Annotated in this window: 47 protein-coding genes and 2 riboswitches (2 of these 49 cut by a window edge); of the genes, 33 read left to right on the forward strand and 14 right to left on the reverse strand. The window is 45.9% G+C overall.

The genetic code is table 11. The features are described 5' to 3' along the window. Positions 1 to 79, reverse strand: the start of a protein-coding gene (locus tag RQP50_RS00295; RefSeq protein ID WP_315742341.1) for an ABC transporter ATP-binding protein. 839 nt of this gene lie to the left of the window's left edge; 79 of the gene's 918 nt are visible here — the first part of the coding sequence; the start codon lies at positions 77 to 79; its stop codon lies beyond the left edge, outside the window. A 258-nt stretch (positions 80 to 337) separates the two neighbouring features. Here RQP50_RS00295 and RQP50_RS00300 point away from each other — a divergent pair, with 258 nt between their 5' ends. Continuing rightward, positions 338 to 481: a hypothetical protein gene (locus RQP50_RS00300; RefSeq protein WP_315742343.1), complete on the forward strand. Its 144-nt coding sequence runs from the start codon at positions 338 to 340 to the stop codon at positions 479 to 481. A 28-nt stretch (positions 482 to 509) separates the two neighbouring features. On the opposite strand, the gene RQP50_RS00305 is transcribed toward RQP50_RS00300, so the two are convergent. Further along, positions 510 to 2552: an ATP-binding protein gene (locus RQP50_RS00305; RefSeq protein ID WP_315742345.1), complete on the reverse strand. Its 2043-nt coding sequence runs from the start codon at positions 2550 to 2552 to the stop codon at positions 510 to 512. 293 nt (positions 2553 to 2845) lie between these two features. Between RQP50_RS00305 and RQP50_RS00310 the strand changes: the two genes are divergently transcribed. Then, positions 2846 to 3175, forward strand: coding sequence for a DUF6054 family protein (locus tag RQP50_RS00310; RefSeq protein ID WP_072727564.1), 330 nt, complete (start codon positions 2846 to 2848; stop codon positions 3173 to 3175). Positions 3176 to 3507: 332 nt separating this feature from the next. Here the strand turns inward: RQP50_RS00310 and RQP50_RS00315 are convergent, their stop codons facing one another. Then, positions 3508 to 3981, reverse strand: a complete 474-nt coding sequence (locus RQP50_RS00315; RefSeq protein WP_021254129.1) for a GNAT family N-acetyltransferase — start codon at positions 3979 to 3981, stop codon at positions 3508 to 3510. 271 nt (positions 3982 to 4252) lie between these two features. On the opposite strand from RQP50_RS00315, the gene RQP50_RS00320 reads away from it, so the two are divergent. The 6 genes from RQP50_RS00320 (at position 4253) to RQP50_RS00345 (ending at position 8715) form a co-directional block, all read left to right on the forward strand. Beyond that, on the forward strand, positions 4253 to 5008 hold the full coding sequence (locus RQP50_RS00320) for a cyclase family protein (RefSeq protein ID WP_139295256.1): 756 nt from the start codon (positions 4253 to 4255) through the stop codon (positions 5006 to 5008). Between the two features lie 166 nt (positions 5009 to 5174). Further along, positions 5175 to 6062, forward strand: a complete 888-nt coding sequence (locus tag RQP50_RS00325; RefSeq protein WP_315742352.1) for a GNAT family N-acetyltransferase — start codon at positions 5175 to 5177, stop codon at positions 6060 to 6062. A gap of 200 nt (positions 6063 to 6262) precedes the next feature. After that, the gene (locus RQP50_RS00330) at positions 6263 to 6595 is read left to right on the forward strand and encodes a PadR family transcriptional regulator (protein ID WP_072727560.1); all 333 of its coding nucleotides are present in this window, start codon (positions 6263 to 6265) and stop codon (positions 6593 to 6595) included. 2 nt (positions 6596 to 6597) lie between these two features. Then, positions 6598 to 7170: a hypothetical protein gene (locus tag RQP50_RS00335; RefSeq protein ID WP_021259638.1), complete on the forward strand. Its 573-nt coding sequence runs from the start codon at positions 6598 to 6600 to the stop codon at positions 7168 to 7170. A 251-nt stretch (positions 7171 to 7421) separates the two neighbouring features. Beyond that, positions 7422 to 7958 (forward strand): pyridoxamine 5'-phosphate oxidase family protein, encoded by a 537-nt coding sequence (locus RQP50_RS00340; RefSeq protein WP_021254134.1) that lies wholly within the window; start codon positions 7422 to 7424, stop codon positions 7956 to 7958. A 13-nt stretch (positions 7959 to 7971) separates the two neighbouring features. Next, the gene (locus RQP50_RS00345; RefSeq protein ID WP_315742358.1) at positions 7972 to 8715 is read left to right on the forward strand and encodes a YggS family pyridoxal phosphate-dependent enzyme; all 744 of its coding nucleotides are present in this window, start codon (positions 7972 to 7974) and stop codon (positions 8713 to 8715) included. Between the two features lie 76 nt (positions 8716 to 8791). Here the strand turns inward: RQP50_RS00345 and pdxR are convergent, their stop codons facing one another. Continuing rightward, positions 8792 to 10222 (reverse strand): MocR-like pyridoxine biosynthesis transcription factor PdxR, encoded by a 1431-nt coding sequence (gene pdxR, locus RQP50_RS00350; RefSeq protein WP_315742360.1) that lies wholly within the window; start codon positions 10220 to 10222, stop codon positions 8792 to 8794. 191 nt (positions 10223 to 10413) lie between these two features. On the opposite strand from pdxR, the gene RQP50_RS00355 reads away from it, so the two are divergent. Then, positions 10414 to 11673, forward strand: coding sequence for a serine hydroxymethyltransferase (locus tag RQP50_RS00355; RefSeq protein WP_315742362.1), 1260 nt, complete (start codon positions 10414 to 10416; stop codon positions 11671 to 11673). Positions 11674 to 11763: 90 nt separating this feature from the next. Here RQP50_RS00355 and RQP50_RS00360 read toward each other — a convergent pair whose 3' ends face one another. Continuing rightward, the gene (locus tag RQP50_RS00360; RefSeq protein WP_315742363.1) at positions 11764 to 12327 is read right to left on the reverse strand and encodes a CGNR zinc finger domain-containing protein; all 564 of its coding nucleotides are present in this window, start codon (positions 12325 to 12327) and stop codon (positions 11764 to 11766) included. A 244-nt stretch (positions 12328 to 12571) separates the two neighbouring features. Here RQP50_RS00360 and RQP50_RS00365 point away from each other — a divergent pair, with 244 nt between their 5' ends. Further along, the gene (locus RQP50_RS00365) at positions 12572 to 13357 is read left to right on the forward strand and encodes an epoxide hydrolase family protein (protein ID WP_315742365.1); all 786 of its coding nucleotides are present in this window, start codon (positions 12572 to 12574) and stop codon (positions 13355 to 13357) included. A 41-nt stretch (positions 13358 to 13398) separates the two neighbouring features. On the opposite strand, the gene RQP50_RS00370 is transcribed toward RQP50_RS00365, so the two are convergent. Then, a complete protein-coding gene (locus tag RQP50_RS00370; RefSeq protein ID WP_315742367.1) occupies positions 13399 to 15072 on the reverse strand; it encodes a sigma-70 family RNA polymerase sigma factor in 1674 nt (557 codons plus the stop codon). Positions 15073 to 15326: 254 nt separating this feature from the next. Here RQP50_RS00370 and RQP50_RS00375 point away from each other — a divergent pair, with 254 nt between their 5' ends. From RQP50_RS00375 to RQP50_RS00405, 7 genes are all read left to right on the forward strand, one after another. Beyond that, positions 15327 to 15815 carry a hypothetical protein gene (locus RQP50_RS00375; protein ID WP_072727552.1) on the forward strand — a complete coding sequence of 163 codons (489 nt, stop codon included), beginning with the start codon at positions 15327 to 15329 and terminating at the stop codon, positions 15813 to 15815. Between the two features lie 360 nt (positions 15816 to 16175). Then, entirely contained in the window at positions 16176 to 16931 is a 756-nt protein-coding gene (locus RQP50_RS00380; RefSeq protein WP_315742370.1) for a hypothetical protein, read from the forward strand. Between the two features lie 422 nt (positions 16932 to 17353). Further along, positions 17354 to 18730: an extracellular solute-binding protein gene (locus RQP50_RS00385; RefSeq protein WP_315742372.1), complete on the forward strand. Its 1377-nt coding sequence runs from the start codon at positions 17354 to 17356 to the stop codon at positions 18728 to 18730. Further along, positions 18711 to 20507 (forward strand): sensor histidine kinase, encoded by a 1797-nt coding sequence (locus tag RQP50_RS00390; RefSeq protein WP_315742374.1) that lies wholly within the window; start codon positions 18711 to 18713, stop codon positions 20505 to 20507. Before RQP50_RS00385 ends, RQP50_RS00390 begins: the two co-directional genes overlap by 20 nt. Positions 20508 to 20527: 20 nt before the next feature. Further along, a complete protein-coding gene (locus RQP50_RS00395) occupies positions 20528 to 22111 on the forward strand; it encodes a response regulator transcription factor (RefSeq protein WP_315742375.1) in 1584 nt (527 codons plus the stop codon). Between the two features lie 163 nt (positions 22112 to 22274). Beyond that, entirely contained in the window at positions 22275 to 23381 is a 1107-nt protein-coding gene (locus RQP50_RS00400) for a hypothetical protein (protein ID WP_315742377.1), read from the forward strand. 408 nt (positions 23382 to 23789) lie between these two features. Further along, complete coding sequence (locus RQP50_RS00405) at positions 23790 to 24581, forward strand: YdcF family protein (RefSeq protein ID WP_315742380.1); 792 nt, start codon at positions 23790 to 23792, stop codon at positions 24579 to 24581. A gap of 108 nt (positions 24582 to 24689) precedes the next feature. Here RQP50_RS00405 and RQP50_RS00410 read toward each other — a convergent pair whose 3' ends face one another. After that, complete coding sequence (locus tag RQP50_RS00410; protein WP_315742382.1) at positions 24690 to 25739, reverse strand: 2,3-butanediol dehydrogenase; 1050 nt, start codon at positions 25737 to 25739, stop codon at positions 24690 to 24692. A gap of 234 nt (positions 25740 to 25973) precedes the next feature. Between RQP50_RS00410 and RQP50_RS00415 the strand changes: the two genes are divergently transcribed. From RQP50_RS00415 to RQP50_RS00460, 11 genes are all read left to right on the forward strand, one after another. Next, positions 25974 to 27002 (forward strand): LacI family DNA-binding transcriptional regulator, encoded by a 1029-nt coding sequence (locus RQP50_RS00415; protein ID WP_065290095.1) that lies wholly within the window; start codon positions 25974 to 25976, stop codon positions 27000 to 27002. 24 nt (positions 27003 to 27026) lie between these two features. Further along, positions 27027 to 27125: a hypothetical protein gene (locus RQP50_RS29235; RefSeq protein WP_394358335.1), complete on the forward strand. Its 99-nt coding sequence runs from the start codon at positions 27027 to 27029 to the stop codon at positions 27123 to 27125. Between the two features lie 331 nt (positions 27126 to 27456). Next, on the forward strand, positions 27457 to 30579 hold the full coding sequence (locus RQP50_RS00420; RefSeq protein WP_315742384.1) for a copper amine oxidase N-terminal domain-containing protein: 3123 nt from the start codon (positions 27457 to 27459) through the stop codon (positions 30577 to 30579). A 569-nt stretch (positions 30580 to 31148) separates the two neighbouring features. Continuing rightward, positions 31149 to 31235: riboswitch (cyclic di-GMP riboswitch) on the forward strand. A gap of 83 nt (positions 31236 to 31318) precedes the next feature. After that, positions 31319 to 32074, forward strand: coding sequence for a 4'-phosphopantetheinyl transferase family protein (locus tag RQP50_RS00425; protein WP_251488954.1), 756 nt, complete (start codon positions 31319 to 31321; stop codon positions 32072 to 32074). Continuing rightward, positions 32056 to 38799 (forward strand): amino acid adenylation domain-containing protein, encoded by a 6744-nt coding sequence (locus RQP50_RS00430; RefSeq protein ID WP_449411925.1) that lies wholly within the window; start codon positions 32056 to 32058, stop codon positions 38797 to 38799. Before RQP50_RS00425 ends, RQP50_RS00430 begins: the two co-directional genes overlap by 19 nt. A 244-nt stretch (positions 38800 to 39043) precedes the next feature. Beyond that, complete coding sequence (locus RQP50_RS00435) at positions 39044 to 39403, forward strand: hypothetical protein (RefSeq protein WP_021254824.1); 360 nt, start codon at positions 39044 to 39046, stop codon at positions 39401 to 39403. Positions 39404 to 39571: 168 nt separating this feature from the next. After that, positions 39572 to 41221, forward strand: a complete 1650-nt coding sequence (locus RQP50_RS00440; RefSeq protein ID WP_315742392.1) for a methyl-accepting chemotaxis protein — start codon at positions 39572 to 39574, stop codon at positions 41219 to 41221. A gap of 170 nt (positions 41222 to 41391) precedes the next feature. After that, positions 41392 to 42846 (forward strand): spore germination protein, encoded by a 1455-nt coding sequence (locus RQP50_RS00445; protein ID WP_072727538.1) that lies wholly within the window; start codon positions 41392 to 41394, stop codon positions 42844 to 42846. Positions 42847 to 42864: 18 nt separating this feature from the next. Continuing rightward, positions 42865 to 43974, forward strand: a complete 1110-nt coding sequence (locus RQP50_RS00450) for a GerAB/ArcD/ProY family transporter (RefSeq protein ID WP_072727537.1) — start codon at positions 42865 to 42867, stop codon at positions 43972 to 43974. Next, positions 43971 to 45110, forward strand: coding sequence for a Ger(x)C family spore germination protein (locus RQP50_RS00455; protein ID WP_072727536.1), 1140 nt, complete (start codon positions 43971 to 43973; stop codon positions 45108 to 45110). The genes RQP50_RS00450 and RQP50_RS00455 overlap by 4 nt, the downstream gene beginning before the upstream one ends. A gap of 129 nt (positions 45111 to 45239) precedes the next feature. Further along, a complete protein-coding gene (locus RQP50_RS00460; protein ID WP_072727535.1) occupies positions 45240 to 46133 on the forward strand; it encodes a DUF2268 domain-containing protein in 894 nt (297 codons plus the stop codon). A 259-nt stretch (positions 46134 to 46392) separates the two neighbouring features. Here RQP50_RS00460 and RQP50_RS00465 read toward each other — a convergent pair whose 3' ends face one another. The 3 genes from RQP50_RS00465 to RQP50_RS00475 form a co-directional block, all read right to left on the reverse strand. Beyond that, positions 46393 to 46824 (reverse strand): hypothetical protein, encoded by a 432-nt coding sequence (locus RQP50_RS00465; RefSeq protein ID WP_072727534.1) that lies wholly within the window; start codon positions 46822 to 46824, stop codon positions 46393 to 46395. 345 nt (positions 46825 to 47169) lie between these two features. Next, positions 47170 to 48030: a helix-turn-helix transcriptional regulator gene (locus RQP50_RS00470; protein WP_315742398.1), complete on the reverse strand. Its 861-nt coding sequence runs from the start codon at positions 48028 to 48030 to the stop codon at positions 47170 to 47172. Between the two features lie 183 nt (positions 48031 to 48213). Continuing rightward, complete coding sequence (locus RQP50_RS00475; protein WP_315742400.1) at positions 48214 to 48822, reverse strand: class I SAM-dependent methyltransferase; 609 nt, start codon at positions 48820 to 48822, stop codon at positions 48214 to 48216. A 339-nt stretch (positions 48823 to 49161) separates the two neighbouring features. Between RQP50_RS00475 and fabF the strand changes: the two genes are divergently transcribed. Further along, entirely contained in the window at positions 49162 to 50397 is a 1236-nt protein-coding gene (gene fabF, locus RQP50_RS00480) for a beta-ketoacyl-ACP synthase II (protein ID WP_315742403.1), read from the forward strand. Positions 50398 to 50491: 94 nt separating this feature from the next. On the opposite strand, the gene gntK is transcribed toward fabF, so the two are convergent. From gntK to gnd, 4 genes are all read right to left on the reverse strand, one after another. Then, positions 50492 to 52039 carry a gluconokinase gene (gene gntK, locus RQP50_RS00485; RefSeq protein WP_315742405.1) on the reverse strand — a complete coding sequence of 516 codons (1548 nt, stop codon included), beginning with the start codon at positions 52037 to 52039 and terminating at the stop codon, positions 50492 to 50494. Between the two features lie 34 nt (positions 52040 to 52073). After that, positions 52074 to 53435: a GntP family permease gene (locus tag RQP50_RS00490; protein ID WP_072727529.1), complete on the reverse strand. Its 1362-nt coding sequence runs from the start codon at positions 53433 to 53435 to the stop codon at positions 52074 to 52076. Positions 53436 to 53564: 129 nt separating this feature from the next. Next, positions 53565 to 54242, reverse strand: a complete 678-nt coding sequence (locus tag RQP50_RS00495) for a GntR family transcriptional regulator (protein WP_028532157.1) — start codon at positions 54240 to 54242, stop codon at positions 53565 to 53567. Between the two features lie 140 nt (positions 54243 to 54382). Next, on the reverse strand, positions 54383 to 55282 hold the full coding sequence (gene gnd / locus RQP50_RS00500; RefSeq protein ID WP_072727528.1) for a phosphogluconate dehydrogenase (NAD(+)-dependent, decarboxylating): 900 nt from the start codon (positions 55280 to 55282) through the stop codon (positions 54383 to 54385). Positions 55283 to 55571: 289 nt separating this feature from the next. Here gnd and RQP50_RS00505 point away from each other — a divergent pair, with 289 nt between their 5' ends. From RQP50_RS00505 to RQP50_RS00520, 4 genes are all read left to right on the forward strand, one after another. Further along, positions 55572 to 55763: a helix-turn-helix transcriptional regulator gene (locus RQP50_RS00505; RefSeq protein WP_072727527.1), complete on the forward strand. Its 192-nt coding sequence runs from the start codon at positions 55572 to 55574 to the stop codon at positions 55761 to 55763. A gap of 4 nt (positions 55764 to 55767) precedes the next feature. Next, entirely contained in the window at positions 55768 to 56250 is a 483-nt protein-coding gene (locus tag RQP50_RS00510) for a DUF6773 family protein (protein ID WP_315742409.1), read from the forward strand. A 132-nt stretch (positions 56251 to 56382) separates the two neighbouring features. Then, positions 56383 to 56490, forward strand: a riboswitch (SAM riboswitch). Between the two features lie 104 nt (positions 56491 to 56594). Beyond that, positions 56595 to 57608 carry a methionine ABC transporter ATP-binding protein gene (locus tag RQP50_RS00515; protein WP_315742411.1) on the forward strand — a complete coding sequence of 338 codons (1014 nt, stop codon included), beginning with the start codon at positions 56595 to 56597 and terminating at the stop codon, positions 57606 to 57608. Then, positions 57598 to 57671: the start of a methionine ABC transporter permease gene (locus RQP50_RS00520; protein WP_072727524.1), read on the forward strand. The gene runs 592 nt beyond the window's last position; only the first 74 of its 666 coding nucleotides appear in the window; its start codon is at positions 57598 to 57600; its stop codon lies beyond the right edge, outside the window. The genes RQP50_RS00515 and RQP50_RS00520 overlap by 11 nt, the downstream gene beginning before the upstream one ends.

Raw genomic sequence — 57671 nt, forward strand, 5'->3', positions numbered from 1 at the left:
GATCAATTTTGTTCACCCGACATACATGGTTATAAAATTTCGAAAGGCCGCAAGTAGCAACGACGGGTTGGGTATTCATCGAGTATCTTCAACTCCATTTCGTATCATTCAAATTATGATTTCATGCTTCAACTGTAAGTCCCGAACCTTTCATAAGGCTGAAATTTACCTTACGCCAACCTTAAATGACGGTGTATGTAAGAAAGATGAGAAAAAGTTGAGACGAAGGAACCGGGCTTCTGAATTATAGTAAAGGCAACAAGAAAGTACTCTCGAATGTACGAGGTTGATGATGAGAGGAACAGATGGAACAGATATGGGAGATGGAGGAGTAGATATGAGTTCAATGTCGAAAAAACAAGTGGTCGTTCGTGTCGAGGACATTATCGAGCAGCTAGGGTTTGATGAGGGGGCCGTTCTGGAGGAATTGCGGGAAGAGGTCAAGATACATAAGGAGGGCCTTAAGGCTGAGATGTATTGAATCATCAGCCCAAGGCCCTGCTGTGCTGTTAATGAAGTCCCTTGCTTTTCATCATCTCGGTCATATTTTGAACAGCCTTGTTTAAATAGCGATAATAGGTAGCGCGGCTCATATTGCAGGCAAGCGAAGCAGCGATGTGATTATGAGGATGCAAGTTGTAGGCCGTATTTAGGAGAAGCAGATCCTGCTCTTGAAGGCGGTATGTGTTGTGTTCCAAGATAGATAGCAAGCGTGCTTGCAGAGCGACTCCGTTCGCAATTGCAGGAAAGAAGCGGGTATAGTGATTCAGTTTGCCGGGCTCGTGCAGGCAGGATAGCATTTTCCGAACATCTTGTATGGTGATCGTGCTTCCTTGTTCGCTGGACTCGCTTGTCTGCTCCATGAAGAAGGACATGATCCATTCCCCGAATCGTTCTTGTCTGAGATCAAGCTCCAAAATATCCGCTCTTGCGTATGAAGTATCACAATTCCTTGTACGTGTGGGACGAAGCTGGAACCCAACCTGCTGCAGGAATGTCTTCAAATTCGGATTGGTGGCAACAAGCACTGCGCGGGAGCCTTGACCGAGTAAGGAGAGCCGATCTCGGGTAAGCAGGCCGACGATCTCTTCTCGAGTGAACATGGGATGCTTGTCTGTTGCTGCTGCTAAGACAGCGTAGTACGTATCCGCCTGATCCGCGCTGCAGGCTAGTTCCTCTTGCGTGAAGCATTCATGAAGTTCGGAAGGTATGTATTGTTCCATCAGTCGGCTTGTATCCCGATGCATAAGCAGCAACATGAACATGCCGATAGGCTTGCCATCCGCTTCGCGCAGAACCACAATACTCTCTGGAAATTGTTCAACGAGTTCATCCATAAATTGATGGTAGATGCTACGCTGCCATGGATCGATGCTGTAGTCGCACCACTGATCCAGCAGCTCATGCAGCACAGGCAGATCGGCTTCGGTCACAATTTCGAGCGGCGAGTCTGGCGAATCTACCGTCCAGTCCGCATACAGGCGATCAGATTGGAGGGTATCCTTGCACAAATAGAGCAGCTTAGCCGCTATTTCGCGCCTATGATGAAGATCTACATGGCGAAATTGCTGATAGAGAAGCTTGGCTGCCTTCGTTCGAAGCTCTTCCAATCGCTCGGGCTCTCTTGCTCGGAAATCCCGATGCAGATGCATACGGGCAATATCATGCAGAGCAATGCCATCAGGAACGGTTCGAATAAAAGACATGCTCTGCAGCAGCCGATATTGCTGAATCGTGACAGGGCGCCCCAGGAACTTCGAGAGCATCTCTTGGTTGGCTTGCTGCAGCACGATCAATGCATCGACGCATGGCTGAACTTCATCGGTTGTGAGTTCACGCAGTAAATGGGCGCTGATCGTCTGGGAGACAATACTCGTATCCTTGTTCGACAGCACTTGTTTCTTTTGAACAGCTTCTACGGCAAGTGCCAGACCGAGCGGGTGGCCATCTGAGCTCCGAGCAATTTCCCCGCTTATCTCCTTCGAGAATGCACCTGTGTGTGAAATATAGTCCATCGTCTCCGCAAACGAGAAATGGGCCAGCGGCAATTCGGTAATGTGTCTCCCCCTGTGCGGATTCGTTTTCCATACAAGTGGGATAGGGGAGCGTGAGGCGAATACGAGGAGGACACCCTGTGACGACATCTTTGGCCAAAATGCATTCATAATCCAGCCTTCCAGCAGTGATATATGCTCGGAATTGTCAATAAAGATAGCGATGCGAAGGGAAGCGTGAGCAGAAATAAGTACTTCGAGCGGATCGACAGGCTGACGATTATATCGTTCTAATTGAATGGCGGACGCTAAGTATTCGAAAAATCCTACGGGCGTTGTCAAGCATGAGCGTCCGTCCAGCCAGATGCTCGTCCAATGTCGTTGCTGAACGGCAAGCATCATCTCCGTCATGAGCGAGCTCTTGCCTATGCCGCCCATGCCAGATATGTATAGAATACGGGAAGGGGCTTGGGGATCGTCGAGCCAGTCGATGACGTGACTCATTTCTTTGCTGCGCCCGATGAATGGTTTGGTATGTTCCAACCAATGGAGCTGCACGGTATCGGCTGCGCCTCCTTGTGATTCATTTATATCTCATGTTAACGATTCCCTTCTCATCTGGCAATATCGATAAGACAACAGACTGCTTCTTATTCGTGATCGCCAAGAGTCGGAGCGAATCGTGGGTGCTGGATGGGGAGTATGAATCGTGATCTCTTTGGCTTTGTGAGGTATTTACATATTCTTTGAATCATTGGTAACATTGGATGTAGCTGTAATGCCAATCCAAATACCAATACACTGCCTGTGCAGCTGGCGTTACAATTAAGGGCTATAGGAGGATGTTACCCATGAGCAAGCGCAGTTTCAATGTCAGCATTACGCCTTATCGAGCTCTGGAGCTCGTCATGAATCAGCAAAATGCGGACTTAGTGCATGAGGAATATCACCCGCTGGGGGAAGGGAAAGAGATAGGTACGCAGGTATACGAGAAATACTATTTCCGTTCCAAAAACCGGGCAGCTCTCATTGTCATGATCGATAATTTACGCGGAGTAACCAATGTACGTGTAGTTGCGACAGGCAGCTCCGAGGGTTTGATCTTCAATTTCGATTGGGGTGCTGCGGACGATTTCGCATCCTCTGTAGAGAGCATACTTGAGGAGTATATTATCGATTAGCTTTAACATCATAACGGTGTAGAACCGAGCGGTATCAGGAGTATTTCCTGAGCATCCTCGGTTCTTTTTATTATATTCATGAACAGGGGGTCTATAATGGTTTTAAATATATTTACCTGGATGACGGTGTAGTAACGAGTATTCAAGATTAGTTTTCTTTATTGTAATGAACCGAGAGGCAGATGGGAATTATCCTGTTTGCCTCTTTTTTGCTTGGCAAACTTATCGTTATATCCGGAGATTAGAAGAAGATGCCACATGAAAGTAACTGCACGCGTTCGAACTGCATAACGCGGAACGCGTGCTTTTTTATTTGCTAGGGAAGGAGGAGATTATATTGATAAACAGAAAATGTATTGCTCGTCAATGGTGACCTCGCATCTTTGTCCAGTGTCGGTGAATCCGGTTTTGATGTACAACCGTTGTGCAGGGATATTTTTATGATTCACAGCCAGTACAATTTCGTTGCAATCCGGAAAATGTTCAGGTATAAAGCTCTTCAAAAGCTCTAACCCTGTTGAAGCATATCCCTGCCCCTGCTTCGCATAATCGATAGAGAAGGACGTAAGCAGCAGCGCATGTGGATTCTCGGAATATTCCTGAACTCTTGCATTCTTATTCAATACAAAAAAACCTACCGGCTGATTGCCAGCTGTTATGACGATAGGGTGCTGACCATCAGAGGTATCCAATCGTTGATTCGGCATTGCAGCAAACTGTTTTTGCTCCGCAGGGAGTTGATAGGATTGGAGTGCCTCCAAATATGCAGGCTTGTAAAATTGCAGTTCTACTGTAAGCTGGTTCATCTTCTCGATTTCACCTCAACTTATACAGGAATTTGGATTAACCTTTTTGGAATCAGTGTAGCAATTTGGATGCACATTCTCAATAAAAACCTGAATCAAGGAAGCTATTCATCTCCGATGAAATATGAACCTTTTTGATATATGGAGGATACTATTCCCTTTCTGTTGAATGTAAGGACAAGAGTTGTTGGTTATAGAGCTCCGTCTCGTTGCGAGTCGTGCTGCATCTAACATTCGATATATCCGATCATTTGAAGGAGATGGAATGAAGATGAAGATAATAGACTTAAGCGTATCGATTAGTCCGCGCATTTGCGAGCTGCTCCCGGCTAAGATTGAATATTCCAGCCACAAGGAAGGCGCTCAGCAGGCAGCCGCCATTCTTGGACTTAAGCCAGATGATTTTCCAGAGAGCCAAGCCTGGGCTACCGAAACGGTGACCTTGAACACGCATGCCGGTACACATGTTGACGCGCCGTGGCACTACTGGCCAACCTCGGAGGGCAAGCCGGCAAGAACGATCGACGAGCTCCCGCTGGAATGGTTCTTCTCTGATGGTGTGCTGTTTGATTTCAGCAAGAAGCCGACCGGCTATGAGATTACGACGGATGATTTGGTTGCTGAGCTGGCACGGATCGGCTACACGCTGAAACCTTATGACATTGTGCTCATTCGTACCGATGCGGACAAGCGCCTCTATGAGGAGCATTATGCCTTTCTGCACGCTGGGGTATCTGCGGAAGCGACTCGTTGGCTGATTGAGCAAGGCATTAAGGTAGTAGGTACAGATGGCTGGGGCTGGGATATTCCATTGAACCTTCAAGCTGAGGCGTATAAGCGTGAACCGAAGGATGGAGTGTTATGGGCGGCTCACTTTGTCGGCCAAGAGCATGAATATTGCCAGATTGAGAAGCTGGCGAATCTGGAGCAGTTGCCGAAGCCGTTCGGTTTTAAGGTGTGCTGCTTCCCGGTAAAAGTTGAAAAGGCGAGCGCAGGCTGGGCGCGTCCGGTTGCTATTTTCGAATGAACGGCAACGAGACTAGAATCGCATTACATATAAGAGGTTCAGGAGAGCGCAGTTTCATTTCACTACTGGGCTTTTGAATACAGACCTTACCGACCGATATTATGTCGCGTGGGGAATGGGCACGGTGCTGGAGCATTACGATAGATGATAAGGAGAATATTACTTCATGTCGATCATAATTCATACCATTTCATATGAACGTATCAAAGAATTAGCTGCCTTTATCGCTCGATTGAATCAAGAGAAGCAGCATCACGTTGGATTTTGTGGGGATCAGGAAGACGAAATTGCGGGCACGCTTTCCGAGGAGTTCTCTGATCTTGAGTTAGATACATCCTTCGTGGTTGCCTATGAACATGAACGAATCATAGGAGCCCTCGGCTTTGATGTCGACCTGGAACGCGGTGTGGCAGAGGTATGGGGGCCGTTCATCGAGGAGGGAGCGAGATGGAACGACCTTGCACATGAGCTGTGGAGAGCGGGAATTAACCGGCTCGGTGACAAGGTAACGACACTGCACAGCTTTTATAATGAGGAGAACAAGCAGGCTCTGCGATTTATGGATGGCATACCGTCAACATATTTGCATGCCCATTTGGTATTGGTATGTATCCGCTCTGCATTTGCCTATGCGCCGGCCCATACCCTACAGGAGATCACACCAGACTATGTTAATGCCTTCATTGCACTGCATGATGCTTCGTTCCCGAACACATATTACAGCGGACAAGAAATTATGAGCCGCCTTCAGGACGATCATCGGATATTTATTGCTGTCGATCACCAGCAGAGCTTGCTTGGCTACGTATATGTGGAAGCAGACTGCGACGCGCAGGAAGGAAATATCGAATTCATCGCTGTATCACCGCATGCGCAAGGACAAGGTCTCGGTACTTCACTGATACAAGAGGCACTGCGCTTCCTGCTCCTAGACAGGAAGATTGACGAAATCTCCTTATGTGTGGAGGAAGAGAATGGGAAGGCAATTTCCCTCTATCAGAAGGCAGGTTTTCAGCAGAAGCATCGGCTATTGTTTTATAAAATAACCCGATAAATATATGGATAATCCACAATAAACCCAATTAACCTTCACTGGATGTTGACCCTTATAAGGTGCGGCATTCGTGGAGGTTTTTTGATTGGGAGAATGATGAATGATACCTTACTTTAAATTATACATTGCTTTATAAGGTATAGATCGTTTATACTGTTTCTGTACCTAATAAAGAAAGGTATAAGCGAGGAGTGACTTTGTTGAACGTCGATAAGGAAATATTGCGCGGTTACATTGATACGATCATCCTGAGTCTGCTGTATCATCAGGATTTGTACGGATATGATTTAAGTAAGGAAGTGAAGAAGCAGAGCCAGGGTTCCTTCGAGCTGAAGGAAGGCACGCTGTATCTCTCCTTCAAGCGTCTTGAGAACAATGGATACGTGACAAGCTATTGGCAAGAGGGAAGTGCGGCAGCTCGGAGAAAGTACTATCACCTCACGGAATCGGGCAGAGCCTATCTGAGTCATAAGAAGACAGAATGGCTCTTCATGAGGAAATTAATGGATCAATTTTTAGAAGGAGTGGAATGATTATGACGATGAGCAAAGATACAGAACATAAAATGAAGCAATTCATTAAGCAAAATACACAATTAAACATGGCGGGTAGCGATGAACTAACATACTTTGAGAAACTGGTTCAAAAAGCGAACGCTACGTTAGGAGAAGCGAAGAAGCAGGCAGCCAAATTCAAATGGACATCACAGAAAAATCGGGAAGCGCAAGAAGATCTGATGGGTTATATGTCTGATTACATTCAAGATCTTGTGGCCGAAGAGGGAATATCGGAAGCGGATGCATTCGAGCGCGCGAAGGCCGCGTTCTCTGTGGAGAATCCAGATAATCCGCTGCTGCACAGTGAAGCGAAATGGCTGCATTATGGGGAGCCTGCTGTTGCGGAGGCGATAGGCCTTTACTACGGCGCGTTCATGTTCATTGGCTTGGCACTTGGTGCTCTTGTTGGCGTTATTCTGCAAATGGTCGTCCTGAAGGAGGGGATAGGCGTGTTGTTCTTTATCGTCACAGGTATTGGCCTGATGCTTGGCTTGGCACTCGGAATGATGAAGAACGCACAGATCAGCTTGGGGCGGGATCGAATAGAATAAGCTGGCAGTTCATGTGGAGCCAGAGAGAACCGGAATGAATGACTTTCATTCCGGTTTTTTTATGGAGTGCGCCTAGCTTATGCTAAGCGGAATAGAACTAAACACGGATGAGCTCCTTATCAGGTTTGACGAAGAGGGATTGCTTACTGTCTAATATGGATTGCATTAATTATATGTTTATGGACATTTAACCTCATTCCAATGGCTGATAAACTCACATCATAATCATTCAATTCAATAGAGGTGAAGCCATGAATGGAGTACGTTACAAAATAAGAGAAGTGTTGGATAAGAGCAGGATTGAGACCTTTCTGCGGCAAGCTCGAATTGGACATCTTGGAATGGTCGATGGTCATCTGCCGTATGTTGTTCCTCTTAATTTCGTTTGGACAGATGGCAAGCTTTATTTCCATGGAGCCACTGGCGGGAGAAGAAATCAGGTTATAGGTGAAAACCCGGAGGTCTGCTTTACGGTTTGTGAAGAGTACGGGACGATTACAAATCCGGTGCCAGCCAAGACGGACACAGCGTATATGAGCGTAATGATTTTTGGCAAGGTACAGCCTATCGTCGATCTCGATGAAGCTACACATATGCTGCAGGAAATGATTGATAAGTATGTGCCAGATTACTATAATCGTCCATTACCCAAGCAGCACGTGGATAAATACCGATCAGCTGTATTCGGTGGCCCGGTTCAGGTGTATCGAATAGATCCACATCATATTACCGCCAAAGAAAATCCGATTGAAGAAGGGAAAATGTTTGAGCCTGGAAAAACGGTGTAAAGAGGGAAGAGACATGGGACATTTAGTTGAAGAGAATCTCAATACCGTGAGGCAGCAGATGGAATTGGCTTGCCAAGCATCAGGGCGCAAGACAAAGGACGTGAAATTGTTGTTGGCGACCAAAACCGTACCGCTTGAAAAATTGCAAATAGCCATACAGGCGGGGGAGACTCTATTTGGGGAAAACAAAGCGCAGGAACTTCGGAACAAATTTCCGCTTATGCAGCAATCTAATCAGGTGGAATGGCATTTTATCGGACATTTGCAAACGAATAAAGTGAAGGACGTTGTTAAATATGTTACGCTCATTCATTCTGTAGACCGTCTGAAATTGGGGCAGGCCCTGAACCATCAACTCGCCAAAGAGAACAAGACTATGGATATTCTGGTGCAAATCAACACTTCCTACGAAGAAAGTAAATTTGGTGCTTCTCCGGAAACGGCACTGGAGTTGGTGGAACAATTGTCCCAGTTCGACACGTTGAACGTGAAGGGCTTAATGACGATTGGAAAACTAAATGCGACAAACGACGAGACCCGGCACTGCTTCCGATTATTAAAAAAGATTCAAACCCAAGTTAGGGAGAAAAAGTTCCCGCGTGTAGAAATGGATATCCTCTCGATGGGCATGTCTGGTGATTTCAAGGTGGCTATCGAAGAAGGGGCTACTATCATCCGCGTAGGGACAAGCGTATTCGGGCAACGTTACTTGCCGGACAGCTATTACTGGAACGAAAATGCACGCCAGGACGATTAGGAGAGAGACAGGAGAGCGATTACGAACACAACATGGTTGTTGTGAGCAAGCGAAGGTCGTGACGGGGATGCTTGGCTTATAAAAGCATCCCCGCAAGACGATAAATTCCTTCTTCAATAGCTGCTTCATCTACTTTAGCAAAACCGAGTACCCAACCTTTTCGATTACTTTCCAAGCAATACGTGCTAAGCGGATACACGCGGATTCCATTTTCGAACGCTAACTTTGTCACGGCTTCCTCGTCAAACGATTTATCAGCCTCGAGAAGCATATGCAATCCCGTTTCTACGCCGCTTAGTGTGAAGTGGTCGCTCAGACCTGTTGCGATAATAGCCTTCGTCATAGCTTCATGTCTACGACGATATACATTCCGAACTCGTCTCATATGGCGCATAAAATGACCATGCTCGATAAAATGCGTTAGTGTTAATTGCTCCATAATCGGCAGATGCCGATAGGTTAATTCATGGACTTGGGCAATTTGACGAATGGCCTCTTTGGATCCGACAATTGCCGATAATCGAATGCCAGGAGCGACCATTTTGGAGTAACTCATCATATATAGCGTGTTCTGAGGTCGCTGACTGAACAGCGTTGGGAGCGGGTCACCGCGATATCGAAATTCACTATCGTAATCATCCTCAACAATCCAGAACCTCTGCTCAGCAGCCATATGTAACAATTGCTGCCTGCGCGGCTCCGACATAATTGCTCCAACCGCACACTGGTGCGATGGCGTAACATATACAAGTTTGGACTCAGGATGAATGCGGTCAACGCATAGTCCGTGTTCGTCAACCGGAACGGATTCAACTTGCATGCGCCGATACTTCATCACCATCCAGGCAGCAGGGAAGCCGGGATCCTCAACCGAAACCGTTTCTCCTTCCTGTAACAGAGCTTGGGCAATCAAATCAATGCTATGCTGTGCACCTGAGGTCAAGATGATTTGATCGACATCCACATGAACTCCCCGTTCAAGCGACAAATAACGTTGAATCTGCTCTCGCAGCGGTAGAAATCCATATGCATTTCCGTAAGCCCAATTGTCCAGGTCTGTTTCTGTAGAGGCGTGCAAAAAGGAGTGTCTCCAATTTTTTCGGAAATGCTCGTCTAGGTATGGCTCATGAGGGGTGAAATCGATCTCTACTTGACGATGATCTTTGTTTCCAAACCAATTGTGTAAATGGCCGATTCCGGTATTTAATGATGGCAATTCAGGAGGGATCGGTCCTTGTGTGGCTGCATCTTCAGAAGGACGAGTCGCATATGTCCAATCGCTAACTCTTGTTCCGCCGCGACGAGAGGTTACGGTATACCCGCGGCTGAATAATTCCTCGTAAACAATCTGGATGGTTGAGCGTGAAACACCAATCAATGGAGCGAGTTCACGGGTTGGGAGCAGTAATTCCCCTGGAGGCCATTTTCCGGTTGTAATATTATGAATCGCTTGATCCAGAAGCTGCTGCCAGATGGGGCGTTTATCGTTTCGATTTACTTGTAACATTCAGACAACTCCCGCGTTTTTGGTATGATTATGGATTGCTATAATTACTCAACTATGTATATTAATCAGCACTTCATTGATTGGTATACTAGCACGACAATTGTTGATTGTGCAACACAACTTAATTCTCTTCTTATGGCGGAAATATCAGATTTCAATAGTGAAATAGACAGGCAGAGAGGAAGATGATCATGAATTATTTGGAGCAGCAAGATAAAGCGGTGGCTAATGCAATTCGGCAAGAGCTTACACGGCAGCGGGATAAAATAGAACTGATTGCATCGGAGAATCTTGTAAGCCGAGCTGTCATGGAAGCGACGGGCACAGTACTGACCAACAAATATGCTGAAGGGTATCCGGGAAGAAGATATTATGGCGGATGTGAGCATGTCGATAGGATCGAGGAAATTGCCATTCACCGAGTTAAAGAGCTTTTCGGTGCCGAGCATGCCAATGTGCAGCCTCACTCCGGTGCACAGGCGAATATGGCGGTATATTTTGCATCAGTAAAGCCTGGTGACACGATATTGGGCATGAGTTTATCCCATGGCGGCCATCTTACACACGGGAGTCCGGTGAATTTTTCTGGAAGGTTCTATAATTTTGTTTCTTATGGTGTCGATGAACAAACAGGGCGCATTGACTATGACCAGGTGCGAAAACTCGCCCATAAGCACCTTCCACGCATCATCGTGGCTGGTGCCAGCGCCTATCCACGAACGATTGAATTTGAGTTGTTCGTCCAAATCGCGGCCGAAGTTGGGGCTCTTTTCTTTGTAGATATGGCACATATTGCAGGAATCGTTGCAGCAGGATTGCACCCAAACCCGCTGCCACACGCACACTTTGTTACGACGACCACGCATAAAACGTTAAGAGGGCCAAGAGGCGGTGTCATCATGTGCCGTAAACCGTGGGCGCAAGCAATAGATAAAGCGATATTCCCTGGATCGCAAGGCGGCCCGCTTATGCATGTTATCGCGGCAAAAGCGGTTGCGCTAGGCGAGGCATTGCAACCGGATTTCAAAACGTATATAGCAAAAACGCTTGAAAATGCTAACGTATTGGCGGAAGCACTAATGAATGAAGGGTTAACCGTTGTATCGGGGGGGACAGACAATCATATTGTTTTGGTTGATTTGCGCACAATTGGACTTACGGGCAAAGAAGCAGAATCCATACTCGATGAGGTGGGGATTACGGCGAATAAAAACGCAATTCCTCATGATACGGCCAGCCCGTTAGTAACGAGTGGCATTCGCTTCGGAACCCCTGCAATGACTTCACGAGGATTAGGACCCGAGGAGATGAAAGAAATTGCCCAGCTTATTGGACTGGCCTTTAAAAATCCCAAGAGTTCGACGATTAAAAATCAAATACTAGAAAGTGTACGTGAAATGACGTCTCAGTTTCCTTTATATGAAGGACTTCATTCGTTAGATAGCATGTAAATTTGCTTCATTGCAGGAAGGCCGGTAAGCGGAAACCTCACGTCCGGTCTGATGCGAAGGGCTGGGAAGCCAGCCCTTTACTCTACTCCATTACAGCGACGATTCGTTTTTATGTTTATGGCGGAAGGTCTTATTCTTCGCTCGATTTCCGCATGCCTTCATCGAACACCATCTCCCCGTTCCGGGTCTGGATCGATCCACAAATACCCACTGGCAATCCTCCGCTGTACATACACGTATGCGATGCCACATCTTCGTTCGTCTCAGTTCGTACACAATAATGAGTAATTGAGCTAATCCCTTCGCTGCATTTACATGCAGAGGCACAAGCTGCTCTCCATTCTCATGGAATACGAGTCCGAACTGGAAACTCTTCGTAAGCTGCTCCAGCTTAACTTGTTCCACAATTCCATCATGCTCATTGTTTACTATTGTTTTGCGCAGTTCATTTCGAAGATTACGCGCCAATTGCAATTCTTCTGCTGAAGCAGCATCATCTGGTTCTAAGATAAGCTGGTGCTGCAAAAGCCACTCGACAAGGCAGCTAGGCTCCGTTAAATGCTCGATCCCGGGATCTCCCTCGTACCGCGTTCGTCGATCATATGTATTGAAGAAATCAGCAATCATTTCAAGCTGATCATATCCACTCGTCATCTGCTCAACCACTCCTATTGACACATCGTAAGCTAACCATTAAGATTTATTTACCAGTTAGTTAACTGTTTAAACTATTTTACTGGTTACGTTCGTGATTTACGTCTTATATGTGCTTCTTAATTTCATTATCAGTGTATCACTAGGTCGTTCTAAATTATAGATTTGATGAAATCGCGGCCTGGCTTCCCCAAGTCCTTTCTATCTATTCTCGTATTTATTCTCCCAAGGAGCGAAGATAACGATGAACATGAATCCTTTCAAAGTGAGTATTTCTGACGAAGAGATCGAAGAATTGAAGCAAAGACTGCGAATGACGAGGTGGCCGGATGAAATTCCAGGAGCGAAATGGGATTACGGAATACCGATAACGTATATGAAGGATATTGTTCAATATTGGCTGTACGATTTCGACTGGCGCAAAGTGGAGCGGCGGATTAATTCCTTCTCAAATTACAAAGCGACGATTGACGGGAGAGACATTCACTTTGTGTACGAAAAAGGGAAGGGCATGGAGATGTCTGAGGCTGAGCGGGCCTTTCTTACATGTGGAGATCAGTGGTATCGCGAAGAGGGCGGGTATGCGCATCTATTGGGGACGAAGCCTCAGACTGCGGCGTATGGACTGCATGATTCGCCTGTAGGTCTGGCAGCCTTTATTCTGGAAAAGTGGTATTACTGGACGGTAACCGAAAAGGGTGAGCCGTTGAACCATTTCAGCAAGGATGACTTGCTGGCGAATGTCTCGATCTACTGGTTTACCCAGACGATCAATGCAGCGAACCGCTATTATTATGAAGGCAGGCATATCAAGTGGCCGGGCGAAGGAGAGACATGCCCTGTACCGCATGGCGTATCGCTAACGAAGACGCAGCCTCATGAGCGTCCGCCGCGAGAATATGTGGAGCGATTGTTCCCGAACATCCTGCAATGGCAAGAACTGAATGCAGGGGGGCATTTTGTTGCGCTGGAGCAGCCTGGGCTGGTTGCAGAATCGATACGTTCATTTTTTAACAAGATTTTCAGATAAGAATTAAAAAGATACTACACTATGATTTTAGATTATTACATTCATTCATCAGTCCATTTTCTTAAAAAATGTTGACGCAATTTTTTTCGTGCTCTTGCCAAACGTTGGGTAAGTACCTGTTCGGTTAAGTGCAACTCTTGGCAGATTTCCCGGTATGATTTTCCCTCTATATAGAACAGAAGTAAAATTGTTTGGTATTCCAGCTTTAATTCAGCAATTGCCCGATGGAGTAAATTATCTCTTTCTTTGATTTCTACTTCGCTAGCTACACTGATCTTATTCAGGACTGTATCACTTATATTAACGTATGGTTCTACTAAAACTTGACGGTCTCGCTTTAGCCTTCTTAGATGATCTAAGGCTGTATTTCGAGTAAGTTGTTTAATCCAAGCTCGAATATTCGTTTCCGACAGCATTTTGGGGCCATTCGATATAACTTTTAAAAAGGAATCTTGAATAATATCCTCTGTAAGCGAATGATCATAAACCATGCAATAGATATCCTTATAGACGAATTGATAATAGGAATTGTAAATTAGTTTTTGAATCGTAGTATCAAGATTACCAAGTGGTTTTTTGTAGGAAATAAAACCGCCCCAATAAATATCAACATTGGAATATGCAATTGTACCTGATGTAGTAGTTCCACTGTTTGAGCCCCTTAAATAAATGGTATCACCAGGAGTATCACTAGTGTAGACTCCCGTGATCATAGCCATATTTGAAGTAGAAGGATAAGGGGTTCTTGGGCGTCCGATATAGCTTGAGTTTAATGTTATATATCCGGAATCAGAGAATGCATTCGAACCATCACCAGAAGATGTGGTTCTAAAAGTATAATTGCCGATGGTAGTATTGTCCCATGTAGGTTGATACCATTCGCTAACTGTGTTTGGGGGTTGGCAATGACCAGATGTAACTAACACTTCCTGTTCATTTTGATTTATTCCGAAGTAACCTGCCGTACATACACTGTAGTTATATTTATTTTCTTCTACTTTTCGGTAATTTCCTCCTATTTTAGATCCAATTGGTAATTGAGAGCCGTATTGTGTGTCATCTGTCTCAACAGTAAGTGCTGAGTCTGGAAATGTAGTAAACACAAGCATTTCCGATTGGGGGATAAGTGATGAAACGGATTCTTTTTTTGCAAGCTTTTCTTCGTCGAATGCGATGATTAGTCTGTTATTTTTCACATCGGGAATGAGGGCACGGACCGTTCCAGGATTAATATTTTCTCTAATTATTTCCTTTGCATTCTCTATATCAGCCCAGGAAAATTTTGTGATTTCAAATTCAACTTTATCATTGTTTTGAATTGAATCTTGAACTCTTGTTTTTAGTGATGATGAATCCTCTGTAATTTGGACGACTACTTTTCCTTTATCCGCATCATAGTAATGGCCTGAATACATAGTAGGTGCACTTTCGATTATCTTTTTAATAGTGGGAATGTCCTGTTTGATTCTTTGCTTTTCAATATAATTGTCCAAAAGCGCCGTGTTGCTCAGATTATCGGAAGATTCGGTCAGTAGTAATGGATAGGGGGTTTCATTCAGGCTGTTTTTTTGAGTGATTTCTGCGATTTCTGAAATGGTTCCCTTAATTGTTATCCATTGATATCCGTTATCTGTGCTTTCTGCAGCGCTAATGCTTGAACTGAAGAGTAGGAAACTAGCCAGTGCAATTGAGCCTAATAACCTTTTAACTCTCATTGTTTTCATCCTTCCCTATGATTTTTTGTAGTACTCTTCGATTAAATTGTTTGCATCCTTCTTCTGAAAGGATACTAGAAAGAGGAGCTATACTATTAAACGTTGTAACTTTCCATTTTCTGACGAAAAATTCAAGAAAATAAATGAGTAATTTTAGATCTGTTATTTAACTAAGATCAAGTGAAGAAAAGAATTATTACCGTATGAAACAAAAAGTGTTTTTTTACGTTTGTTTAATGGGAGGTGTAAAAAATTTGAAAAAAATCATGGTTGCCATAATTGTTTTGATGTTGCTCGGCTGTCAGTCGTTGAAGCCGGATCAATCTATGGCGTCGAGTACAGGAGGAGCTTTGTCGACGATGACAAGTATTGAAAAGGGGCTTTTTTCGGTGCAAATCTCGCTTCCGAAAAAAGTTGGAATCAATGAGGAATTTACGGTTAAAGCTGATTTTAAGAAAGAAACTGAGCAAAAATTCTCGATTACGAGTAGAAATCAATTGTTCGTTTATTTGATTAAGGACAGCAGTGGAAAACAGATTAACTCCTATGCGGTCACGGATGGAGGAGTGATTCGCGATCTTTCAGGTGAGACGGTTATTTCAGAGAATTATAAATATAGGATTAAAAAGCCGGGTATATATGAAATCTCGGCGGTCGCTGAGTTTACGGTAAATAAAGACGGGAGTAGTAAGTCTTACACAATAGAAACCGATCATAAAAAAATAGAAGTTACTGAAGAGTGAGGTGGAATATCCAGATTGGAAGAGGAATTTCCGTTTAGGATCTGAGAAATCTGCAGAGCCAAAGCGGGAATATTTTTTGCCTTTTCGATGTCTACGAAGACCATAAATTAGATGATGAATGCCATAATTCTACGAATAAATCGAACGATATGAACGCATAGTAACAGACCCAGTGAAGAGGAAAGCAACTCCTCTGAATTCATTGGGTTTGTAACCCCATACTATAAAAGGAGGAAGGTGCGCGAATTGAAAAGAAGGCTGATCCTACTTGTAGCAACAATATGTGTTTTTCTCGTTGCTTTTCTGATATGGCAGAGTTATTCAGAATCAAATGATTTCTCATCAATGGAGGGGGAGATCATGATCATGCAGCAAATGAAGCCGACTGAAACACCTATGTACAAGTTTAATCTGCAGACAGATACTCTTTTACCGTTTCATAATAATTTTTTCGAACCGCATTATAGTGTCAATGATGGGAATAAGCTTCTTGCTGTTATTCAAAACGGAGATGAGCAAGATATATATGAGATTGAAGATGATAATGCTAGTTACTCGAAAAGAGAGAAAATAATAGCTGGAAAGAACATTCAATTTCCAAAGTCAATTCCTGACCGTCATGCCATTAGCTTTATAGAAGAAGGCGAGTTGAAGGTATATGATAGAGACACGGGGGCATTAACTTCCATAGCCTCGCTTGATAGTGGATATCTATACTATGATTGGCTTGATTCCAATCGGGTTCTTTTTACCGCACAAGATGAACAAAAGCCTCCGCACATTATGTCGTTCAATCTTACGAATCATCAACTAGATGAGTATAAATCGAATGCTTCTAATCCCTCACTTTCCTACAATAAAAAATATATTGCATACCAGCAGAGTAACGAAACGAACGTTGTCCACATTGATTCCATAACAGGTAATGATCATTCTACGATACAGGTTGATACGCAAGGTGTGCTGCCATATAAACCATCTCCTGATGGAAAATACCTATTAACCAATATGTATACGAATAGCATTTCTAATGTAGTTATTATTCATATTCCTACAACTAAGATAAAAACTCTTTTACGTTCAACCTGGGCAGAGTATCTGGATTGGAAGTTGTAGGACTCGATGGTGGCTGTACTCAAGAGAAGAGCATATTGTACGTCCACGAAACCTCTTTTCGGTATCTAATTCAATTAGGCCGGGAAGAGTTTTTTTGTATTTGTATCATACATAATATAAATGTTGCTGAGAAATATTGTTTGAAGTTCAAATTTTATACTATAATTTGAATTAGGACTTGTGTCGCAATCGAAATGGTTCTGTAGGAGGGATCGTAGAAGCTTCTCAATTACATGGGGAAATAAAAAATCGAAAGGATGATTTTTGTAGTGTTGAGCAGCGGTAAATTTGTAAATAGATTCATGCTGATAATTTACATGCTAACCCTTCTTGTGTTAGGCCTATTTTTTATACCTAAGTTCAACCCAACTTCAATCAGTTCTGAGAATAAAGAATTGCGGGATGGAGACAGCATAGCCATTGTGATCAATAGTTTGAGTTTTCCATTCCCGGCAGGTTTGGATGAAAATCATAATCCTTATTTGGATTATATTAAAAGAAATGTCGGATTCAATATCCGTGTCGAAATGCCGCCCGTACCCAGTTATGAAAAAACGATCGACACCATCATTTCGACGGAACAGGATCTCCCTGATATGATCACTATCAATTCCCCGATCCAATTTGCCAAATTCGTAACGCAAAACAAGCTTCAACCTCTCGATCATTGGATAGACGCATACGGAGCAGATTTAAAGCGTGTCATACCGGAGGAATTATGGAACCGAGTTCGGTATAACGGCTCGATTTATGCAATTCCGAGTGGCCAGCTGGTGAAGGGAAAAGAAATCATCTACATCCGAAAAGACTGGCTGGATAAACTGAACCTACCGATACCAGTAACGCTTGAAGATTATAAGGCAGTAATAAAAGCATTTTCGGAAGGCGATCCCAACGGAAACGGAAAGAGAGATACATACGGCTTTACGATGATGAAGGATCTGTATCATTCTTCACCACTTTTTGGGGCGTTCGGAGTTCAATTGAATCAATGGACGGAACGTGAAGGGAAGCTCGTCTATGCCAACGTTTTGCCGGAAATGAAGGAAGCGCTATCATTCTTTGTCGAGCTATATCGGCATGGATGGATTGATCCGGATTTCCCTATCTACCGCAGTAATGTTATGAATGAAAAAATAATAGAAGGAAAGATCGGAATGTTTTCCGGAGCTTGGTATGATACGCGCGGGGTAATTGCTCAAAGCCTAAAGAAAGATCCGCAAGCGAATTGGATAACCATTGACTATCCGATTGGCAAGAAAGGGAAGCAGGGAGTAGGTGCATTGAATCCAGTTTTCGGGCATCAAGTGGTTCCAAAAGGGAGCAGTCATGCTCGCGAAGTCATTCAATTTTTAAATTTCATTGCAGGTAGAGGCAGAACCTCATTAGTTCTAGGATTTCAAAATCAAGTGTGGGATTGGAAAGATGGGAAAATTGTCAGTGAATTTAATGAACATGACAAGCACCTGTACAGAGGCATATATTCTGCACTGGTGAATGTGGACGAACGGTGGTTGTTGCGTGCACGCATGGATTCCTACGACAAAAAATTTCGTCTCAACGAGAACATTGAAAAATTGGAAAAGCATATCGTACAAGATGCATATGGCGGCCCGCCCCCACCTACCTTGGTAAGAAAATGGAATGAACTTTATTCATTGCAGGAAGTTTTCGTAAAAATCATTCTCGGCCTAGAATCCACGAATTCATTCGACGACTACGTGAAACGATGGTATGAGAGTGGAGGCGCACAAGTTACGAAGGAAGTAAACGATTGGCATGAATCGCATAAAAAATAAGGATGTAGCCATGAAACTATTCCAACATGCATATCATAAGTTTCTGCAAACCTCGCAATTACGGCTCAGCATCTATTTCTTCATCGTGCTTCTGCCGCTAGTGATCATTAGTTTATACGTAAATAACAGAGCAAACCAAATTATTATGCAAAAGACGACAGAACAGACTCAAGATAAGGTGGAGTCTGTCATGAATAACCTTGAATTATCGTTGCATCATTTTGAGACATTAACCAATCTAATTGCGACGAACCATAAAATTAATGAGAAGCTGAAGGTGCAAGGAACGGGGATGTCGCCTCGTACAATTGTCCAGTACTCAGAGCTGCTGCAAGAGCTGTGGAATATTTCGGCGGTGAGCCTGGTGGCTTCCCAGATCACGATTTATCAGATGGAGACCCATACGATGATATCTACGAAATATGGAGGGAAAAGGATCGAATCTGCGACCGAGCGGGACAGTTTCGCCTATTTAAATCAGCTTGCGGATCAAGCGGGTACGTTCTTGATGCCCCAACCGACAGAGGGAGTAGAGCCAGTAATTACAGATTTAGTGGAGGCCAATTCCATATCTCTTGTCAGAAGGATGAATGCCTTCCCTGATGAGGACAAAGCAAGTTTACTAATTGTGACTTTACATAAAAATACGCTCCGGACCCTCATAAGCCCGCTGTTGAATTCCGAACTAACCAGCTTGCAGATCAAGAATAGAGAAGGAGAAACGATTCTGTCCCTTCCTACTACCGATTCAGGAGGTAGGGATATGCTCCAAGTGAGCGCGGAGTCATCTAGCTATCCAATCCGGCTGGAAGTTTTTCGGCCGATCGAAGAGATTTATCAAGAAACGAAAACGATGAGGCAATTTACCTATTTAATCATAGCGTGCAGTTTTGTGCTTTCCATGCTTATATCTTGGGGTGTTTACAACCGCATAGCTTCCCCTTTAGGCCAATTAAAGAATGCGATGAAGGGGTTAATCGGAGGAGATTATGATATCCGGTTACACACAAGGCGGAAGGATGAATTCGGTTATTTGATGGACTCATATAATCGAATGGCCGAGCATCAGAGGCATTTGATTCAGGATCACTATGAGCAGCAGCTTCGCATTGCCCGTACGGAACTTACATTTTTGCAATCTCAGATTAATCCGCATTTCTTATATAATACGCTGAACTCTATATACTGGACGGCTCAAAACTACGAGGCAGAGGAAATAAGCGAGATGGTGCTGAACCTGTCCCACTTTTTTCGATTAAGTCTTCATAAAGGGCAGGATACATTCACGGTAGAGGAAACGATTACCCATCTAAACTACTACTTACGCGTCCAGCAGATTCGTTTTTTACATGGCTTTCAGGTCGTGTTTGAGATACACGAAGAAACGAAAACGATACCCGTATTAAAGCTGCTTTTGCAGCCCTTGGTTGAAAATGCGGTTATTCATGGACTAGAGCAGATGAAGAGCAACGGATTGTTAGTCATTTCGAGCTTCCTGCAGCAGGGGAAATTGATGATAACGGTGCAAGATAACGGAAGCGGAATAAGTGAGCAGCGCCTGCAATCCATTCATCAAGTGATTCAGGAAATCGACGGCAAGTCGGTTCCTTTATCTTTTTTGGAATCACCAGAAACGGAGCTATATGGCTTGCGCAACGTTTGTTCTAGGATGAGGATGTTCTACGGCCCTGAAGCGTGCATCCGATTCGAAAGCCAGTTAGGAGTAGGTACAACAGTAACTCTAGAGCTGCCTTTATCAAGTACGACAGATGAATAATGAAATAAGGAGAGGATCGCTTGAATCTTCTTATTGTAGAAGATGAAATTAGATTTTTGCAAAATCTGCTTCACATGCCCTGGGAAGAACACGATATCGAAGTAGTAGGGTCGGCGAATAACGGTGCTGAAGCTCTCGCTCAGATACAAATGAAGCAGCCCGATATTATTTTAATGGATATTCAAATGCCCGAAATGGACGGTCTTTCCTTGGCGAGTCAAGTGGCTCGGGCTTATTCGAACACGAAAATCATCATTTTAAGCGGTCATGACAATTTTTCCTATGCGCAGACGGCGGTGGAGCTTGGCGTATACAAGTATTTGCTCAAGCCTGCTGCTGAAATGGACATTCTCCAGGCTGTAACGGATGCAGCCCGATGCATTCAAGCAGAGTTGATGGAGCGAACGCGTCAACTAATGATGCAGGAGCAATGGACGCAGTACCTCCCCGTCCTGCATCAGCATACGATTCGCAATCTAGCATATGGACGGTATCAGATAGAAGAGCTGGAAGCTTCCTGTGTTTCATTAGGGCTTCATATAGACATGGAATCTCGTTATGCGGTAATCGTTCTGGACGTGGACGAATATGTCTGTTCCGGCAATGAAGATGGCATGACCCTGGATAATCTCGTGCATGTTATTCGAGATATACTGCCGACTCCTGATTTTTATGTATGCACGGAAGAGGATAAAACCATTATTGTGATAGGGAATACGGGAGCGCTGGAACATACTCCGCAGCAGATGCTCGGGATTCACGTGGCGATGGAGAAGCTCATTCGCAACATCAAGCAATGTCTTGGCATTGTCGTAAGCGCGGGAATTAGTGGAGGAACCGGAAAGATAGACGAATTGCTGCCATTATATATTCAAGCCAAAAAGGCGCTGCAAAATCGGGTCGTCTATGGAACGGGAATCGCAATTCCATATGATGAGCCGCTCCAAGCTGAGTTCAATAATCGTCCGGATTACGAGCACGAGGACAAGCAGCTAGAGATGGCATTGGAGACGCTGGATCAAGAACTTGCCATGCGAATGATTTCGAACATGTGCGAGGCGGCGAAGAACAACTCTGCTTCGTATGAAATCATGATGGAACAGTTAATGTACATCGTTGGCGTGTTGACGCTCTTTATCCGCAAACGCGGATGGTCTGTACAGGATGTGACAGGAGCGGATTTCGATTTTCTCTCGAATGTACAATCACTGACGACGCCAGAGCATATGTACGATGTATTGCATCGTACTGTAAGAAGCATAATCACATATGCAGAGAGCCATGACAGGAAGGTTACCCATACCACTGTTCAAGCGATTATCGAGCTGCTTGAGGCGGAACAGGATCAGGAATTTACCTTGCATACGATCGCTGATCGTTTTTATGTGAACGCCTCCTATTTAAGTCGCTTATTCAAGCAAGAAATAGGAATGTCATTTACCTCATATGTTCTGGAACGCAAGATGGAACGGGCGAGGACGGCGTTGATGAATGGGGCGAGAGTGTATGATGCTGCCGCCATGATCGGATATCGAGACGTCAGCTATTTTACTAAAATATTCCGTAAATACTGGGGCGTAACGCCAAGCAGTGTAAAGAAATAAATATTACTCTAGTGCTGAATGTAATTTTTCAACCGAATATTGTCATCATTGTCTAGTTCCAGAGTCTCGTAACTCCTTGTATGCTTCTGTAGAAACAATTAAATGGTTCATAAAGGGGATTAAGTGAATTGTTGTGAAACTACTAAACGAAGGAGTCGATGTTATGAACACGAAGCCAGCAAAGAAAAGAAAGGCTTGGTTTGCAGGGGTGCTGACGATTACGTTTGCCTTAAGTTTATTCGTCAATTTGTTCTCGACACCAGTGATTAGAGCGGCAAAAGGCGTTGAAGAGAATGAAATGGATAGCATTGCGATGGCTCGAAGTGACCTGTCAGCAAGTAATATGGTGTTTTTATACAGCGGTCATTTTGGGGACAGTCAACGGTACATTCCATATGAATCGGCAGAGCTTGAACGTTTGGATATGGTGAAGCAATTTGTTATTGCGATAGATAATAAGACAAACAAAATTGACAATTATAAAGAGAGAAATATGATTGATGATATAAATGAAACGGTTCAGACAATCGTGGACACGAACAGCGAATATAAAGTGCTTGTTTCTCTGCCAGCACACGATGTCTCAAGCAAGTTAAATGTTGATCAGTTATTCGATGAATATGTAAGCTATATAAAGGAGTTAAAACGAAAGCTTGGTCCAAATTGGGACTCGGTAACGGGATTTTATTATCCAAACGAAGCCATATACTTCTACGGGACTCAAAATTACAGCTACTCGCAACTTAAAAATCAATCGCAAATTCAGTTGTTGGAAAAACTTTCGGAGTATATAAAGAACAGTGACGACGTAGACGGAGCTACTTCTTTTGCATGGGCTCCATATTATGGATTTGGCCCTCATAGGGAAAAAATAGTGGAAACAATTGCATACATCGTGGACGAGACAATGATCTTTGATGATGTGTATATTCAACCCCACTATTATTTTGACAAAGACTACAAAATAAATTTGCAGCCGATTTACGATAGCGTAAGAGAAGGAAGAGTATATGGGGACGGCGGTAGACTGATTGCTAAGAACCATTTAGATAAAACGAAAATCGGAATTCAAATGGAGATTGATTCAGGGTATTTTACCGATACAGGGAAAAGAGAAAGGTATGACCAGACAGTTGATAAGTTCAAGGAACTTCTAGGCGAAAAAGGGCGATTCAGCTTTTACATGGGATCTAAAGGCTTAATAAATCGATTTAATATTCCATACTTCAAAGAAATACTAGAGAAAGTAAACGAATTCTATACAAAATGAGTTTATGCTAGCCGATTCTTCTATTGTGAAGGAATCGGCTTGTTTTATTTCTGGGCGGAGGATTGCTGGGATTATCTGCATCCTGTTAACCGTTGGCAAAGCCATGAATGTCTCATCGTGATCCATTTCAATAATGAACGGGGGAAAAGGGTTGCAAAAAGGAATGAATTGCTTACAATAGTAAGGTTGGAAAGGGAGTGTATGATGAGCTTTTTTAGTTTGATTCTATTTGGGCTTTTTGTTTTTTTATTTATCAGGGAAAAAAGACGGATCAGTCTTTCATTCCTGTTCATGGCGGCTGTAGCAAATTTATTCTTGGATGTGGTGGCCTTTTCTAACCAGATTCCGTGGGTGAACTTAATTATAGCCGCGGTTATCCTTGCCTCTATTCCTTTGAGCGTACTGTTTGTGAGTATATATTTGCTGCTTAACGGACGAATTATGCTGAAGAAGGAAAGCAAGAAGCTTGCGAATATGTTGTCATTATTATTAAGTCTCCTGATCTTTGCGATGATCGGCATGTTTTTCTACATTTTCTTTATTTCGTATAATGATAAATTTGCTGTTTTTTATCTCGGGACGCTGCTCATCTTCATGTACTTTTCCTTTGTATTCGTCAGCTTTCTGGCGTATGCGATCTTCTATCATTACTGGAAAATATGGTACAAGCCCGATTTCATCATCGCGCTTGGCTCTGGTCTAATCGGAGGGGAACGAGTCCCGCCGCTTCTAGCGTCACGTTTGGATAAAAGCATTGAACAATATATGAAGTATCATCAAGTGCCTAAAATTATCGTGTCGGGCGGCCAAGGGCCGGATGAATTGCTTAGTGAAGCAGAGGCAATGAAGAAATATATCGTGGCGAAGGGAGTTCCAGAGCAGGACGTGCTTATGGAGGACAAATCTCGCAACACGATGCAAAATATGCTGTTCTCGAAGGCCATTATGGACGAGATGAAACCCGATCATAAAAGCATCTTCGTCACGAACAACTATCATGTATTTCGGGCAAGCATTTATGCGCGGCTCGCGGGATTGAAGAAGTGTGAGGGTGTTGGCGCGAAGACAGCAAGATATTACATGCCAAGTGCGTTCATCCGCGAGTATATCGGTATCATTATGATGTACAAATGGTGGCATCTTGCAGTGGTATCAATGATCGTATGTTTTACCGTCTTGCTGTTGAGAACGGCATTATGATGGAGAAAAGATCGAGCAAGGGGGAGCTGATTAACCCCTGACTCGATCTTTTGTTTTATTTCAGTATGACTTTGAAGCGCCCTAAGCCTTCGTGTTTTTGTTTACGGATTATTGCGGCTTCACCATAATCTTTACTTGGTTTTTCTCTTTCAAGAGCGCCTCGAAGCCATGATCAACGACTTCATCCAATTGGATGCGCTTCGTTACCAGCTTCTCTGCTGGGAAGTAGCCTTGCTCCATCAATTTGATAACCGCAGGAAATACGTTGCGGTAACCGATGATGCCTTTCATTGTGCGTTCCTTCGTTACAATTGCATTCGGTTTAATAGTAGCTTCTCGCTCGAAAATGCTGACGATCATCACTTCACCGCCGAGCTTGGCTGCATCAATGGCATTGTTCAGTACAGCAGGAACTCCCGTTACTTCATAAGCGACATCCACGCCGCCGCCTGTCCGTTCGCGAAGCTCCTTCACGACATCGACTTGCGAAGGATCAAGTACAATGGCTCCGAGTTCTGCTGCTTTTTGCTTACGCTGCTCGGACAGTTCAATTGCATAGATCTCCGATGCGCCGGCAGCCTTTAATGCTTCGATAACAAGCAGTCCAATTGGGCCTGTACCGAATACGGCTGCACGATCCCCAACTTGAAGCTTGCTTTGACGAACTGCATAGAGAGCTACTGCGGAAGGTTCAACAAGCGCGCCTTGCTCGTAAGAAACGCTATCTGGAATCTTATGCACCATGTGCTCGTCTGCTGCTACATATTCGGAGAAGCCTCCACCGCCGCCAGCGAGACCAAGGAATCCCATCTTGTCGCAGAGGTTATACAAGCCTTGCTTGCAGGCTTCACATTCACCGCATGCGAAGATCGGCTCTACAACAACGCGATCACCCTTCTGGAATTTGGTTACACCTTCTCCGATCTCGACGATCTGTCCAGAGAATTCATGTCCCATAACGATTGGAGCTTTCTCTCCAGTTAGAGGATGGGGAGTGCTATCTGAAATGAAGATCGGTCCTGCCGTATATTCATGCAAGTCGCTGCCGCAGATGCCGCAGCATTCGACTTTAATTTTCACTTTGCCTTTGCCGGCTGCTGGTTCTGCAATGTTTTCCACGCGCAAATCTTTGACGCCATGCCATCTTAATGCTTTCATGTGCTCATCTCCCCAGAAGTATAGAAATGAAATACTGTATGAAATGGAAACGGGAAAATATTTTCGGAAACGTTTCCGATATTAAATATGTCACACTCTCAGCGTGATGTCAATCACAGTCTTTTGTTGCAGGAAGATCAGGTGAATAATGTGAATGCAGATGGTATGATACAGAATATGGATTGATTGGATTGGTGGAAGCAATTCCATTTGTAACGGGAGGAAGATGTAGCAGTGGTTCAGAGAAAAGTCACGATCGAGGACGTTGCACAGCGAGCAGGGGTCGGATTGGCAACCGTATCGCGTGCAATCAATGACGCAGATGGCATTAGTCCGAAGACGAAGGCCAAGGTAATGCAGGCGATTGAAGAGCTGGGCTTCGTGCCGAACTCCTTCGCGCGCAGTCTTAAGGTACGGCAGACGAAGCAAATTGCGCTAGCTGTTCCCGATATTCGCAATGCCTTCGTTCCGGAGATTGCCTATTCCGTCGAGCAGGCGGCCAAAAATTACGACTACCGAGTCGTTCAGATCAATACATTAGGGAATGCACGAGCAGAGCTTGAAATACTCAGGGAAGTGAAGAAGCTTCATGTAGACGGCCTGATTGTCCTGCCGCTAGCTTACCCTGCAACGCTGCCCGACTTGATTAATAAATCGAGCATTCCAGTCTCCGTTATTAACTATGGGAAGAAGCTCGGTGACGATGTGAAGGCGGACATCGTTAGTCTATCTACGCAAGAGGGTAAACTTGTCATGGAGCATTTCATGAACATAGGCCGGACGCGGATTGCGTACGCAGGTGCGCCGAAGCATATCATTGAGGAGCGTTTCTTTGCCTACGAGGATGCCCTCCCGCAAGTAGATAGCTCTCTGGTCTATCTCGGAGATGATTTCTCGATGCAAACGGGATTGAAGGCAGCCGATTATTTCGCAGGTCTAACGAAAATGCCGGATGCGATCTATGCGGGCAATGACATGATTGCGATGGGACTGCTGAACCGATTCAAGGAATTGGGGATCCGCGTGCCCGAAGACATTGCGATTGTTGGCATTGATAATATTTTGTGGGGAACAATTACGACACCGCGGCTTAGCTCTGTGTCGATCATGGGAGCAGAGGTTGCCAGAGTAGCTACCGAGCTGCTGCTTAACCGGATCATCGAACAGAAGCGCGGTGTATATGAACGAGTGCAGTTTGAGCCTCGTCTCATTGTTAGAGAGTCGAGTGTGGCCATGACGCGCAGCTCGCAGCAGTTGGACTGATCTATATCTTGATGTACATTCAATTTGAATGTGTTCAATGAGGGAACGTATTTGTTGCCGATCATCACATTTGAAAAGTATTTCGAGAAAACGTGTAGAGTCCTGCTGCTCGTATCCTTGTAGCTGCATCATGCGGTATACGACGGGTATCATGCAGGCTTATTAGTTGGCGAGCTTCAGCGATTCGCTGATCATAGCAAGGAGTGGCTAGATGATCCGAAGTAATACACATGATTGAGTAAAGTAATGAAGCCGTTGGAACAAGGCCATAATTAGCCTTGTTCCAACGGCTTTTTTCATTGATTATGGAATCGGTGAATGATGGTTTGACACAATTTTGTCACAATTTAAAAAAATTATAAAGGAGTATGAAACATTTTCCTTGTTTGATGCATCTAAGTTGAAGGTGGTAATTTTAGGCTTGGATATGATTGCAACTTAGGAGGATGAGAAAGTGAAGAAACTAGTATCAGGTTTTGTTGCTGTGGCACTCGGCTTTACGATGGTAACGCCTGCACCAGCGCAAGCAGCGCCTGCTTACACCGTCTATGTGAACGGTAACAAAGTTGGAACAGATGCTGTGTACACGCAAGGCCGTGTGCTGCTGCCGATGGCGGATATTTTCCAGGCGCTCGGTGCCAGTGTAAGCTTCGATGGGGCAACGAAGACGAAGAAGGTGACAGCTTACAAGGGAGGATCCTCTGTAATTTTAACAATAGGCTCCAAAGCGGCAACGGTCAATGGAAGAACTGTCTATATGGATGTTCCATCTAGAATAATGAATGCAAAAACGATGGTTCCGGTACGCTTCGTAAGTGAAGCATTGGGCGCCACAATCAACTATGACGACAAAACGAGAGTCGTTCGCGTGACTTCTGGAAGTTCGCCGACATACCCGGATCGCCCAACGTACCCGGATCGTCCAACATACCCAGATGAGCCCGACTACTCCGGCAATCTTAGAGGCGTCAATTATGTGACAACACAGATCTCAGGCCAATCCGGAGATGCCAGCGATATTCGTGTCAGCTTCTCCAAGGAACAGTATGAAAATAACCTTGATCAATATCGCGTCATGATTGTTAAAGCGTCGAACTCCTTTAATTTGAACAAGGCTCGTTCGGTATCTTCCAACAATTATACCGTAGTGAACAAGAGCGGTGACGATCCTGTAGTCAGATTGGATTCCCGAGCACGTGACGTAGATGGAGACTACATCCGCACGAATGTGAAGTATGAAGCTTATGTATTGTCAGTGAGCAGAACGAGCAACCAACAGGTGCTCTCGAACCCATCTTCAACCTTTACGTTAGGCGACAATGCGGTTGCGGCGGCAACGAATGTGCAAGTGCGCAATGTGGCGAATTATAACGACGGCCGCGATATGCAGGTCAGCTTCTCCCGTCCTTCTAACGACAGCCAAATTCAAAATTATCGGATTATGGTCGTTAAAACGAAGGATGCATCTCGTTTCGATGCTTATGAAGCAGACCGCGTCTCCAGCCAAAATTACACGACCGTATCGAAGTCTAGCAACTCGACGTTGACGACAACCTTGAGTTCGACGGCAAGAGATACATCAGGTGAATATATCCGCAATAATGTGTCTTATACCGTATTTGTAGTATCTGTAAGCAATACGAGCTCGTATGCCAACAAGCTGTCCTCCGGCTCATCCTCGTTCACGCTTGGACAATCAGCTGGTGTTCCAGTGATTACGAAGGTTAGCCAAGTGGGCAATTATGGAGATGGACGCGATATTCAGATCAGCTTTAATCGCTCCTCCGATGAATCGCGCGTAAGCTACTACCGGATTTTTGCAGTGAAATATTCGGATGCTTATCGCTTTGATTTGACTGAAGCAAACCGGGTTTCATCTAGCAATTATTATGATGTCTCGAAGAATGGCTATAGCATTACTTCAACATTGCCATCTAATATGCGTGATGTGAATGGCTCACTAATCCGCAGAGGGGAAACGTACCGTCTGTTCGTCATGTCAGTTTCGAATAGCAACTCTGATTACAATGCATTGTCGGGCGCATCTGATTCCATCAATATTTCGAATAACTCAACGGTGTACAGTGCTTCCAATGTAAGAGTAAGCGATGTCGGAGATTATAATGACGGCCGCGATATGATGGTTACCTTCAACCGGGCCTCGGATGAATCGAATATTAGCCAGTATCGAATTATGGTTGTGAAGACGAGCAGATCGTACCGCTTTGATGTATCCGAAGCGAACAACGTATCCAGCTACAATTATACGTCGATGAACCCGAATGGCAGAGACGTTAGCCTCAAGCTGAGCTCTACTGCGAGAGACGTAGATGGGGACCTGATCCGTAACGGAACCAGCTACCAAGTATATGTGCTTTCTGTTGGACGCGGCAGTTATGTGAATTCCCTGTCCAGCTCCTCAGATACGATTACGTTGTCTAACAATTCGACGGTGTACCCTGCAACGAACGTATCGGCAAGCAGTTTGGGTGGAAACTACAATGATGGACGGAACCTGAGTGTAACATTCAACCGTGCTGCAGATGAATCGAATGTGAACCATTATCGCGTCATGGTTGTGAAGTCTTCCAATGCAAGCCGTTTTAATCTAACAGAGGCCAATCGAGTTAATAATTGGAACTCAGCTGTCGTGTATCGGAGTGGCAGTAGCTTGTCGCATGTATTCGATGCGGATGCAAGAGATGTAGATGGAGCACCGATTCGCAACGGCAACAGCTACCGGGTATTTGTTCTGACTGTGAGCTCCAATAATCAAGCAAACAATGCATTGTCTGCTCCATCCCCAGAGGTTACGCTTAAAGGCAACGCTTCGGTTGATGTTGTGACGAATGTAGAAGCGAAGATTATTGGCAAAAACGGTAATGCCAGCGACATTGAAGTAGGCTTTAATGCACCATCCAGTAATTCGTACGTAAATGAATACCGTATTATGGTCGTCCGCGCAGATCAGTCCTATGCATTCGACGCATATAGTGCGGGACAGGTGAGATCATCCAGCTACATTCGGGTTGGGAATCAGAGTGGCTATGTAAGACAATCGCTAACAAGCGGCTTGCGGGATGTTCAAGGCAACGACATTCAAAAAGGTGTTGCTTACCGGGTATTTGTGCTTACGGTAGCTGACAATAGAAGCGGCTCCTCGAATGCCTTGTCTTCGCCTTCTGGTGAATTTGCCTTGGTAGATCAATCCGTGCAGGCACCTACGAATGTGTTTTTGACAAGAGAAGGGGGGAATGACTTCAAGGCCTCCTTCTGGAAGCCAAGCAACGACAGCGGGATTGCCTATTATGCAGTGATGGCCGTTCCTTCCGGTTCAGCGGGTTCATTCGACCTGGATCAGGCAAATCGTGTGGCAGGAAGTAATTATAGATTGGTTAGAGTAACAGACGATGGTTCAACCATATTCTCGCTGTCCAATAATGATGCATATGGAAATCCAATTCGCAGCGGCGTTGCCTATAAAGTATTCGTTATGTCCGTAGCGGATGGGCGCAATGCAACAGTGAATGCACTGTCCACCGCATCCAATGAAATGACAGTTGGTGACGGATATTAATCCCCATGATGTGAAATAGAGAAGATAGATAGATGGCATTCAATAAGAGCCTCGGAATGATTTCCGAGGCTTTTTATGTATCACCAAGAGTACAAGAGAGTTGTGTAATGAGTAAGAAATGACTTCAGTGTTGTCTATTAGGTAATTGGTAGGGGAGAGGGGGGCTAAGCAGTAGTGGCTCTATAGGAAAATCGACAAATGTGTCGAGCAGTTGGAGGGAATTGCACGAATCTATGGGAGCAAGGATGGAGAGGATAGGGGTGTTTTTGTCGGAAATAGGGTGAAACAACCTTGAAAATGACTACAAAATGACAAAAAATGATTTTTCGTGTCGAAAAATTGAAAAGTGTTATGAAAAAGTATTAATCTTTTCATTCGAGCAACCGATATAAAATATGGGTCTTGAGTTGGATAGGGGATGCGACCGTCCAACATGCTGATATGTAATATGTACTTTAGACCTATTCACGCGATACATGTCACAAGAACTAGTGCGTAACATTGCTATGACATTCTTGCCTGATAATCGATCTGCAACACGCAATGGATACATCAAGAAGAACAACATCAGGATTGAAAGGCAAACTCTTCGAAAGATGAGGACGCAAAGCCGCGGGCCTAACATCTTCACGGATTACGGCGGCCGGGTTGCCATTAATGTTGCGGTAACTACACAACGGTTATTCGGTGACAAGGCTATGCAGAATGGCCTTTTTTTTGCGCACAGAAGCTGGGGTAAATGATGGAAATTGTGTTGCTAAAATGGGACGAGTGTACTTCCTACGAAGACATAGATTCATTGATGGATCGATTTATCCCGTTCGTTACACCTGAAAAATACAAAAGGTTAGATAGACTTCGGAACCGTGAAGATTTTTATTGCACGGTTGCGGCTGACATATTGGCCCGCATGCTGCTATGTCGAACCTTGAAATGTTCGAATAACGAACTTGTTATTCACACTCATCCCTTCGGCAAGCCATATGTGGAGGGTGATCCAGTATTTTTCAACATCTCTCACGCCGGTGCGTTCATAGCAGTGGCATTGGATGAAGCGCCAATCGGGATTGATATTGAGCAAGCAGGAGAATGGAACATGGACGTGGCTAGGCTGATATGCTCGCCGCGTGAGTTGGAATTGCTTGCAAATACGAACGACAGTCGTGCGCGTCAGGAATTGTTTTTTTACATATGGACGGCTAAGGAAAGTGTTCTGAAGGCATTAGGAACGGGTCTCAGCCTGCCTCCCAGCACATTCGAGATTGTGCAGGAGACAGCTGTACCTATACAACATAATCAATTATGGAATGTTGATCATAATTATGTAAAGCAATATGTCGTTCCTGTAACAGGCTATAGTATGACTGTGTGCGCACAGCATATGGAATTTGCCAAGCAAATAGAGTACATCACATGGGAGCAGTTGACTCATAGGTTTACGAAATGGGTTGGATCGTACAAAGGAGAGGACGAGAATTGGCTTTCATGGAATTAACAGTAGAACGATTGGCAGGCTATGACGTACATTCTATCGAGCTGCCTGAAGAGACAATGCGTCTTCTGAAGAAGCATTCGGCCGAGCATTCGGTCAAGTTGGAATCCGTCATGTTCAGTGCGTGGGCAACGCTGTTGTCCCGGTTCTACAACTCGCAGCAAGTAACTCTTCATGCCGTTCAAGCGGGACACGGCAATGCAAACCATACCGTAGTCAGTCAGGATGACGTAACCTTGCAAGGAATTATGAATATTCATAACAGCTTGTCGGCTTGCGCAGAAGGACGTAACCTGACTTGCTCTGAAATAGCTTCTGACAGTGATGTGGCAACGTATTGCTGGTACGGAGAAGATGTTCGGCCCGTGCTTCCAGAGGGAGAGCAGGTATGTGACCTGCACGGCTGCATTCAGCATGCTGCTGGAACGGGCGCATTACCGATGTTCACAATGTATTACAAGGAAAATCAGTTCCAGTTATCGACAGTAGACAAGCTGGGTGAGTACTTCTTGCAGCTGCTGGATGAAGCTGTGAAGCATCCTCAGAAGCGTATTGGCGAGCTGGAAATGCTGACAGAGCAGGACAAGCGCCAGTTAATTGAGGGGATGAATCAGACGCGAGCTGAATATCCTCATACATTCACGGTTCAGGCGCTGTTCGAGGAACAGGCTCAGCTGCATCCGGATCGAGTAGCTGTTATCGAAGATGATCGCGAGTTGACCTATTGCGAGTTGAATGCTCGTGCGAATCAATTGGCGCGCAGGCTGCGGAAGCTTGGCATCAATCGGGAACAGTCTGTTGGTATTATGGCAGAGCGAAGTGCAGAGATGGTTGTCGGTATCTTAGCGATTCTCAAGGCGGGAGGAGCTTATGTTCCACTTGATCCTGATCACCCTCAGGATCGCATTCAATATGTCCTGGAAGACAGTCGTACGAAGCTGGTACTGACTAGCAGATCGTCAGATATAGATTTGCCGAATACCATCGAGCAGGTTCATATGGACGACCCGAGCCTTGCTGATGAATCTAGCGATAATCTGGTATCTGTGAATCAGCCAGAAGATCTTATATATATCATTTACACGTCCGGTTCGACAGGAAGACCTAAGGGCGTCATGGTTACTCATCGCAATGTCATTCGCCTAGTAAAGCGCACGAATTATGTGAAGTTTGGCGAAGGCGACCGTATTTTGCAGACGGGATCGCTTGTCTTCGATGCCTCAACCTTTGAAATCTGGGGCTCCTTGTTGAATGGCTTAGGGCTCGTGCTCATCGATAAGACGACGATACTGGACGCTGAGCAGCTGGAGCAAGCGCTCATCCGCCATCAGGTAACGATTATGTTCTTGACGACGGCGCTGTTCATTCAATTGGTTGATCGCAATCCGCGCATATTTGCGCCGCTTCGCCAATTGCTCGTCGGTGGAGAGCTGATGTCGCCAAAGCACTTCTATCGAGCGGCTAAGGACTGTGCACCGATTGAGATTTCGAATATTTATGGTCCTACTGAAAATACAACCTTCTCTACTTCTTATCTGATGAAGGAAGAGGGAGACGGGACAATTCCTATCGGTACGCCAATTACGAACTCAACTGCTTATGTTGTAAATGATTACGGCATGCTGCAGCCGATTGGCGCTGTAGGAGAGCTGTGGGTCGGCGGTGAAGGCGTAGCACGCGGCTACTTGAATAAGGATGAGATGACGCGTGAGAAGTTCGCGGATAGTCCATTCGTAGCTGGCGAACGAATCTATAAAACAGGTGACCTTGTGCGCATGCTGCCAGATGGCAACTTGGAATTCGTCGGACGCAAAGATCATCAAGTGAAGATTCGCGGCTATCGCATGGAGCTCGGTGAGATTGAAGCGCAGATTCATACGCACGAGCAAGTAACGGAAGCGCTGGTTGCAGCTTTTGAAGAGTCGCCTGGCCAGAAGGCCCTTTGTGCTTATATAGTAGCGGAAGAAGGCATGACATCGCGTACAATGCGCGAGTACTTGTCTTCGCATTTGCCTGAGTTCATGGTGCCGGCATACTTCATGTTCTTGGAGCGCATGCCGCTTACGATCAACGGCAAGATTGATCGGGCCAAGCTGCCTCAGCCGGAGAAGCAGGAGCGCATATCTACCGAATATCAAGCTCCAGTAACGGATACGGAGAAAAAGCTTGCGGCGATTTGGGAGGAACTGCTTGGCATCTCTCCAATTGGCACAGCGGATCACTTCTTCGAGATTGGCGGGCATTCGTTGAAGCTGGCACAGCTGCAAGCACGCATCGCAGCTGACTTCCATATCTCGTTGTCCTTCAAGGAATTGTTCTCGAATCCATATGTCGGCAAGCTTGCTGCAATTATCGACGAAGGAGCGCAAGAACAATACGAATCGATAACGCCAGCCGAGAAGAAGGCGCATTATCATCTCGCGCCAGCACAGACGCGTATGTTCGCGCTGCAACAGCGGGGCGGAGTTGGCATGGCCTATAACATTCCACTCGTGTACGAAGTGAATGGCCAATTGGATACCGGCCGCCTGAAGAAGGCTCTACACCAAATCGTAGAGCGCCATGAAGCATTCCGTACTTCATTCCATTGGGAAGAGGAACAGATCGTACAGAAGGTGCATGAGACAGTTGCATTCGATGTGCCGATTATAGAGGCCGAGGGCCGTACTGCTGCTGAACTGGCGAATGAATTCGTCCGTCCATTCCAGTTGGAGGAGCAATCGCTTCTACGTGCTGCGATTGCGAAAGTGGCAGCAGACAGCTACATACTGATGCTGGATATTCACCATATCGTCTTCGACGGAACCTCGCTCAGTGTGTTTGCTGAAGAACTGGCTGCACTCTATAAGGGCGAGGAGCTGGCTCCAATCAAGCTGCAATATAAGGACTATGCGGAATGGCAGTCCACACGTGTACAAGATGAACAAGCACATGAACAGTATTGGCTGAGTGTGCTTGAAGGGGACATCCCACTGCTGGATCTTCCGTACGATTATATTCGTCCGAATGTGCAGTCATTTGAAGGCGATATGGTGCGTATAGCATTGTCTGCCAAGACGGTGGAAGGCTTGAAGCAACTGGCTCTCCGTCAAGGAACTACACTCTATATGGTGCTGTTGTCGGTATATAATGTGCTCTTGTCCAAATATGTGGACAAGGAGGATATGATTGTCGGCTGTGCGATTGCTGCTCGAACACATACTGATGTAGATCGAATGATGGGCATGTTCGTCAACACCTTGCCGATTCGCAGCTTCCCTGAGGGCGGCAAGGCCTTTGCTGCTTATTTGAATGAGATGAAGGATACGCTTCTGCTTGCCTATGAGCATCAGGATTACCCGCTCGACAGCCTGGTTGAACGCCTGCAGCTGAAGCGGGATGTAAGCCGCAATCCATTGTTCGATACCGTATTCGTCATGCAGAACATGGGGGATCTTTCGCTTCAAGCAGGAGATGCCGTCTTCACACAGCTGCCTTATCATAACGGCACATCGAAGTTCGACCTGACGCTGGAGGCGATCGAGCGTGAAGAGGAACTCGAATGCAACTTTGAATTCTGTTCGAAGCTGTTCAAACGGGCAACTGTTGAACGAATGGCAGGGCATTTCGAGCAGCTTGCTATGCAGGCGGCACAGCAGCCGTCATGCAGCATTGGAGAACTTGAACTGGTTACGGATCAGGAACGGGAAAAAATCGTGCACCACTTCAATAATACGGTTGCCGACTATCCTCGCCATGCGACTGTACACAGTCTGTTCGAGGAACAGGTGCGTGTAACGCCTGATCGCGTTGCGCTTGTGTCTGGTGAACGTGAAATTACCTATGCGGAGCTGAATGCGGAGGCCAATCGTTTGGCGCATTATTTGCAGAAGCATGGGACGAAGGCTGAACAGCCGGTTGGTCTGTTCACAGAGCGCACACCAGAAATGATTATCGGTGTACTCGCAATCTTGAAGGCTGGCGGTGCTTACGTGCCGATCGATCCAGATTATCCGCAGGAACGGATTCAATATATGCTGGAGGACAGCCGTGTTAATATCGTACTCGCAAGCGACCATTTGGCTGAACGATTGCCTGAAGGACTGAGCAGCATCAGTTTCACGGATTCGGAACTAGCTGTACATTCAACGGAAAACATAGATGATCTCAATAATCCTGAGCATATCGCGTACTTAATGTACACATCGGGGTCGACAGGGAAGCCGAAGGGAGTTATGGTCACCCATCGCAACGTGATTCGCCTTGTGAAGAATACGAATTTCGTATCATTCCAAGAGGATGATCGCATTTTGCAGACTGGTTCTCTCGTATTCGATGCTTCGACATTTGAAATATGGGGAGCCCTTCTGAACGGACTTCGACTTGTACTCGTTGACAAGCCGACAATTTTGGATGCTGAGCAGTTAGAACAAGCGATTATGCGGCATGGCATCACTATGATGTGGTTGACTTCACCGTTATTCACACAGCTAGTTGAGAAAAATGAGCGCTTATTCGAACCTGTGCGAACATTGCTCGTTGGCGGAGATGTATTGTCTCCGAAGCATATCTACCGGGTGCTTCATGCCTGTGCGCCAATTCAAATCGTGAACGGATATGGACCGACAGAGAATACGACCTTCTCCTGCTGCCACCATATTGCAGCGGAGCAGGACGGATCGATCCCAATCGGGGCGCCGATTGCGAACTCGACAGCCTATGTCGTGAACAACTATGGCAAGCTGCAGCCGATTGGCGTAGCGGGCGAGCTGTGGGTCGGTGGCGATGGCGTGGCGCGTGGTTACTTGAATCGCGAGGACTTGACGAACGAGAAGTTCATCGACAGTCCGTTCAAGGCTGGAGAGAAGCTGTATAAGACAGGCGACCTTGTTCGCTGGCTGCCGGACGGAACAGTTGAGTTCTTAGGACGCAAAGACCATCAAGTGAAAATTCGTGGATATCGCATGGAGCTTGGTGAAATTGAAGCGCAAATCCGAACTCATGAGCTCGTGAAGGAAACACTCGTTACCGATATTGAGGAATCGCCAGGACAAAAGGCGCTCTGTGCGTACATTGTAACGGAAGGTACGGTGACAGCTGCAGATATTCGTCAGCATCTGCTTGATCATTTGCCGGATTATATGATCCCGACTTACTATGCGTTCCTCGATCAGATGCCGCTGACAACGAACGGCAAGATCGATCGCGCGAAGCTCCCTGCGCCATCGAAGCAAGAGTGGACAGGAGCCGGTTATGTAGCGCCTGACAGTGAGACGGAGATGAAGCTTGCCGAGCTATGGCAGGAGCTGCTTGGCCTAACAACGGTCGGCGTGTGCGACAACTTCTTCGAGCTAGGCGGCCATTCCTTGAAGGCAATTACACTTGTTGCGCAGTTGAAGCAGGAATACGAGGTCGACGTCAGCGATGTATTCGCATATCCGACAATTCGAGAATTGGCATTGCGGATGAAGTATCGTCCGAACCATATGAAGGATAAGCTGGAGCGAATTCGTGCTATGTATGCGGAAGAAGTAGCGGTCGTGGAAGATAAGGCCGTAACGGAGGCTTGGATGCAGTACCGCAGCCGCAACGAAGCTTATCACAATCGAGAGCTATCGCAGCAGTTGAACTATGCTAAGGTTCTCCTTACAGGTGCAACAGGATACTTGGGTGCTTACCTGCTTCGCGATCTTCTGCATTGCACTGACAGCAAGGTGGTTGCTATTGTTCGAGGGACATCTCCGGAGCAGGCTCGACACAGATTGTACGAGAAGCTGGCCTATTATTTCGGTGCAGAACTGACAGACACGCACGGACATCGAATCGAAGTCGTTAACGCGAACTTGAGTGACGAACATCTCGGACTCGCTGAACACGAATATGCTAAGCTGGCAGATGAAGTGGAATGCATCATCCATGCTGCGGCCAATGTGAAGCATTATGGCCACTATTCTGAATTCGTACTGAACAATGTTACGGCGACGGAGCGCTTGTTGGAATTGGCAGCAACCGGCACGAAGAAGGGATTCCACCACGTCTCTACAATGTCGGTCGGGATGGGAACGATTGAAGGCAAGGAATCCGTTCTCTTCACGGAGGATGACTTGGACATCGGACAAGTGCATGACAACTATTATGTAAAGACGAAATTCCAAGCGGAGCAATTGGTAGAACAGGCGCGTCTGCAGGGGCTGCATACGAACATTTACCGAGTTGGTAACATTGTATGTCACTCAGAGAGCGGTCAGTTCCAGGAAAATATTCAGGACAATGCGTTCTACAAGACGATGAAGTCCTTCATCCAATTGGGGGCCGTTCCTGATTCCGGTCAGGATACAGACTTATCCTTCGTAGATCAGGTGAGCCGTGCGATTATTACACTGCATGACAAGCCTGCCCTGCATGATGAGATCTACCATATCTATAATCCGCATCTGATCAGCATGTCCGAAATGCTGGCTGGGCGGAATGATGTTCAGGTTGCGAAGCTGCCAATGGAGAAGTTCCTATCCTATCTGTTCGAGCAATATGAACAGGGGGCGAAGCTTGAGGCAGTCGAGAATGTGATGCTGCATAACGGGTGGATGGATGAAGGCGCTGCGCTGACAGCGTTCGAGCTAACTGCAGAACGGACGGTATCTACGCTTGCTGCATTAGGCTTTTCCTGGACTGTACCTGGTGAAGCTCAAGTCACGAATATGCTGCGACACGGGTTCGAAGTTGGCTTCCTAACTCTTACGAACAAGTAGGCCAGCAATTCGGAGCGATATTATGTGCAGGGGGGATGGCATCGAGAATGGCAGAAGAGAGGTTGATTGCGGTTTATATGCAGCTCGAAGAGCGCCCTATCATAACTTGATAGGCATACGTCAATCAGCAAAAAGACCAAAAAGCATTGGCATGAAACGACATATTGGGTAATATTCAGTATGTGCAGTAGACAATCAGTAACACCATACTTATGAATTTATTACATCTAGGAGGAGATTTTCCATGTTCGAAACGAAATACGAAGCATCTAAAAACCGTGTGTATGTTAAGCTTGAAGGTATGATGACAATTGAAGAGGCCAAAGAATACGATCAAGCTGTTCGTCGTGAAGTTGATAAAGCGAAGGAAGGCTACACATTCTGCATCGATATGGCGAAGGCACAACCAGCACCAGCTGATGTGAACGATTATTTGGCAGGATTGCGCGACTACATGGCAAACAAAAAAACAAAGGGATCTTCTATGATCGTAAGCTCCGCTCTGACGAAGCTGCAATTGTCTCGCTTGGTTAAAGATCTCGGCGGTGCATACGGCGTAGCTCAAAGCTACGAAGAAGCAGATCGCTACTTGGACAGCTTGTAGTCTTATAGTTCTTATCTTTTCGTCTTATTGAAGGATACTGAATGATATGACCTGCCCGTTCCCGGACGGGCAGGTCTTTTTTTTGGTGACGAGCAAGCTTGAGCAAGTGCAATGAAGGACAACGCGTGGTATCGGAAGATACCCTATTACATAAAAGGTGTGACAGGAATGAAATCTCAATCTATCAACGAACGAATACGGGCGTTATGGAATCACTGTTTTCAATCACTGTTAGCGCGGATATTATTGCCTATCAGTCTTATTACTCTGCTTGTCATTATAACGACCAGCATGGTGAATGCCAGCTTTATTCGAAGTGTCGTTACTGACATGATGATCGAAGACACACAGACGGCAGTTCGGCAAATTGGGAAATTCGTAGTGCAGCGCGGCAAGGACGATCCAAAGGCTGTATTGAATATGGTTGCATACAAGGATAACAGCACTTCTTTGCTTGTGAAAGATGGCAAGGTGATAGCCCGATTTGGTAAGGAGCTGTCCAGTGAGATCGAAGATAGTCTGCATGCACTTTACACTGGCGAGCAGAATGAAATGAAGTTGGACATTGGACTCGGTGGATACGCATATGCAGCGAAGTCTGGAGATTATACCGCAGTAGTAATCTCGCGATTTGATGATTTTGACAGCAGTCTTGATTCTTACAATTGGCTGATGTGGGCGGTGACCATTGGATCCTTGCTCATTATCACGAGTGTGACTTGGATGCTTGTGAATCGTCTGTTTGTCAAACCAATCCACAAGGTTTCACGTACCGTTGAGCATATAGGGTCTGGGGACTTTACCCATCGTGTTGGAATAGCTGAGCAGCGCAAGGATATTTGGGGAAATGTAGCCCGCAGCTTTTCGAGCATGCATAGCAATCTGAAGGAATTGGTCGATCATGTTGTCGATACAAGTGAGAACATTAATACGACTTCGAATGACTTTGCAATCAGCTCGCAGGAAACGAGCAAATCATCGGAACAGATTACAATCTCGCTGCAGGATATATCAATGGGCGTGGACGAGCAAGCCAGGAAGCTTGCTGAAGTTGGTCAAATGATCGAGGATGTGACGATGGCAATTGGCGAAGTGGATCAAACGGTGAAGACGATTACAGGCGAATTCACGAAGGCCAATGATAAGGTTGTGCATGGCAATGAAATCGTCAATAAAACGATCACCCATATGAGACAGCTGTCTGATAATGTGGAAGCAAGTGCTGGCATGATGAGCAGCCTTCAGCAAAAATCCGATAAGGTCGGCGAAATTCTAGCGATTATTACGGATATTGCGGGGCAAACAAATCTGCTTGCACTGAATGCCGCGATTGAAGCTGCTCGGGCAGGGGAACATGGCAGAGGCTTCGCGGTTGTGGCGAATGAAGTTCGCAAGCTGGCTGATCAATCGAATCAGGCCGCTCTCGAAATTCAGCAGATTATTGCAGAAGTTCAATCCGAGACGGGCAATGCAGTCGAGACAATGGAGAAGAGCCATCATTTCGTCCAATCCGGCATTCAAAGTGTAAATGATACGGGGGACGTCTTCCATGCCATTGTGGCGATGATGCAGGAAATATCCAATCTAGCCAGCATGGTCGAGGCGATCGTCCAGGAGGTCAATATTAGCTCTCAAGACATGCTTGAGCGTGTTCAGGGGGTTGTGGCCATTTCGGAGGAATCCGCCTCAAGTGTACAATCGATTGCCGCTGCTACTGAAGAGCAGAATGCGGTTATGGAAGAGCTGGCAAGCTCAGCCGAGGAATTTAAGCGCATGGCAATGGGATTGCAGGATTCATTGACGAAATTTAAATTTTAAAATTTATTTTAACAACTAGATTATACCGTACTTGAACCGATACCTGACTTAGGTATCGGTTTTTTTATGTCATGGCGATTCTCGCATGAATTTGCGTGCAGCAGGGAATAATTTGTCTGATCATCCAACATGTTTGTCATCTTCAAAGTGATTACAGGAGGGGTTGACTTATGGCGGACTTTGATTTCGCAGCTTCCCTGCAAGAACAAATATCGGCATTGTTTCATCATCGCGTCCATCTTGTGGTAAGAAGCATTTCGCCGTCAGTTGCCATATGCTATATGCCCCAGCATGTCGATACGAAGCAGCTTCACACCTCTATTCTATCTCCGCTGCAGCAGTTGGGGCAGACACCGACGATCGAGGATCTTCGCAGTTCGCTTCCTATCGGAGAAATCAAGGATATTTCGTCTATCCCGGATTGCGCACCGCTGATTGTGAAGGGATGGGTCTATATTGCGACGCCTCAGGCTGGCATTATGGCGAATGTGGCGAACCTACCCAAGCGTTCTCTTACCTCACCAGAGAATGAAACGACCATATTAGGACCAATGCTTGCCTTTACAGAGTCAATTGGAACGAATACGACTCTACTGAGGAATTCCATTCCGGACACAGATCTGTGCAGCGAGGAATTTAAAATTGGCAACAAGCGCAATACACAGGTCAATCTCATGTTCATGGCAGATCGAGTGAGCCAGGCGCGGCTTGAACTGGTACGTCATCGCATTAAGCGGCTTCGCCTCAATGATGTGACGGGCAGCTCAGAGCTTTTGCATATGATCCAAGATAATGATTTGAGTGTCTTTCCGCAATTGATGCTGACAGAACGTATTGATTTAGCGAGCCATTCTCTGCTTGAAGGCAAAATCATCATTCTGTTGGACGGGAGTCCGCTGGTAATCGTAGGTCCGAGCGAATTCATTGATTTCTTTTTGTCGATGGAAGATCGCTATTTAGGATGGGGAATCGGGACATTTATTCGTGCACTGCGAATGGTTGCGTTAATCCTCTCTGTATTTTTGACACCGGCCTATGTTGCAGCACTCACTTTTCATTATGAAATGATTCCTTCCTCCTTGCTCGTGTCCTTGATTGAATCACGATCCAGAGTCCCGTTTCCTCCTTTATTTGAAACGTTGATCCTGGAAGTGACGATGGAGCTGCTGCGGGAAGCCGGTGCCCGGCTGCCGACTAAGGTTGGACAGACGATGGGGATTGTTGGCGGTATCGTCATTGGGCAAGCAGCAGTTCAAGCTGGATTTACGAGCAATATACTAATTATGCTGGTAGCACTTGCGGCACTGGGCTCTTTTGCAACTCCAGATTATTTGATGAGCAGCGGCTTGCGGCTTGTCCGATACCCGATGGTTCTCTTTGCAGGCATTTGGGGCAGCATAGGCATTGTGTTTGTAACAGCTTTGGTAATGATACACTTGATCCGTCAGACGAGCTTAGGAAGACCTTATTTCTCACCAGTTCACCCTATTAAGCATTCTGACTTAGCCTATGATGAGGTACTGCTTCCTGAACCGGATGGCTTGACTTCAACAGGGCACAAGCTTCGCAAATATATCCGATCCATCTCCATCCGTTCGTTGTGGACGGGGAAAATCGATGATTAGTCATTTGGAGGTGATAAGATGAATAGCGGAACACCCCACAAATATCAATTCAAGGCCTACATGCTGCTGTTCCTCGTATGCAACGTGCAGATTGGTGTAGGGATATTCGGATTTCAACGGTACATATATAAGGAGGCTGGACATGATGCCTGGATGTCTGTTCTGCTTGTAGGGATCGCCACTCACTTGATTGTTTGGATTATGGTCAAAACCTTGGATATGCATCAAACACTCGACCTGTACGGCATCCAGCAGATGTTGTTTGGCAAGTGGATTGGCGGAGTATTGGGTATTTGCATGATGCTCTATTTCCTTACTAATATGATAACAATTGTCAGGACGTATATTGAAGCCATTCAGTCTTGGATTTTCCCTGACTTTCCGACATGGCTGCTCTCGCTCATATTGCTTGTGCTTATGGTGTATGGCAGCTTGGGGGGGATTCGGATTATTTTGCAGATGAGCTTTATCAGCTTTTTCTTGATTATTGCTACCTCACTCTTGTTCAATTATCCAATCCGATATGTCGAGTGGAGCCGGATACTGCCGATTTATGATACAACTGTTCAGCATATTGCGGTAGGGGCTATTAAAATGGGCTTTTCGATTACTGGGTTCGAGGTTATTTATATGCTCTACCGTCATGTGAAGGATAAAGACAATGTGATGCGCTACGCTCAAGCGAGTGTGCTTTTCACTAACATACTGTACTTGTTTATTATGGTCGTGTCGATTATCTACTTCAGTGAGAATCAGATGCTTCGCACGATCTGGGGCTCCATTAATCTGTTGAAAATTATTAAATATCCCTTCTTGGAGCGGATTGAGTTCATCGCCATTCCCTTCTGGATGCTGGTTGTACTGCCTGGCATTATGCAGCTGGCTTGGAATATACTTCGCGGCACTGTCCAGCTATTCGGCTGGAATGAGAAGCTGACGTTGTATGCCACGGCCGCCATTGTCATAGCGGTATCCAACCTCCTGCATAATCGGGGTGAAGTAAATCAGCTGAACGATTATATTGGACTGTACTCTGTTCTTGTCTCGTATTGTTATCCTCTCCTCTTGTACGTCATGACGTATGTTGTACAGTGGCGAAAACGAGGGAAGGGGAGTGATGCTCAGTGAAGCTGTTATTCCAATACTTGTTCAAGGCGGTGTGTGCGCTCACCATGCTAGTGCTTCTTACTAGCTGTGTACAGACTAGCGTACTGGAGAAGCTGGGGCTAAGCGTGGCGATCGGGTACGATGCATTGCCTGAAGGCAAGCTAAAAGTAACTTCAGTTCTTACAAACCCTGAGCCTGAGGCGAAGAAGAAAACCAAGATAGTATCTTGTATCGCGAGCAGCAGCAAGGGGGCTCGGATTAATAATAACCGCCAATTGTCCCATACACTTGTAAACGGGCAGGTTCGCGTCGTTGTTTTTGATGATAAGCTGGGCAAGCAAGGAATAACAGATGTCGTCGAGAACTTGACTCGGGATCCGTTCTTCGGAGATATGATTTTTCTGGCTGTAAGTGAAGGGCCGTCTCATGAACTGCTGCATCACAATTATGAGCAAATTCCGAATATCGGAACGTATTTGTATCAAATGCTGCAGCAGCATATTCAGGATGATTGGGTGCCTTCTTGTACAGTTCATGATTATCGAAGCGCCTTTTATAGTGCCGGTAGAGATCCGGTGCTGCCAATGCTGCGCAAGCTGTCTAATGGAGTTGAAATTTATAGTCTGGCCTTATTTCAGGAAGATAGGGTAGTCGGAACGATCGGGGCGGGGGAGAGTTATTTGCTCAAGCTGCTTCTTGGGAAACTAGCAACTTTAAAAGAGCTTATAATCGATCGTGAGGAGCTTCGTCCTTATTTGCATGAGAATCGAAAGGCAGATGGTCGTGTGCGGGTGGTCATCTCGACCCTTGGAAGCAAGAAGCATATCCGTCTCCTCTCGGCATCTCCACTGAAATTCCAAACCAATTTACATATCAATGTGGAGCTGCAGGAAATTACAGATGAATATGATTTCAGCCAACCGCAGTCCAGTAAGCTGCTTCAACAGAAAATAGGGGAGACATTAACAAAGGAAACCGAAGCGCTTATTAAAAAGCTCCAGCACCTCGGTTCGGATCCGATTGGCTTCGGCGAGGTCTACCGCAGCTCGGTAAGGCACTCCAAACTGACAGCTGACAAGTGGAAGAAGATGTTCCCTGAGGCAAGCATTCAATCTCAGGTCGAGGTGAACATTGTCCGAACAGGTACAATTGAGTAATCGGACTCACAATTTTGGTGAGTTAATGTACGTTGACCGGTTGACTCTCACGTAACGTGATCGTGTAGCCTAATGGTATTCCGACTTTGTCGGAGAGGAACTTACCATGAAGAAATGCAGGTGAACCTAATGAACATTCACATGGAAGACACGTTACGTCAGTATGAAGCATTGTTGACCATGCCAAATGAGCAGAGAAATGACTATTTCAGGCATACAATGATGAAGCCGTTTCGATCGATGTGGGAGACCATTCATGTACCTATAACAGCGCAGCAGCCGAACGGCTATGATGTGGTAATGGCCACTCAAATGATGGGCTTCCTTCCGCTTCAACATCAGGAAGGAATCGAGAAGGCGGGGAAGCGTCTGCAGGATATTCGCATTCTGGAACTTGCGAAGGAGACTTTGTTGGGATGTATCCACCGAATAGACTCAGCGGGGCTGGCAGTCAAGGCAGAGGAATTGATATTTGGCGCGTATCTTGCCGATCCTGACAAGTTAAGCAGTTATCAGGGTTATACCGGATTTGGCGGTATTCCAGGATATATCCTCATTATCCTGGATCCGAACAGCTACAATATTCCGCGACTGCCGGCGCTGATCGCTCATGAGTTCCACCATAACGTTCGCTTCTCCTATTTCGATTGGAACCATGGAAATGTAACACTGGGCGACTATATTATCATTGAGGGCTTGGCAGATTCTTTTGCAACTGAGATGTATGGAGAGAAGCTGCTTGGTCCATGGGTGGCGAATATACAGGGCAAGGAGCTGGATTATTGCTTGGAGGTAATCCGAGGAGCATTGGATACGAAGGGATTCGCTGAGGTGAGCAGCTATATGTTCGGCGATGAAGCTGCTGCGCGTGATGGTTATCCGGCAGTCGGATTGCCTGCGGGGGCCGGGTATGCGGTTGGCTATCATGTTGTACAGTCCTTCTTGAAGAGGAACCATGTATCTATTTATGAAGCGACCCTGCTGCCGACGGAGACCATCATACAGGGGAGCGGTATGGTGTAGGATTATCGATTGATTTGTAAGGCTCTTAATGTTAAAAGAAATAAAGTACTCGACTGAAAAATAAATTTGATACAGAGAAAATATAGTACTTTATTTTCTCTGTACAACTACTGCACTACACGCGGTTCGTGAACAAATGCTTTTATCTTACACTCGCTACTCCCAATTGGCTATGTCATTACATTGAACACCCCTTATTGCATAATGAACCAATAAAAAGCCCACTTCCCACAAAAGGGGATAACGGGCTTCAATAGAATTAATTTGAGCGGGAGATGTATGCTACTCCTTTTGTTGTTTCATCACCTAAGTTGTGAGCCACTACATAGTGTTTCTTATTTTTATTAACTGGAACATCATCAAATACAAGTTTCTCATCATGGTCTCCCCGCACTGTCTTACTGGCTATTTCAGTATCATTATTACGATTTGTTTCTTCATAAAGCGTATATTCAATTTTTGTGTTTCCGTCACTGGATTGCGTCGCCTTTAAAGTTAATCTGTCACCAGTTGGATAGAATGAGCCAGAAGACTGTGTTTTACGTACTCTGACTTCAAAACCCCACGTGTAATTTACGGGGGTAACAGAGCTTTTAGCATGAGCCACATTTGAAATAGATGGTTGTGCATATGCTGGGATAGCCATCAAGAGCGTAGCAGCCGCAGTCATAAGAATTAATGACTTTTTCATTAACTGTTCCTCCTAATTTAATGTTATTTGAGTCAATAAGTTTGAAGTGAACTATTGAAGTTGAGTTTATTGTAGCTATAAATAAATCAAATAAACAGGGGAGTATCATTACTGTTTCTAGTGGTAAAATGACTAGTTCTACGTAAAAAAAGACAGCATTAATTGCTGTCCCTTATACGTTATGTATAATAACTACTGCCAGATCTCTACCTGAAAAATAAAGTTCCGATATTCGGATGAGGCAAGACCCTGAGCAGCGGCAGAAATCTGCTTGGGGTCTTTCGTTCGATATTTATTCGGTTTATTGTTGCTTTCGTTGCTGGAATTTAGTTACGGCAGGGCTATTTATTCAGTTTCATTCAGTAGTTCATCTCTTCTCATAAAACGGACTAGCTTCTCCTCGGTAGAGGAGTGTTCAATTGGGGTGAATACACTGCACCGCAAGTCCATGTTCCCCTGCAAGAGAAGCGAGGTAAGGTTGAACAGCATCTTGCCTGCCTTCGCGTGACGGAATTCGATCGTAACGTCGGGGGCAATACTGACTTGGCTTGCTTCCCATAGTGCATGGAATTCGGGATGAAGCTCTGACATTTCGACTACGAAGTCTGTATACCATTCATCTCCCACGTACTGACCATAGTAGGCGCGGAACATCGCGAGGAAGCCTCTGACGAAGTGTTCCCAATTGACGGCTAATGAGCGCAGCTCTTTTCTGACGAAGACAAGTCGAATCAAGTTCCGCTGCTCTAATGGGACCTGATCGAAATCGAGAAATACATATGCCGCAGCGGCATTCCAGCCAACAATGTGGAAGTGCCTATCCGTAATGATGGTTGGGCAATGCGTTAGCTCATTCAATATTTTTCGGAGCGATGGCGGAATCTTCGCAATGCTCATTTCCTGCTGTGGTGGACTAATATGCTTTTCGAGCGCAAGATCGTATACATATTTCCGCTCATCCTGATTCAGTTGCAGAGCGGCAGCTACCGCGTCCAGAACAGATGGAGACACGGTGATGTCTCGCCCTTGCTCCAGCCAAGTATACCAAGTCGTACTGACTCCTGCCAATTGCGCTACCTCTTCACGGCGCAAGCCAGGTGTTCGACGTCTAGTACCAGCAGGCATCCCTACGGACTGCGGTTGAATGCTTGAGCGCTTGGACTTTAGGAAGGTGGACAGGGCTTCTAATCTCGTTTGGCTGGACATGGCTATCCCTCCTATCTGCAAGCCAGTTGTTCATTTAGTTTTGTTTATATCGACTATGTAGAGTGAATAACCAGATCAGCAGTGGATTAACAACGGATCAGGAATAATCGTGAAAGGTTACATTGTTGTTTGTGATTCCCAACTTGCATGCCGAAGCATGGATCCATTGACTTATCTAGTATATCATTTCTGCAGCGTAATCGATTGGAAGTGCAAGTTGTCATCATCCAATGGGACAGTGTGGAAATCTACGATTTGGAACCAGCGGGATAAGGTCTTCTGAATGGAACTGTCCGCGTGAAAGGAAAAGAATCGCTGCGGTTTGCACCAATCCGCCTCCCATACTCCTTCTGAGTCGTATCCACCATATAATCCAATAAAAAGCAGTCCATTCGGAGCGAGCACTCGATGCATTTCTTGCAAGACCTGATCCAGATCCTTCTTCGGCGCGTGCAGCAAGCAATTTAGCGCATAGACAGCTTGAAAGCTATGATCGGCAAAGTCCAACTGATAAAAATCCATTACTTTCGCATTCAATCCTCTTTCGATGCACTTCTTCACCGATTCACTGGATAGATCGATGCAGGTTGTCTGCATTCCGCTCTGTTGAAAATAAACGCCGTCGATCCCTGTTCCCGCACCGATTTCTAGTATAGTTGTTTTCCCCTCACGGCTTATCAGTTCACGAAATTTCTTTCTTTCGTCTATTTTCCAAGAAGACAAGGATCTGCTGGATCTTCTCTGGGCATCCTGATCATACGATTGGGCTAGTACAGCTTTGAAGTTGGACATGAAATCTACCATACCTTTCTGCCAATAAATTACGAACATTTGTTTCCTTTATTATAGATGAGGATTCCTAATTATGTCAACGAATGATGCAAGAGAGTGGCAGAGAAGTGCTCAATATGGCTGATATTTATTGTGTACTGCTGGAGTCAGGTAGTAATTATACTAGTATAACCAACAACTTGTAATAGGATAAATCCTGTGTGACAATATCGTAAACCAATGAATAAGCATGAGGCGACTCATGGATGATCCAATTAGCTAGGTAGATTCATATTTCACAATGAAGACAGTGTCGTTATAGAGGCTTGTACGATCACGATCTGTGAGGAGGAATTAGATTTGGAACCCGTAGTGATTACAGGAATGGGAGTTATCTCCCCGATAGGAAATGATGTAGAGACATTTTGGAGGAACTTAGTTGCTGGACAATCAGGAATATCCTCTATTGATACATTTGACGTGAGCGGTCATAAAACGAAAATTGCCGGTCTTGTGCGCGAGTTCGATGCAGATGGACTTCTTGGACGCAAAGAGGCAAGACGGCTGGATCGCTTTACTCAATTTGCACTTGCTGCCGCAGAGCAGGCATGGACGGATTCTGGGCTGGTGCTGGATCAGATTGACCCTGAGCGCTTAGGTGTCTACGTGGGGTCAGGCATTGGCGGTATTGAATCCTTGATTGAAAATGTCGATATTTTGCGAAGCAGGGGTCCAGGGAGGGTCAGTCCGACCTTGGTGCCAGCCATGATGGCGAATGCAGCGTCTGCACAGATCAGTATCAAATGGGGAGCGCTGGGCCCTACGATGTCCCATGTCTCTGCTTGTGCGATCGGCAATACTGCGATTGGCGAGGCGTTCCGGCTCATTCGCTCGGGAGGAGCAGACATTGTATTTGCAGGCGGAACGGAAGCTGCTGTTACCGACTTATCGCTAGCCAGCTTCGGTAATGCAACGGCATTATCAACAAGGAATGATGATCCAACGAAGGCCAGTCGGCCCTTCGATGCGGAGCGGGATGGATTTGTCATGTCTGAGGGCGCGGGCATACTCATTCTGGAATCATTGTCGCATGCTTTGCGTAGAAAGGCACGAATCTATGCGGAGGTTATTGGATATGGGATAAGCTCGGATGCTTACCATATTGTTGCGACCCATCCTGAAGGGCGAGGTGCCTATCTTGCGATGAGAACGGCTCTTCAGGAAGCATCAGTCTCTGCCGAGGATGTAGATGTCATTAACGCGCATGCAACGAGTACGGAGGTTGGCGATCTGGCAGAGACAACGGCGATTAAAAGAATGTTCGGCGAGCATGCTTATCGGATTCCGATAACAGCAAATAAGTCCATTACGGGTCACATGCTAGGTGCTGCTGGGGGAGTAGAGGCCATTTCGCTCGTGAAGAGCTTACAGGAGGGAATGATTCCGCCGACGATTAACCTTGAGAACCCTGACCCGCACTGTGATCTGGATTATGTGCCGAATGAAGCACGCAAGGCCAATGTGAAGGTGGGACTATCTAATTCTTTCGGCTTTGGCGGTCATAATGCCGTGATCGTGTTGAAGAAGTATGAGTGATTGAGACGCATAACCGGATAATCGGTTCGGTACAAAATAGCCCCTGACTTGCGGCATATCCGCAAATTCAGGGGCTTGGCGTTTTTCAGTAGGCTTAGGATTCAAGACGCTTACGTTGGAAGCGGGCAATCGCTTCGTATTCTTCATCCAGCTTGCGGAATATCGAGATATAGATCGGAAGCAGCTCATGATAAATCGCTGCATGCTCCGGATTAGGTTCATGCTTGTGCGTAGCGCCTACCATATCAGATACGATACGGAGTGAATCGGCTCTTCCAGTTGCGTATAGACCAAGCACAACAGCACCAAGGCAGGAGCTCTCGTAGCTCTCAGGGACGACAACTTCTTGATCGAAGATGTCGGCCATCATCTGCCGCCAGAGCGGTGAACGAGCGAATCCGCCAGTGGCGTGAATCTTGCTAGGGCGTCCCATCTGCTCTTCCATTGCAAGCAACACGGTGTATATATTGAAGATGACGCCTTCCAGTACGGCACGAATCATATGTTCCTTCTTGTGATGCATAGTGAGGCCGAAGAAGGAGCCGCGCGCATCCGCATTCCATAGTGGAGCACGTTCGCCAGTTAGATAAGGATGGAAGAGCAGCCCGTCTGCCCCCGGCTGAACCTGCTCGGCAATGCGAGTAAGCAGATCATAGGCATCAATGCCAAGCCGCTTCGCTGCTTCAACCTCGGAAGCAGCCAGTTCATCGCGTACCCAGCGGAACAGCATGCCGCCATTGTTCACAGGTCCGCCGATGACCCAGTGCTTGTCTGTCAGGGCATAGCAGAAGATTCTGCCCTTCGGATCGGTAAGCGGTTGTTCCACAACGGTACGGATCGCGCCGCTCGTTCCAATCGTTGCTGCAACAACACCAGGCTCGATTGCATTTACACCAAGATTGGAGAGCACACCATCACTAGCTCCCACAATCGTTGGGGTAGCAGGGGAGAGTCCCATCTCCCGCGCGTAGACTTCATCCAATCCTGTTAGCCGATGCGTAGTAGGAACGAGCTCGGATAGCTTGTCAGTCGATATGCCCGCAAGTTCAAGCGCTTCTTCATCCCAAGCGAGCTGCTGCAAATTCATCATCCCGGTAGCAGACGCAATCGAGTAATCGACAACATACGTATGGAACAGCTTGAAGAGTACGTATTCCTTAATAGAAATGAATTTAGCCGCCTTATTTAACAATTCCGGAGCTTCATGCCGCATCCACATCAACTTCGTAAGCGGGGACATCGGATGGATGGGAGTGCCTGTCCGCAAATATAAGGCATGTCCCTGCAGATCCTTCTTGAGCTGGGCTGCATACTTGCTGCTCCGATTGTCTGCCCACGTGATGCAAGGGGTGAGCGGATTGCCTTCTGCATCGACAGCGATGAGGCTATGCATCGCCGAACTGAAGGACAGGAACAGTACATCCTCAGGCTGGGCTTGCGCAGCGCTCATCGCTTGCTTGACAGAAGAGACAACGGCTTGGAATATCCGTTCTGGATCCTGCTCGGCTATCGTTGCGTTCGGTGTATGCAGTGGATAGCCTTGGCTGCCGGTAGATACGACTTTGCCATTCTCTTCGAATACGACTGCCTTCGTGCTTGTCGTTCCCATATCGATTCCGATCATGTAGTTGGGATGATTCATAGGGATAACCTTCTTTCTTTCATTGCCATGTATGTTACACTACTGTGCTCAACAGCAGAATCAATGCTAATCCGACGACAGATAGAATCGTCTCCATCACTGTCCATGACTTAAGTGTCTCTGGGACGGACATGTTGAAAAATTCCTTCACCATCCAGAACCCTGCATCATTGACGTGGGACAGAACGATCGAGCCTGCGCCAGTTGCCAGTACAACCAATTCTACAGGAACACCTGGAGTCATCGCCAGTACTGGAGCAACAATACCAGCAGCGGTCGTCATGGCAACGGTTGCAGAACCAGTTGCGACACGAATCAATGCTGCGACGAACCAGGCGAATAGTATGACGTTAATGTTCGCTTGTGTGGCAAGCTCTGCGATCGCACCGCCAACACCACTGTTAATGAGTACTTGCTTGAACGCACCGCCGCCGCCAATGATAAGAATGATCGTTGCGGTAGGAGCGAGACATTCGCTGGTGAAGCGGGATATCTCTTCCTTCTTGAAGCCGCGCGCATAACCGAGCGAGAAGAAGGAGAAGACGACTGCAATCAGAAGCGCGATAATTTCATGGCCGATGAATTTGCACAGTACGGCTAAGCTGCTTAAGCCCTGAGGATCGACAATGTCTGCGACGGAGCCAATCAGCATAAGAATGACAGGTAGCAAAATGGTGAACAGCGTAATGCCGAAGCTTGGGAGCGGCCGATCGCTCTTTTGCGCGAATTGTTCAGCGAGCTTTGCTGGCGGCTGTAATTGAATGCGTTTACCAATGAACTTGCCGAATAGCGGCCCTGCGATAATTGCTGTTGGTATTCCGACGAGCAGAGAGTAGAGAATCGTACGACCGAGATCTGCTTGATAAGCGTCGATGGCAATCATCGGTGCTGGATGCGGCGGTACGAGTCCATGTACGGTAGATAGCCCCGCCAAGATTGGAATACCGATCTGCAGCAATGATTTGTTTGTTTTGCGTGCTACAGTGAACACAATTGGAATTAATAGTATTACACCAACTTCAAAAAATACCGGGATACCTACAATAAAACCAACAAGGAGCATTGCCCAGTGAACGCGTGATTCTCCGAATTTATCAATAAGGGTAGTGGCGATTTGCTCTGCACCGCCGGATTCTGCCATCATCTTGCCCAGCATGGTACCGAGCGCAATGACGATGGCTATCGTGCCAAGTGTGCCGCCAAGGCCTTGTGTAATCGATTGCACAACATCTTGCGGTTTCATGCCTGTTAACAGACCGAGCATTAATGCTGATATAAGCAACGTAACGAAAGGATTCCATTTTAGCTTGGCAATGAACACAATGAGAAATACGATGGTAAGCAGTGTCCAAAATAGTAATGTCACATTGTGACTCATTCCGAATAGTGTGCTCATGATGTACGAGCCTCCTTTTGAAAAGTGCCGATTGTTATGAATGATTCCAAATATAGCGTTTCCAAAACAAACTTGAATACTTGTCGACAACTTAAAATTAAAAAAGCTTTGTATCCTTGCAGCTTGCCGTTACGAATGCGGCAAGCTGACATGCAAGGTACGGTTCGAGTCGGCGAAGTAGGCTGAGACAACCTGCTGGATCGTATGAGTATCCTTCGACTGGAGTCCTCTTACGATCGTACGGTGCTTCTCAATTACAGTGAACAGCTTCGCTTCTCCCTCAGAGAATATTTCTTCCGTTGTCATCAGCATGACGGTCTTCACGATCAGTCGAATGCTCGTCCACAGATGCATGATGCGTTTATGCTCCGCTGCAGCAATGATCGCTTCATGGAACGATAAATCCTGATAAGCGAATTCAACGGCATCATTGTACTTAACCGCGAGTTCCATCTTGTCGATAATCTGCAGAAGCGTCAGAATCAGACCATCTGTGTTCACGATGGCGAGCCGCTGCTGGACAAAGCTCTCAATGAGATAGCGAACATCGTACAGCTCTTCGACATCGATAAGACTAAGCCCTAAGACAACAGCACCCATGCGCTCCAAGCGGATAAGCCCTTCGTTAGAGAGCGTTTTCAATGCTTCGCGAACGGGAGAGCGGCTGGTGCCGAAGTCGGCAGCCACTCGATTCTCCGATATAATTTCGCCCGGCTTGATGGAGCCGTTAATAATTTGCAATCGCAGCTCACAGGCGATGGATTCCCCAAGGGATGCGCCCTGCAGCCACTGTTTCGGATAGTGTATCATGCGTGAACTCTCCTCATGATTGGTTTCCTGAACCCATATCTCACTTTAGAGATTTGGTTCTGATTGTACCACAGTGCTGCATGGCGCGACCATCGGGCTTGTGGTGATTCTATCTTCGCTATCGAAATAGGAACTGACTATTCCTTCGTTACCACTTGATGTCCGCCGAACTCATTACGCAGTGCAGCAACTACCTTACCATGGAAGGAATCGGACTCAAGCGAACGATATCTCATGAAGAGGGACATCGCGATAACGGGTGCGCTTGCTTGCAGCTCCAGTGCAGTTTCCACTGTCCATTTGCCTTCGCCAGAGCTTTGCATAACGCCGCGAATGCTGTCCAGCTTCGGATCTTTGGAGAAAGCATTTTGCGTCAGATCCATCAACCAGCTGCGGATTACCGATCCGTTGGACCATACGCGTGCAACTTGTTCGTAATCGAAATCGAAGTCGCTCTTGTCCAATACTTCAAAGCCTTCCGCGATCGCCTGCATCATTCCATATTCAATACCGTTGTGAACCATTTTCAGGAAATGTCCACTTCCGCTCTTGCCTGCATACAAATATCCTTGATCTACCGCAATGTCCTTGAACAGTGGCTCAAGTGTAGCGAATACTTCTTGGTTGCCGCCAATCATGAAGCAGCCGCCTTCAGCTGCGCCAGATACTCCGCCGGATGTTCCGATATCGAAGTAATGGGCACCCAGTGCATGCACTTTCTCGCCTCTAGTGATGGACTGTTTATAATGTGAATTTCCTCCGTCAATGACAATGTCTCCTGGAGAGAGAAGAGGAAGCAGAGTGTCTACCACTTGATCCACGATTTCTCCAGCTGGAACCATCATCCAGATGATCTTTGGAGCATCCAGCTTCGATACGAGTTCTTCAATTGTATCTGTAGGAATTGCTCCTAGGTCAGCTGCTTTTTGACGTTGTTCAGCATTTACATCAAAAGCGACTACCTGATGCTTGTGCTGCAATATGTTATCTACGAGGTTGAAACCCATTTTTCCAAGGCCAATCATGCCTAATTTCATGCTGTATTCACTCCTGTGATCATGCTGTAAAGTACAACAAGTATACTTGTATACAACTTAGTGTGATCTTATCTTACTGTCTTCTTGCCTATCTGTAAAGTGGAAATTGTAAGCGCTATATCATTGTTCGTAGCAAGTGCAGTCTCATTTAGAATGGTTCCATGAGGTGGGAATTATGTATCTGCGAATAGGTTGCACAGAAATTAATTAAATTGTAAAATATACATTACATAATGACATATATATATTACATTGTATTGGCGAGATTGATGAAGGACGAGGGTCGAGCATGAATCAGAAGTTAAAGATGGCGCGTGTGGAGAAAGACATGACACAGCAGGAATTAGCGAACGCAGTCAACGCGAGCCGGCAGACGATTGGTCTGATTGAGAAGGGGGAATTCAATCCATCTCTCCAGCTGTGCATTGCGATTGCGAAGGCGTTAGGCAAGACTTTAGATGAACTTTTCTGGGAGGGGTAACAGCATGAAAATCAACAAATGGTTTACATCCAGCAACCAGAGCAATGATGAGTATGTGATTCAGAAGAAAAATAAGTTCAAAATTGAAGCGCTCTATCTGATTATCGGCTTGCTACTTCTGAATGGGATTCGTGGCATCCTCATGGGGGATTATTCAGAGAATGTGCTGATGAGTTTAGGAATTGTCTTTTTCTATGCAATCTATTTTATGCTCCGCTATATATTCACTGGATTGGAGTACCGGGATGTAACAACAGATAGAGGGTATCGCAAAAAGCGGCGAGAAGTGTTGATGATCTCACTCAGTGCATTCGGCATCTTTTTCATTGTAACGATTGGACAGAAGTTGTTATTTAGACCGGACAAGCCTTGGATGGACGTCATTGGCCCTTCTGTATTGTTCTTGATTATTCTCGCCGCGGGCAACTACTTTAGTTTGAGAAGGTCGTATGCGAAAAATAAGGAAATATTCGGTGATACGAAGTAAAGGCTGTAATGTGAGGTAAGGCAGTATGATGGATCATGCTTCATTACCTTTTTTGAAAATGAAATGAAAATATTGTTGACAACTCATATTTTCAGATGTATTATCTTCAACAACAAACGACAACTTCATACTACCTTATCAAGAGCGACTGAGGGACTAGGCCCTATGACGTCCGGCAACCTTACCTGTGAGTAAACGGTGCTAAATCCTACGGAATGATTCCATTCTGAGAGATAAGTGTGGCGATACTGCCAATTCAGCCTCTTTCTCTCTTAGGGAAAGAGGCTTTTTAGTTTTTTTAGTTTTCATCCAGGTGATAGCAACAGAATGGCGGGGTGTGTGAAATGATTGAAATTCGGAGTTTGGTTAAGGAGTATCGAAGCAAGACATCGACCGTCATCGGCGTAAATAACGTCTCTCTTCGAATCAATAGGGGAGAAATTTACGGGATTATCGGACGAAGCGGTGCTGGGAAAAGCTCGTTGCTGCGCTGCATCAACTTGCTGGAGGAACCTACATCTGGGAGTATACTCATCGATGGCGTTGATTTGACGAAGCTGCAAGGAGAGAGCTTGCGACAGGCAAGACTGAAGATCGGCATGATCTTTCAGCACTTTCATCTTATCCGCTCCAAGACGGTATTTGAGAATATTGCATTTGCTCTGAAGGCCAACAACAAGTCGAAGGCAGAGATTGAACCGCGTGTCCTTGAATTGCTTGAAATGGTCGGCTTGGCTGACAAGCGAGATGTATATCCTGCTCAGCTCAGCGGCGGGCAGAAGCAGAGAGTAGGTATCGCCAGAGCGCTGGCCAATGAACCGCATGTGCTGCTGTGTGATGAAGCAACGTCTGCGCTGGATCCTGAGACGACTCAGTCAATCTTGGAGCTGCTGAAGAAAATCAATCGCGAGCTTAACCTGACGATTGTATTGATTACGCACGAAATGGAAGTGGTGAAGGACGTCTGTGACCGGATGGCGGTGATGCAGAACGGCAATGTGGTAGAAGAGGGGCCGGTATATAACATTTTCTCTGATCCACAGCATCCGATGACGCGCTCGTTCATCAGCAGTCTGTTCCAATTCAATCTTCCAGAACGATTGATTCAGCATTGCAAAGGAATGATCGTGAAGATTCACTTCGTGGCGCCGCAAGCGGAGGAAGCAATCATTACTGATGTAATGACGAACTTCAAGGTTAGAGCAAATATTTTGCATGGCAAAATTGAATACATCCATGACAACCCGCTAGGCATTCTGATCTTGGAGCTGAATGGAGAAGTATCAGAGCTGCGGCAAGCACTCGACTACATCAAAGAACGAACCTATCGATTGGAGGTCATCCATCATGCTGAGTGATTCGATCATCCAACTGCTGCCGGACTTGGGCAAAGCATTTGTCCAGACGCTCTATATGGTTGG

It is taken from the genome of Paenibacillus suaedae, from assembly GCF_032337355.1.
GTDB lineage: Bacteria > Bacillota > Bacilli > Paenibacillales > Paenibacillaceae > Paenibacillus_B > Paenibacillus_B suaedae.

Coding starts and splice junctions, on each gene's coding strand:
- RQP50_RS00475 (WP_315742400.1), bottom strand. CDS start 48,822: ATGTCCAACTTCAAAGCTGTACTAGCCCAATCGTATGATCAGGATGCC.
- gnd (WP_072727528.1), bottom strand. CDS start 55,282: ATGAAATTAGGCATGATTGGCCTTGGAAAAATGGGTTTCAACCTCGTA.
- RQP50_RS00360 (WP_315742363.1), bottom strand. CDS start 12,327: ATGACGAGTGGATATGATCAGCTTGAAATGATTGCTGATTTCTTCAAT.
- RQP50_RS00390 (WP_315742374.1), top strand. CDS start 18,711: ATGAATCGCATAAAAAATAAGGATGTAGCCATGAAACTATTCCAACAT.
- RQP50_RS00315 (WP_021254129.1), bottom strand. CDS start 3,981: ATGAACCAGCTTACAGTAGAACTGCAATTTTACAAGCCTGCATATTTG.
- RQP50_RS00425 (WP_251488954.1), top strand. CDS start 31,319: ATGATGGAAATTGTGTTGCTAAAATGGGACGAGTGTACTTCCTACGAA.
- RQP50_RS00400 (WP_315742377.1), top strand. CDS start 22,275: ATGAACACGAAGCCAGCAAAGAAAAGAAAGGCTTGGTTTGCAGGGGTG.
- RQP50_RS00310 (WP_072727564.1), top strand. CDS start 2,846: ATGAGCAAGCGCAGTTTCAATGTCAGCATTACGCCTTATCGAGCTCTG.
- RQP50_RS00460 (WP_072727535.1), top strand. CDS start 45,240: ATGAACATTCACATGGAAGACACGTTACGTCAGTATGAAGCATTGTTG.
- RQP50_RS00325 (WP_315742352.1), top strand. CDS start 5,175: ATGTCGATCATAATTCATACCATTTCATATGAACGTATCAAAGAATTA.
- RQP50_RS00320 (WP_139295256.1), top strand. CDS start 4,253: ATGAAGATAATAGACTTAAGCGTATCGATTAGTCCGCGCATTTGCGAG.
- RQP50_RS00515 (WP_315742411.1), top strand. CDS start 56,595: ATGATTGAAATTCGGAGTTTGGTTAAGGAGTATCGAAGCAAGACATCG.
- RQP50_RS00410 (WP_315742382.1), bottom strand. CDS start 25,739: ATGAAAGCATTAAGATGGCATGGCGTCAAAGATTTGCGCGTGGAAAAC.
- RQP50_RS00470 (WP_315742398.1), bottom strand. CDS start 48,030: ATGTCCAGCCAAACGAGATTAGAAGCCCTGTCCACCTTCCTAAAGTCC.
- RQP50_RS00435 (WP_021254824.1), top strand. CDS start 39,044: ATGTTCGAAACGAAATACGAAGCATCTAAAAACCGTGTGTATGTTAAG.
- gntK (WP_315742405.1), bottom strand. CDS start 52,039: ATGAATCATCCCAACTACATGATCGGAATCGATATGGGAACGACAAGC.
- RQP50_RS00355 (WP_315742362.1), top strand. CDS start 10,414: ATGAATTATTTGGAGCAGCAAGATAAAGCGGTGGCTAATGCAATTCGG.
- RQP50_RS00380 (WP_315742370.1), top strand. CDS start 16,176: ATGATCATGCAGCAAATGAAGCCGACTGAAACACCTATGTACAAGTTT.
- RQP50_RS00505 (WP_072727527.1), top strand. CDS start 55,572: ATGAATCAGAAGTTAAAGATGGCGCGTGTGGAGAAAGACATGACACAG.
- RQP50_RS00365 (WP_315742365.1), top strand. CDS start 12,572: ATGAACATGAATCCTTTCAAAGTGAGTATTTCTGACGAAGAGATCGAA.
- RQP50_RS00340 (WP_021254134.1), top strand. CDS start 7,422: ATGAATGGAGTACGTTACAAAATAAGAGAAGTGTTGGATAAGAGCAGG.
- RQP50_RS00450 (WP_072727537.1), top strand. CDS start 42,865: ATGAATAGCGGAACACCCCACAAATATCAATTCAAGGCCTACATGCTG.
- RQP50_RS00510 (WP_315742409.1), top strand. CDS start 55,768: ATGAAAATCAACAAATGGTTTACATCCAGCAACCAGAGCAATGATGAG.
- RQP50_RS00300 (WP_315742343.1), top strand. CDS start 338: ATGAGTTCAATGTCGAAAAAACAAGTGGTCGTTCGTGTCGAGGACATT.
- RQP50_RS00445 (WP_072727538.1), top strand. CDS start 41,392: ATGGCGGACTTTGATTTCGCAGCTTCCCTGCAAGAACAAATATCGGCA.
- RQP50_RS00490 (WP_072727529.1), bottom strand. CDS start 53,435: ATGAGCACACTATTCGGAATGAGTCACAATGTGACATTACTATTTTGG.
- RQP50_RS00465 (WP_072727534.1), bottom strand. CDS start 46,824: ATGAAAAAGTCATTAATTCTTATGACTGCGGCTGCTACGCTCTTGATG.
- RQP50_RS00370 (WP_315742367.1), bottom strand. CDS start 15,072: ATGAGAGTTAAAAGGTTATTAGGCTCAATTGCACTGGCTAGTTTCCTA.
- RQP50_RS00335 (WP_021259638.1), top strand. CDS start 6,598: ATGACGATGAGCAAAGATACAGAACATAAAATGAAGCAATTCATTAAG.
- pdxR (WP_315742360.1), bottom strand. CDS start 10,222: ATGTTACAAGTAAATCGAAACGATAAACGCCCCATCTGGCAGCAGCTT.
- RQP50_RS00345 (WP_315742358.1), top strand. CDS start 7,972: ATGGGACATTTAGTTGAAGAGAATCTCAATACCGTGAGGCAGCAGATG.
- RQP50_RS00440 (WP_315742392.1), top strand. CDS start 39,572: ATGAAATCTCAATCTATCAACGAACGAATACGGGCGTTATGGAATCAC.